The organism is Bradyrhizobium sp. 18BD (assembly GCF_054185225.1).
The window spans coordinates 113817-171487 of the sequence record NZ_JAVAYL010000008.1; the positions used below are offsets into that span (position 1 = coordinate 113817).

A 57671-nucleotide genomic window follows, 5' to 3' on the forward strand; every position below is an offset into this window, starting at 1 on the left:
GCCCCGTCACGAAGGCCGCGACCGCCGCGCGCTCCACAAGCGAGAAGTCGCTCGCGTCGATCGGCTCGAACAAGGAAAGATAGCTCTTCTGCGCGTTCTCGCGCGCCTGCAGGCGCCGCGCGCGAATGGCGTCGAGAGCCGAGCCCGGTTTAATTCCGGCGAGCGTGTCGATGATATCTGGTGTTGCCATCATTCAGCCTCGTGCAGATTCATTCCGGCTAGCCTGCGAGCGCCACGGCGGGCGCCGTCCGGGTCCATCCCAGCGCCGGCGCGACCTTCTCCGCAACCAGCTCGATCGAGCGCAGGACGTAAGGATGCGGCGCATCGACCGAATGCACCTGGAAGACGAGATCGGTGACCCGCTCCAGCGTGGCGTCGGTGCGGAGCGAGGCAATGACCTCGTCGGCCCCGCCGACATGGGTGTCGAAAGCCTTGATCATCTCCTCCAGAGTCTCGCCCGGGGGAAGGTGACCGCCCTTCATGAATTGCGGCAGCGCGCGGCGCAGTCCGACGTCCGCAAGGCGCAGCGCCTCGCGATGATCGTCAGCGACGAACACGCTACGCGAGGCCATGATGCGCGGCTCGCTTCCGCGCGGCAGCGCTTCCAGATAGGCATCGATGATCGGGTTCTGGATCTCCGCGAGCGTGGCGTTCGGCGCGTCCTTGGCTCGCGGCTGGGTGCGCGAGAGCAAGAGGCCATCGCCCGCCTTGCCGGCGCGGGCGCCGCCCGCGACCGAGAACGTCGCCTGCCAGATGCGCTTGTCCAGCTCGGGCCGCTGCGGATAGAGCGTGTCGCCGCCATCGAGCGGCTTGCCGGTCAGCGCCTTGCGGACGACCGCGAGGTTGCGGGCAAAGATCTCGTTGCGCTGGGTGCCGTCGAGGCCGAAGGCGGCGAAGGCCGACGGATTGCCGCCTGTCCCGACGCCGAGCTCGAAGCGGCCGTTGCAGAGAAGATCGAGGACAGCCGCATCCTCAGCGACCCGCACCGCGCTCTCCAGCGGCAGCGTGACAATGCCGGTGCCGAGGCGGATGCGCGAGGTCTGCGCTGCGACATAGCCGAGAAAGGCGAACGGCGACGGCAGACCGCCCTCGCGCTCATGAAAATGATGCTGCGCGATCCAGGCGGAGTCGAGCCCGGCCTTCTCCGCGCGCACGATCTGCTCGGCGGCGAAGCGATAGCGGTCCGCCGGCGGCGCCTCATCGAGAAGCCGTGTAAAGAAGCCCAGGCGTTTCAGGTTTGCAAAGCGTTTCATACGATCCCTGTCGGGCGAGGATGGCCACGCCCCCGATGATGTCGGTTGCCGCAGCTCCAGACAAGCGGGCATTGCGCAAGGCTGCCCGCCGCATCGCTCCCCCGCGCTGGACTCTGGCTGGGCAGACTGCCTACCAGCTCGGCAGCACCGCGCCCTTGAACTTGGTCAGGACGAACTCCTTGACCTCGGGCGTGTGGTAGCAGTCGACGAGCAGCTTGACCCAGGGCTTGTCCTTGTCGGCGGTGCGCACTGCGATCAGGTTGACATAGGGGCCCTTCGGGTCCTCGCGCAGGATCGGATCCTTGACCGGATCGAGGCCCGCCTGGGTTGCATAGTTAGTGTTGATCGCGGCTGCGTCGACGTCGTCGAGCGCGCGTGGCGCCTGCGCGGCATCGACCTCGATGAATTTCAGCTTCTTGGGATTCTCGGTGATGTCAAGCACCGTCGGCTTGAAGCCGGTGCCGTCCTTCAACTTGATCACGCCCTTGTCGCGCAGCAGCAGCAGCACGCGGCCGCCATTGGTCGGATCGTTCGGGATCGAGACCCTGCCACCCTCGGGGATGTCGGCAATGGCCTTGTGCTTCTTCGAATAGACGCCGATCGGGAAGTTCACGGTCAGGCCGACGGCCTCGATCTTGTAGCCGCGGTCGGCCTTCTGGTTGTCGAGGTAAGGCTGGTTCTGGAACGAATTGGCCTGGATCTCGCCGGCGTCGAGCGCGGCGTTCGGCACCACGTAGTCGGAGAATTCGATGAGCTGGACGTCGAGGCCCTGCTTGGCGGCGATCGGCTTCACCGCCTCGAGGATCTGCGCATGCGGCCCCGGCGTCACGCCGATCTTGATGGTCTCGGCGCTCGCTGCGGCCGACCAGACAGCAAGCATGGTCGACAGGATCAGGGGCAGGCGAAACGACATCTTGGTCTCCTCAACGCGGGCGGCAATGACTGGAACCGTATTCGCTTCTCCGCCGCGCGAAATCAATGAAATGGAAATCCATATTGGCGCGCCAAAGCGGGGAACACTTTCTCCATTCGGCGCAAAATAGGGAACGAATTCGCAAGTCCCACGGCGCCTTCCGCAAGCGTGATTGGCATCACGGCAAAGTGTCACCCGGCGGGCAAAGACTGGCGGCCAGACCAGCAAGGAGTTCAGCCATGACCGCCTCGCCGCCCCGAATCTTACCGGCCGGAACCGCCTCGAATGCTTAGCGCTCTATGCGCTGGTCCAGGGCGTGCCGCTCTATTCCGGCGTCGTGCTGATGATGAAGCTCGTCGCCGCCTAGGAGATCGTCGACGAACGCTACGGCGCCGCCATCTTCATCGCGCTCGCGGCGACCTTCCACGGGCTGCTGACGCCCTGGCTCGCGCCGAAGTTTCCGCGCTTCTTCAGGCACAACAGCACGCCTGTCTTCGCCGATGCCACGCTCTCCTTCAGCGAAAAGGTCTCGCGCTGGCTGGTTGAGCCGAAGACGGCGGTGGAGCTGCTGACCAATGTGCTGCTGATGTCGGTGCTGGCGATCGGTGTCGTCAGCATCCGGTGAGCCGGGCTAGGCGGACCGCCAGGTCGAAGCCGACACCATGATCAGCACGCAGATCGCGGCATAGGCGACGATCGACAGCGTAACCATGGCGGCGAGCCCCGCCATGCCGGCGCCGAAGCTCGCCACCGCGATCCAGCCGCCGCCGGCCGCGATCAGGATGCGCGCGGCGGAGGATGCGAGCGGGCCCATGGCGCGGCCGGTGCCCTGGACCGCGAAGGACGCCACGAAGCCGAAGCCGAGCGCGGCATAGGCCGGCGCCACGATGCGCAGATACGTCATGCCCTCGCTTACCACCTCGGTGTCGTGACTGAAGAGGTTGATCCAGGCGGTCGGAAAGATCGCAACGAGGAGGCCGATCGTCCCGGTCATGACCATGCCGACGACACCACTGATCCAGCCGATCCTGCGCGCCCGCGCGACCTGCCCGGCGCCCATGTTGACGCCAACCATGGTCAGCGTTGCCGTGCTGATGCCGAACAGCAGCGGGATCATGATGTAGTCGAGCCGCGAGGCGATACCGTAGCCGGCGAGCGCAGAGGTGCCGAACAGTCCCACCGCGCCGGTGACGAGGATGACGGTGAGATTCGTCAGCACCGCGTTGAATGCGGTGGGGACGCCGACCTTCAGCATGTCGCCGAAGATTTTTGCACGCAGCCGCACGAGGTGAAGCCGCAGGCCGGTCGCACCCGAGGCCATGTAGCGCAGCAAAAACAGCATCGCCGCGCCGTAATAGAGACCGAAGGCGACGCCGGCGCCGCCGATGCCGAGCCGCGGGATCGGCCCGAAGCCGAAGATCAGCGCCGGCGAGACCGGAATGGTCACGATCGCGCCGACCAGCGTCACCAGCGCGGGCACCCTGACATTGCCGGAGCCGCGCAACGCCGCCGCCTGCAGATTGACGATCCACACCGGAATGGCGCCGGCGAACAGATAGTTGGAATAGGTCGTGGCCGCAGCCAGCGCACCGTCCGCGCCGCCGAGGGCACGATAGAGATGCGGGCCGCCGAAGATCACGCCGAGCGTGAATACGCCGCCGGCAATGATCGCAAGCACCACTGCATGGAGCAGCGCCGCCTCCGCATCGTCGCGGCGGCCGGCACCGACGGCGCGGGCGACCGAGGACGCAACGCCGGAGCCGAACCCGCCATTCGACATCATGGTCATCAGCATGAAGATCGGGAACACCAGCGCCGCACCCGCCAGCGCGTCGGTGCCGAGGAAGCCGACATAATAGGCCTCCGCGATGTTGACCGCAGTCTGCGCCACCAGGACGGTCACGGTGGGCGCCGCAAGACGCAGCAGTGTCGGCAGGATCGGTGCGGCAAGCAGAGCCGTGCGCCTCTGCTCGGCCGCGCTCGGAGCGGCCGGCGTCACTTCGCGAAGCGGCGCCGCGTTGTGGGCCACGAATTGCGCAGCGGACAAGGGCGGCGCGGCGGCATCATCGACTGACATGGGTGCGATCCTGTTTTCCCCCGGACCGCCGGTCGGCCGCCCATTGCATTATGACCATAATGTATTATTATGATCGTAATGCAATAGGGCGCCGCCTCACGAATTTGTGGGCGGAGCCGAAGCCAGGTCGCAGGAGGCGGGATTGGCGCGTAAGGGTCACAGGGACACGACGCGGCGGCACATTCTCGACGTCGCCTCGGCGCAGTTCCGCGAGAGCGGCATCGCCGCGGTCGGTCTCGCCGGCATCATGTCGGAGGCGGGGCTCACCAATGGGGCCTTCTACACGCACTTCGAATCCAAGGAGGATCTGGTGCGCGCGGTGCTGCTCGATGCGCTGGAGCGGCGCGAGCAGCGGCACAAGGACAATCTCGCAAACGGCGTTGCGCTCGAGACGGTGATCCGCGACTACCTCTCGCCCCGGCATCGCGACCGCGCGGCGACCGGCTGCCCGACCGCGGCGCTGGTCTCCGAGATCGCGCGGCACCCGAAGGCGACGCGCGAGGCCTTCACCGGAAAGATGTCCGACATCATCGCGCTAATCGCAGCGCAGATACCGGACGGCTCGGCTGCGGAGCGGCGGCGACGTGCGATCAAGGCCTATTCGGCCATGGTCGGCGCGCTGCAATTGTCGCGCGCGGTGAGCGACAGGCAATTGTCGGAGGAGATTTTGGAGAATGCAGTTGAGGCTGCGCTCACGCTCGCGAAGGGATCGTGATCCACGCGAAATCTTCAGCAATCCGGAAATCCGCGGGCCGTCCAAGTGTGGCCATTTCCCGGCCGCGGCAATGAATCTCCGGCCGGAGCAACACTACGAAACTTGATGCGTTTGCGCCGGCCGGGTTAGCGTTTGCTTGCGGCCTTACAACTTCCCCAAGTTCGTTTAGCTCGCACTGGATCGCCGCCTGAACGTTTCAGCGGCGATCCAGTTCTGCCGCTGCCGCGACATCAGCTAGACGATGCCGCTTTGCCGAAGTGCCGCGATCGCAGTCGCGTCATAACCGAGCTCGGCGAGGACACGATCGGTATGCTCGCCGAGCGTCGGCGGACGGCTGGCGATTTCACCCGGCGTTTCCGACAGCCGCACCGCCGCGCGCGCAACCGGCGCCTGTTTCGGCAGGCCGGGATAATCGACATCCTGCAAAAAGCCGGCGGCGCGAATGTGCGGATGATCCAGCGCCTGCTGCGGGCTCAGCACGGGCCCGGTCGGAATCATCGCCTTGCCCAGCGTATCGACAGCCTCCTGCGTGGTGCGTTCGGCGCACCAGCGTGCCATCCGCTCACTGATGACGGCGCCATTGTTGCCGCGGCTGATGTCGTCGGCAAAGCGCGGATCGTTGAGCCACTGGTCTTCCTCACCCATCAGCCTGGCCCAGCGCTTGAACAGCGGATGGCCCGTGACCTGGCACAGCACCCAGCCGTCCTTGGTGCGGTAGATGTCAGCAGGTGCTGCGGTCTGGCCGAGATTGCCGGTCGGAACGCGATTGACGTTGATGACCGCCTGCTCGATCAACGTCGCATTGGTGAAGGACAGCGCGGTTGCCAGCAACGCGCCCTCGACGATCTGGCCGCGCCCGGATTTCGCACGTTCCATCAGGGCGGCGAGCGTGCCGAACGCGCAATGCAGCGCCGTGCCGAAATCGACCCAGTTCACCGCGGCACGATAGGGCGGATCGCCGGCGCCGGTCATGTAGACCGAGCCCGACATCACCTGCCCGACACCGTCGAAACCGACACGATCGGACCAGGGCCCCGGCCCGCCGAACGCGGTCGCCGTCGTCAGGATGATGTCGGGCTTGATCGCCTTCAAGGACTCGTAGTCGAGCTTCATCGCGCGCAAGGTCTGCGGCGGCAGATTGGCGACGACGACGTCCGCGGTCGCAATCAGGCGGCGCATCACCTCCTGCCCTTCCGGCTTCATCGGATCGAGCGTGATGCACTTCTTGTTGCGATTGACCTGGAGGAACAGCGCGCCTTCACCGCCCTCGCCGACCGGCGCGACGAAGCGATCCTCGCTGCCGTCGCGCTTTTCCACGCGGATGACCTCGGCGCCGAATTCGGCCAGCAAGGTCGCGCAATAGGGCCCGGCGATATAGCGTCCGAAATCGAGGACGCGCACGCCCGCCAAGACTCCTCCCATCGATCCCTTCCTTATTCTTTGATCTTATTGTCGGATTCGCGCCAGATTACAGAGGCTGGCGGCCACGGCAAGGCGGCGATGGGTGCGATGCCCCGCCACCGCGATGTGATCGGCGCCCCGTTTCGGCGGGCGGAAATTCCGTCCTAGTATGACCGCTCCGTCCCCCCAAGCGAGAAGCGCACAGCCATGCCGCAACGATTCGATCGATCCGCAGAAGATCTCGGCAATGCCATCCATTTCGAGCACGTCAACATCCAGGTGCCGGACCAGCGCCTGGCGACCTTGTTCTATGTCACGGGACTTGGGCTCACCCGCGATCCCTATCTGATGGTGTCCGACACCAACATGTGGATCAACGCCGGACGGAGCCAGTTTCATCTGCCGAGCGGCAGGCCGCAGGTGCTGCGCGGCCATACCGGCCTCGTCATCGCGGGACGCGAGGCGCTGCTGCAACGGCTGGCGTCGGTTGCGAAGAAGCTCGAAGGCACGGCGTTCGCATTCGCCGAGCGCAATGACCATGTCGAGGCGACCTGTCCGTGGGGCAATCGCATACGCATCCATGAGCCGGATGCGGCGCGATTCGGCCGCATCACGCTCGGCATTCCCTATGTCGAGTTCGACGTGCCGGTCGGAACGGCGCCTGCGATCTGCGCCTTCTATCCCGAGATCATGGGCATGCCCGCGGCGTTGCGGAATGACGGCGGCGCGGTCGCGGCGGTGAAGACGGGCCGCGACCAGCATCTGTTGTTTCGCGAGGCCGACCGGCCGCAAGGGGACTACGACGGACACCATGTGCAGATGTACATCACCGACTTCTCCGGCCCCTATCGCAAGCTGCTCGCACGCAACCTGATCTCCCGCGAGGACAATCAGTACCAGTACCGGTTCTGCGACATCGTCGATCCCGACAGCGGCAAGGCGCTGTTCACGGTCGAGCACGAGGTCCGCAGCGCCACCCACCCGATGTTCATGCGGCCGATGGTCAATCGCAATCCCGCCGTCACCAACCGCAATTACGCGTTCGGCCACGACCAGACGTCATGGGCGATGGGGCCGGACACCTACGACTGAGGGCGGCAGCGCCGTTCTTGTGACGCGGGCGGGTTTCGCGCCGACGGATCGCCGGAACAGAGAAAGACAACAAAACAGGCCAAAAAGAAAAAGCCCCGGCGGTTTCCCGCCGGGGCTTAAGTCAGATCGTCAGACCGATCTTACCAGTTGCGCTGAGCGCGGAGGATCATGGCGATCGAGTCCTGATCCTTCAGCTCGTACACGGCGGCCGGCTTGGCAGTGATGACGTTCGGGACGAGGCCAACCGTGCCAGAGTACTTCTGGTCGAGATGGGTCCAGGACACGTCGGCCGAGAACGTCAGGTTCTTGACCGGGGTCCAGCGGGTGACGACACCGAGCTGGCCGATCGCGAAGTCGGGGTTACAGCCGGTCACGCCAGCCAGACCGCCGAACACGCCACCGGCGCCACCCGCGCCGCAAAGCGTGGTCTTGGCGAGGGTGCCGAACTGGGCCTGAGCGTAAGCGCCGTAGAGCGCCGTGTTCCAGTAGGGATCCCAGTTGTGGGTGTAAGCGCCACGGAAGCCCCAGGTCTTGACGGTTTCCTGCGAGCTGCCGCCCACGAACACCGTGTCGGGAGCGCTGGCGAAGCCGATGCTGCCGTAAGCACCAGCAATGCCCGAGTTGCCGTACAGCGCATAGGTGCTGCCCGACAGGTTCTGGAAGTTGTAGCGGGTCGCACCGTCGGTGTAGACGCCCTGGATGTTGATCGTGTCACCCGCGCCGGTCGGGATGTTCTTGATCGACAGAGCGAGCTGCACAGCCCAGCCCCACTTGTCGTCGGGGTGGCCGGTGATTTCGGAAGCGCCGTAGTAACCGACGTGGTTGTCATGCGCGGCAACCGACGCCTGGAACAGGCCCCAGGCCTGGTCGACACGGACCATACCGACGAGGTTCGGCGAACGCGAGCCGCCGATGGCGTTGGTGCCGTACGAACCGCCGATCATGCCGCCCACGGTCGCGCCGGTCATGTTGATGTTGCCAGCCTGATAGTACTGGGCCGCATCTTCAGCCGAGAACGATGCCGTCACACCCTGACCGAAGTCGGCGGTGTAGGTGAACTGGTTGACACCAGTGACCGTGCCGCTGCCGCCGACGAGGTTGTCGGTGATGTTGCCGGGATAGTTGGTCCAGGGCGCGTCGAACTGCGACACGGCCTTACCCATGGTGAAGCCGGCGAACTGGATGAAAGCATAGTACACGCCGAGCGCGCCGCCCGAGGTGTTGCCGTCGGTGCCGTTCACCGCGCCGGAGCCGTTCGAACCGACGAGGGCGGTGCCCGCAGCGTTGAGGCCGAGCGTACCGCTGTACTGGGTGCCACCCGTCGCCGAACCGGTCGGGGTGTAGTTGCCGGTCGTCCAGGTGAAGACCGCATCGAAATAGGTGCGGACCACGCCGTACTCGGTCGCGGTGCGGGTGTCGATGTTCAGGTCTTCACGAGCGCGCATGGTGTAGTAGTTCATCATGCGGTTGCGAGCGCCGGCGGTACCGCTCTGGTTCGGATTGAAGTCCGAGTTGGTACCGAGGTTCAAGTCAGCGCGCAGATAACCACCCAGCTTGATGCAGGTGTCGGTGCCCGGGATGTAGTAGAAGCCGGCGCCGTACAGCGAGCAGATCTTCACGTATTCGACCGCCTTGGCCTTCACGGGAAGATCGGCTGCGAACGCGCTGGACGCGGCCATCAGGCCGGCAGCCGTGCCGAGAAAGAGTGTCTTAGTCAACTTCATCAGTAAACCTCCAGGTCGGTTCAGGGGGCTCGCCTCCTCGGTGGAGGCCGCTTTACCCTCGTCAATTTCCGCTCAATTCAGATCCGCACCGAAGGTCCGGACCGAAACGACAGCGAGGTGCCCCCCCTCCGTCGTGGCTTCACATATAGTTTATAAAAACAACTGCCTCAATTTATTGATTTGATGAATCGCAAGTTCCGGGGACGATGTTGCCGCAGAGCAACAGACACGCTGCACGACCGGGAGAAAGCCCATAAAACAAAAGAAAAAGCCCTCAGGGGGCATCCCGAGGGCTTTCTTGGAGGTCTCACATCGCTGTCCATCGACACGGGTCAAGAGCAGCATGATTGAGTGCGATAAGACCTAATTTGATTAATTGTTTTTTGCAAGCACTTAATGACCGATCGGTTTCCACCATCTGGCGTCTAGCCCTATCGTCGGTGCACGTCAGGCGAGACTAGCCCCCAATATGCCAGTAAAAGAAAGGTCATAAGACAAAAGGGGGAAGCCGCGTGATCGAGAAAAAACTCGACAGGGCGATTACGGATTTCATCTGGAACGTGGTGGAGATTCACTCTCAGTTGGAGGACATCCACACCAGTTGGGCCGGACTGCTCGGCATTACCGAGCCGCAGTGGCTGATCCTGATGGCCATCACCGAGCTGGACCAGGGGCGCGGCGTCGCTGGAATCGACATTGCGAACAAGCTGCGCGTTCACCCGGCCTTCGTCACCAACCAGACCAAGACGCTCGAAAAGAGCGGCTTCCTGTCGCGGCGTCCCGGCGCGGACGATGCGCGCTTCGTCCTGATGTCGCTCACGGCGAAGGCGACGACGGAGATCGAAAAGCTCTCCAAGAGAAAGCTCGCCTTGAACTCGACCATGTTCAACGAGCTCGACGAGAAGACGCTGACCGACCTGAACGCGGCGCTCGCCACGATCGCCAGGAACGCACGACTGGCGGCCCGGCTGCTGGCGATCGACGCCTCGTGACCGCGCTGGTGCGCGGTCAGAGGTAGGTCACGGGCGCGAGCTGACGGGCCTCGCCAAGCTTGCTGTCGAGCCACTGGAAGATGAAATCGTCGACCGCGACGAAATCCTCGACCTCGCCCAGCGGGTGCGGGATGCGATTCGGCACCACCATCGCGCAATCGGCTCCGGCCCGCCGATAGCCGGCGTTCAGCTCGAGGGCATCCTCCTCCCACACCATCGAGCGGCTCCCCACGACCAGGAGCAGCGGGCAAGGGATTCGGCGCGACGGCAGCAACGGCTCGGTCGCCATCCCCTCGCCGCCGGCCTGCTCGGCGCCGATCATCCAGCGCAACGAGGCGCGGCGCATGACCGGCGTCGCAATGCCGCCGTCGCACACGGCAGCGGCGATCCTGCGATCCAGGAGGGCAATGCGGGATGCATGACTGGCGCCCGCGCCTTCGCCGTAGACCGCGATCCGCCGCGGATCGACGTCCGGGCGAGCCTCCAGATAGTCCAGCCAGCACTGAAGAAGATGCTCCGGCTTGAAGCTGCGACCGAGCGGCGAAATGCTGGCGTCGACGAGCAGGATCGACGTGCTCCGCCCGCACAAGGCCGACAACATCCTGCTCATCATCGAATCCAGGGCGGTGTGGTCGTCGGCGATGCAGATGACCACAGGTGCAGGACGCCCACGACGGAGCGCCGGCAGGAAGAAGCCCGTCAGCGCCGCGCGATCAAAGCCATCGAGCTTCACGCGCTCGATCACCGGGCCGGCGTCATCCTCAAAATCCCTCAGGCTGTCGCCGATCTTGCCTGCAAGATCGCCGGCCACGGGATCTCCCGGACATGACAAGTTCCTGGCGACCTCGAGCGCCGTCAGCGAGCACACCCACGCTTCCAGCATGGTCCGGGCCGCCCCCTCGGCGCGCGCGGCCCGGGCGGATCTGCCGTGGTCCGCCGCGACTCTCAACCAGTCCGTAACCCACTGATGCCTGTGCGCCGGGCGCGCAAGCTCTGCCACGGAGAGGCTTTCGAAGAACCGGGACGCGCGCCCACGCAGGCGTGCCAGGCGTGCCCCGGTGCCTTCGCACGAGCCGTGAGACAAGCAATCACTTTCCATGTTGATTCCAAGCGCGCGGTCAGAAATTGCCCGGACAAGCGTCCGAACGTGATGGGATCGCTGTCACGACAGCGTCCTGCATGCGCGCGTGATGCGATTGCAGGCGAGCGACGTCGCGCGCGTCGGTTGCCTTCGTCGCAATTCTGAAATCGCGCCGCGGCAACTCTTCACATTCTGCCTTCGATCCAGTGTTCGGCGTGACGAGAAACAACCCGGTGGCCGCTCCGTACTCCCTTCGCGCGGCGAAGGCAGTTGACGAAACAACCCGTCGTTCAAACAAGCCGGTCGCAAGACACAACCTACGCCGGCTCAACTCGATCGTCACGTCTCAGCTCCATTGGCGATACCAGTTTTCGCACTGCACTCTGCCATTTTTATCGCACTTGCTTTGTAGTTTTTTGTTGCACCCCGCGACTAAATTATGGGTCTCATCTGATGAATGCGCAGGCATGTCCGCATCGATCGTTTTTCGTACGGTGTGATGGTAACATCCGATGCATTCCCAAACGCGGCAGCGTGCGGCGGATTGTCGCTCCATCGATCGACGGAATCCGCCGGTTGCAACGGCCTTCGCTACAGTCGTCGGCGAAGTGCCGGAGAAAGCTCTGCAGCCCCGCCCGTCCGCACGCGATCGACGGCTACATCTTTGACTCACCGACGTCCGAGATGCTGAGCTTATTAAAGTGCATGCGGCTTGCATGAAGGTGGCGACTTTATCTCTTCGCGAATGTGGAGGTCATCCGATGAACGAGAACGAGATCCGCAAGGCCGTCGCGGAGGTGAAGCAAGGCACGCTGTCGCGGCGCTCGTTCATCCAGACCATGGCTGCGGTCGGAATCGCAGCACCGGTCGCGAGCCAGATCCTGCTCTGGAACGACGTCGCGATGGCGGACGCGACGCTGGCCTACAAGCCGACCAGGGCCGGCGGCGGCGGCCCGCTCAAGATCCTGGTCTGGCAGGCACCCACGCTGCTCAATCCGCATTTCGCGCTCGGCACCAAGGATCAGGTTGCCTCGCGCATCTTCTTCGAGCCGCTCGCCGGCTGGGACAAGGAAGGCAATCTCATCCCCTGTCTCGCCGCCGAGGTCCCGACCAAGGCGAATGGCGGTCTCGCCGCGGACGGCACCAGCGTGATCTGGAAGCTGAAGCAGGGCGTGAGGTGGCATGACGGCAAGCCCTTCACAGCCGACGACGTCGTCTTCACCTGGCAATACGCCGCGGATCTCGCCACCGCGGCCTACACCACGGGGTCCTATCAGAACATCACGGTCGAGAAGATCGACGACTACACCGTCAAGGTGACCTTCAAGGCCCCGACCCCGTTCTGGGCCGATCCCTTCGTCGGCTCGGTCGGCCAGATCCTGCCGAAGCATCATTTCGGCGACTACAGCGGCGCGAAGTCGCGCGACGCACCGGGCAATCTCAAGCCGGTCGGGACCGGCCCCTACAAGTTCATCGAGTTCAAGCCGGGCGACCTGATCAGGGCCGAACGCAACCCCGATTATCACGTCAGGAACCAGCCGCATTTCGACACGCTCGAGGTCAAGGGCGGCGGCGATGCGGTCTCCGCGGCGCGCGCCGTGCTGCAGACCGGCGAATACGACTATGCCTGGAATCTGCTGGTGGAGGACGAGGTCCTCAAGCGCATGGAAGCCGGCGGCAAAGGCAAGGTGGAGTTCACGCTCTCCGGCGGCCTCGAGTTCATCATCCTCAACACGACTGACCCGTGGAGCGAGGTCGACGGCGAGAGGTCCAGCGTCAAGACCAAGCATCCGACGCTGTCCGATCCGGCCGTGCGCCGGGCGTTCAACCTGCTAGTCGATCGCGACGCGATCCAGAAATTCATCTACGGCCGCGCCGCCGTCGCAACGGCGAGCTTCGTCAACCAGCCCAGCCAGTTCAAGTCGGGCAAGCTGGCCTACGCGTTCGACATCGACAAGGCGAACAAGATCCTCGACGAGGCCGGCTGGAAGATGGGCGCGGACGGCATCCGCGAGAAGGACGGCAAGAAGCTCAAATACGTCTTCCAGACCTCGATCAACGCGCCGCGTCAGAAGACCCAGGCCATCATCAAGCAGGCCTGCCAGAAGGCCGGCATCGATATCGAGCTCAAATCGGTCACCGCGTCGGTGTTCTTCTCGTCGGACGTCGGCAACCCCGACACCTACTCGAAGCTCTATGCCGACATGGAGATGTACAACGCGACGCAGCCGCAGCCCGATCCGGAGCGGTTCCTGAACCAGTGCGTCTCCTGGGAGATCGCCAACAAGGACAACAAATGGCTCGGCCGCAACGTCTCGCGCTGGTCGGATCCCGAGGCCGACAAGGCCTACAAGGCCGCACAGAAGGAGCTCGATCCGGTCAAGCGCGCCGCGCTGCTGATCAAGGTCAACGAGATCTTCTGCGAGGCCAACGTGCTGGTGCCGCTGCTGTCGCGCAACATCGTCGGCGGCTCCGTCAACAACCTGATGGCCGACATCTCGGGATGGGACGTCACGACCTGGAATCTGGGGAGCTGGTATCGGAGCTGATCGCTCACCGCGCAGCCCACGCCATTGCGCTTCGACAGAAGTTGAAGGCGAATCGTCCATAGAGAAGGCCGCTTCCCGGATCCGACGCCGCCACGCGATAGGAGCTGCCGAGCGCGCGGACGAGTTCGATCGTCTCCATGAGCTCGTGGTGCGTCAGCACCAGATGAAGGCTTGCGAGCGGCAGCAGCAGGGCTTGAATGCCGATGCTGCTCATGACGCCCCCGCTCCTGCGCGCGGCAGCGGCATGAACTGCGCGAGATAGGCGCTCCGCCATTGATACGGCGTATCGCCGACAAAGCGCTTGAACACCGTGGTGAAATGCGCCTGGGTCTGGAAGCCCACGGTCAAGGCGATGTCGACGAGCGTGACTTCGGCCTGCTTGAGCAGCTCCTGGGCGCGCTCGATGCGGCGCCTCAACAGATATTCGTGCGGCCGAACGCCGGTCGCTGCGCGGAACTGCGCCGCGAAATGCATCCTGCTCAGGCCGGCGACGGCGGCCATGTCTTGCAGCGAGATCTTGGCGGTCAGATTCTTGTCGACATATTGCAGGACGCGCTTGAGGCGCCAATTCTGCAGCGACCGTACGGTGCGGCCGGCGTCCTCCTCGCGAACACCCTCGGCCGGATCGATCCCGGCCGGTGTGGCCTGCCGGCTGAACGTCCGGGTGAGGATCGCAAGCCGCAGCGCATCGGCCATGATGGCGGAATGGGCATCGTGCGTGGCTTCGGTCGCCGCGAGCGCATCCGACAGGCGCCGCATCACCGGATCGGTGGAGTCTTCCGTTGCAGATATCCGCTCGCCCTCGGCAGGCGGCTCCGCAAGGAGTTTCGCGGAAAGCCTGAAGCCGGGCCCACGTACAGTCCCGCGGGCGGCAGATCGTTCGGCGTCGGCCGCTTGCGTCTCGACCGCCAGAGCCACGTCCAGATGGACGAAGGACAGCATCGTTCCGTCCGCATCGAATCGCTCGGGGAGTTTCGACAGGCCGAGCCGGTGGCGATCGATCGTCGAGATATCGATCGCGCGAACGTCATGATCCCGAACCGTCTGTGAGCGTGACATCTGCAGCGACATCGTCGAACCTCCTTGTCCCGATTTCGATCCGGCATCGCCTGGCTGGCTTGTCCGAATGTCATGGGCAGAGTAGTTCGGCGGTCCGCGCGATCCATTCTACGCGCGGGTGCATCGTTAGGTTCTCGGGTTAACCGCGTCATACCTAGGTATGATCGCGGGCGAGTCCGCCCGAGAGCGCAGCCGTGCCGTGCCTCACCGGCATCACGGAACCGGCACAGCTCGCGGCATGGCACGCATGCGGTAAGTTGACGCGCTTGCTGCGCGCCATCCACTGCCGGAATTACGCGATTCTTCCCGGTTTTTCGTCGAATTCCGCACACCGGCGCTCTCGCCGGATCATGCGTGGCGACAGGTCTTCCACGAGAGCACGAAAATCACGCCGCGGGATGTTGTGAACGCGATCAAATCGCGGCATCAACGCCACTGTTATGAGAAGAATGACTGCTTGCGACGATGACGCCTCATGATCGGACCACGGGTTCATCCATGAGCCGCGCCGGCTTGCGGTTCTGGTCCGCCGCCCTCGCCTTCGCGGTTTTCCTGGTTGACGTGCTGACGCCGCTCGAAGGCGCGGTCGCGGTTCTCTATGTCGTGGCGATCCTGCTCGCGGCAAAGACCAACCGGCGCGGCGACACCATCATCGCCGCGGCAGGCTGCGTCGTCCTGACGATATCAGCCTATCTGCTGTCGCACGGTCTGGTGAACATCGCCTCGCCCGCCCTTCGCGCGCTGGTGAGCCTCGCGGCGATCGGGATCACGACCCTGCTGGCCCTGCAAAATCACGGCGCAACGAAGCGCCTCGCGGCGCAGGCGCGCCTGCTCAACCTCTCGCACGACATGATCTTCACCAGGGATCGCGGCGGCGTGATCACCTTCTGGAACAACACCGCCGAGCAGGTCTATGGCTGGTCGGCCGATGAGGCACTCGGTCAGCTCGCCGACACGCTTCTGCGAACCACATATCCCGACCGGCGCGAAACCATCGAGGCCGGCCTGCTCGACACCGGCCGGTGGGAAGGCCGCGTGCAGCAGCGGACCAAGGACGGCGCCGTGCTCACTGTCGATGCCCGATGGGCCTTGCAGCGCGACCGTCTCGGCAAGCCCGTCGGGGTCCTCGAAACGCACACTGATGTCACCGACCGCGTCGCCGCGCACAACGCCCTGGTGCAGAGCGAGCAGCGATACCGCCGGATGTTCGATGCAAGCCGGATCGGCGTCGTCGAGGAAGACTGGAGCGATCTCCGAGCCGCGCTGCAGTCGCTGGACACCGCAGGAGCGGACTTGCGCGACCATCTGGCGCAACATCCCGATTTCGTCCGGCAGGCCCGGCGGCTCGCCAAAATCACCGACGTCAATCCAGCCCTGCAGACGATGGCGGGAGCCAGCGGCGCCTCGGCTTTCATCGAGAATGTGGAGCGGCTGCTCGGCGAGGACGACCGGAGTTTCCTCGGCGCTTTGATCGCGTTCGCGGAAGGCGAGCCGTTCTACGAAGGCGAGACCGAGCTCGTCAGGCCCGACGGACGCAAGGTTCCCGTGCTGTTCACGATCACCTTTCCCGCCGGCCCCGACGGCGATCGCAACGTGCTCGCCTTCGTCGTCGACATCACCGAGCGCAAGCAGGCGCAGGATGCCTTGCTCGCAGCGCAAGCCGAGCTCGCCCATGCCGCGCGCGTCGCCACGCTCGGCGAGCTCACCGCCTCCATCGCCCACGAGGTCAATCAGCCGCTGGCGGCGATCGTCACCAGCGGCGAGGCGGGCCTGCGATGGCTGCGGCGCGAGGTGCCCGATCTGGACGAGGTCGGGGCCACGATCGTCCAGGTCGTCGCGCAAGGCCGCCGTGCCAGCGAGATCGTCGCACGCATCCGGACTTTCCTGAAGAAGGCGCCTGCCCAGCAGGACAGGCTCGACATCGCCGAGATCATCGAGGAAGCGGCCCTTCTGGTCGCGCGCGAGCTCGCCAATGACGACGTTATCCTTACCTTCGAGGTCGAGCATGGCCTGAAGCCAATCCGCGGCGACCGGATCCAGCTTCAGCAGGTGCTCGTCAATCTGCTGGTCAATGCCGGCCAGGCCATGGCGGGGCAGCCCGGTTCCCGCACCGTCAAACTGCGTGCCAATGCCGTCGACGGCGAGCGTCTCGCCATTACGGTGCAGGACAGCGGCCCCGGAATCCGGCCCGAAGACATGCCGCGCCTGTTCGATCCGTTCTTCACGACGAAGGGCGGCGGAATGGGCATGGGACTTGCGATCTGCCGAACCACGGTGGAAGCTCACGGCGGACAGTTGTCGGCCGAGAGCACGCCCGGTGCAGGCGCGACATTCCACCTGACACTGCCATATAGCCAAGAACACGCCCAATCATGACACAACCAGACCAAGCGCGACCGCCTGCCCAATCCCCCAACGCGGTCGTCATGATCGTTGACGACGATTCGGGCATCCGCGCCTCGCTCGACAGCCTGTTCCGGTCCGTCGGCCTCGAGACGCGCCTGTTCGCCTCGCCGGCCGAACTGCTCGGCGCCGCGCTGCCCGACGGTCCCGGCTGCATCGTGCTGGACGTCCGCCTTCCCGGCGTCAGCGGGCTCGATCTGCAGAGCCAGCTCGTCCGGCAGGGCATCAGCTATCCGATCATCTTCATGACCGGCCACGGCGATATTCCAATGTCCGTCCGAGCCATGAAGGCCGGCGCGGTCGATTTCCTCGCCAAGCCGTTTCGCGACCAGGACATGCTCGACGCCGTGACGGCGGCGCTGGAGCGCGACGCGCAGCACCGTGCCGAGGCCGCAACCAGGGACGATATCCGCGCCCAGTACGAAACCCTGACCGCGCGCGAGCGCGAGGTGATGGGACACGTGACCGCCGGTTTGATGAACAAGCAGGTCGCCGCCCTGATCGGCCTCAGCGAAATCACGGTCAAAATCCACCGGGGGAATGTCATGCGGAAGATGGGGGTACGGTCGCTGGCCGACCTAGTCCGCAAGGCCGAGGCGCTCGGGGTATCCCAAACCCGAAGGACTACGGACCAAACCTGAGTATAATTCCGGAGGGGCTGCCCCGGGTGCATAAGACGGCATCGGCCGCGCAAAGGGAGATGCTCTCCTTGCGGAACACCGCGGCCAGGATTGTGTGCCAATGGCCAAAACCCCGGTGATTGCGATCGTGGACGACGACGAAGGCGTTCGCGCGTCGCTTGCGAGCCTCGTCCGCTCGATCGGCTACGAGGCCCGGGCTTATGAATCCGGCGTGGATTTCCTACGACGGGCGCCGGGAGACGATCCGGCATGCATGATCGCCGACGTCCAGATGCCCGTCATCACCGGCGACGAATTGCAGGCCCGGCTGATTGCCGCCGGCCGCCATTTCCCGATCATCTTCATGACGGCCTTTCCGAGCGAAATCGTGCGCCAGCGCGTGATGGCCGCCGGCGCGCATTGCTATCTCGGCAAGCCCTCCAGCGGTGACGAGATCATCCGCCGCCTCGAAGAGGCGCTGGCCGGCCACGCGCCGTAGTCCGCAAAACGCCCCTCGTCCCGAAGCCAGCGTGCTTTCCGAAAACGCGGTTGGCGGACCGGAAATACCGGCGGGCCCGACAACCTCATATTCGGCGTCGATGTCGCGAGATCGGCAGGGCCGCACGCCCTGCCGGAAACGGAACGGGGACGATGCCAGGGAACACCACCAGTGCTGCCGCGCCGCGCCCGCTCGTCTTTGCCGGTTTCCCGGCGAGCTCCTGGACGTTCGCGCTGCGGGTCTGGCTGGCAATGTTGCTCGCGCTCTATGTGAGCTTCTGGCTCGAACTCGAATCCCCGTCATCGTCGGCCCTGACCGTCGCCGTGCTGGCGTTGCCGACACGCGGTCAGGGAATGGAGAAGGCCGGCTACCGGCTGCTCGCGACAATCATCGGCGTGATCGCCTCGATCGCGATCGCCGGCATGTTTTCCCAGACTGACGGCCTCCTGCTTGGGGTGCTGGGCATCTGGGTCGGGCTCTGCGCCTATGCGGCCGGCATGCTGGATGGCAACCGCGCCTACGCGGCGGCGCTCTGTTGCATCACGGTCGCCCTGATCGCGGTCCAGCAGATCGACACGCCACTCCAGGTGTTCGCGACCGGCGTCGCGCGTGGCGCGGCCATCGGCATCGGGGTCCTTGCCGTGGCGCTCGTGAACGAAGTGCTGGGTGCGCCGAGCTATCATCCGGTTCTGGCACGCCGCATCGAGGCGCTGCACCGCCGGATCACAGATCTCGCGCAAGGTGACGAGCGCGACGAGGCTCCCTCCGCAGCCGTCGCGGCGGGCCTGCTGCACGACATCGCGGCGGTGCGTCCGGAGATCGCCAGCCTTACCACGGAATCCAGCATCGGAACGGCACGGACCGTGGCCGCGCGTTCCGCACTGGTCGATCTCGTCAGCGTCGTCTCGCTCGGCCGCATGCTCGCAGCTCTGCCCGCCGCGTCCACCTCGGATGCGGTCAGGCTGACCGCGATCTGCCGATCCTGGCTCCGGACTGAAATCAGCCAGGAGAACGCGCGGGTACGTAACTGCCTCGATGCGCTGCGCGAAGGCACCCAACCCTATCGCGCCTGGCGCGCGCCGCTCTATCGCTCGCGCCGCATCGCGGCCGAAACCGGTGCACGGGCTGCGATCTCGTTCACGCTGATCGCAATCCTGTTCGCGCTGACGGGATGGCCGACCACCGAGCTCTGCCTCTCGCTCGTCGCGGTGATCATCGGCCTCGGCGCGACGTCGCCGTCGCCACGCAGCTTCACGATGGTCGCGGTGATGGCGATGCCGATCGCCTGCGTGCTGGCCGGCATCCTGAAATATCTCGTCTTCAACGGGGTGTCCGAGTTCCAGCTGCTGGCGATCGGTCTTGCGCCTGTCGTCATCGGCCTTGCGCTGTTGATCTCGCTGCCGAACCTCATGCTGTCGTCCGTCGGCCGCCTCGTGCTGGTGTTCACGCTGGTGGTGCTCGCGCCGACCAATCCGCAGAGCTACGATCCCGAGGTGTTTCTCGTCACGAGCCTGTTTGCCTGCCTCTCATCGATCCTCGTCTTCGCTGTCCAGATGCTGCTGCCTCCCGTGTCGAGCGAGCGGCGGGTTCGGCTGCTGCTGGGAGAGGTCCGGCGAGAGGTGAGCCGTCTCGACCGCAAGCGCACCCTGCGCCTCGCGCCGGAGGAAGCAGCCTTTCGCGACGCGGCGCGGATCGAACAGATTTTGACTGCGAACGGTCCCGCCGCCATCGACGATCAGGTCGCCGGCGAAGTGATGCGCTGTTTCGATCAGGCCGAAGCCTTGCGGCGTTGCCGCGCCGAACTGGACCTATTGGAACAGGGTTCGCTCGCGACAGCGGCGCAAGCCGCGCGCGACGCTCTCGCTGGGCCAAACGGCAGTGCCATCCGCGTCGCAGCCGAGGCGCTGCACCGGGCGGCAGCACAGGGCAACCTCTCTGCCAGTGCGGCCATTGCCGCGCTGATGGCGGCGAGCTTGGCGTTCACGCCGTCACGATCATCAACCGGCTTCAGCCGAGGGAAACAGTCATGACGAACACCTATCGGGAGCTCGTCATCGGCGGCGTGCTCATCGCGCCGATCGTCTCCTATGCGGCCATCGCACTGCTGGCGTTCCTGATGCTCCGCCCGCTGCTGCGCCTGGTCGGATTCGCAAAAATCTTCAGCAGCCCGTCGCTGGCCGAGCTCTGCCTCTACGTCGCGATGTTCGGCATGCTCGCACTGTTCTTCTAGGGAGAAGAATCATGGAAGCTACCCTGCCCCGGGATGCTGGCTCGCTTCATGGCGAACCGCCAGCCGAAGCACCGGTCGATGCCCTCAACACCGCAAATGGTTCAGCGGAGCCGGAGACTGTGGCACGCGACACTGGCGATCGCGCGGCGGACAGCGTCGAATCTCCGATACGGGCGATGCCTTCCGCAAGGCCGCTGCGTAAGGCCTTCGGCCGTTTCATGCTCAGTGCCGGCAAGCATCTTGCGACCCTCGGCATCGCACTGGTCGCCGTCGTGATCTCGATTGCGACATGGCAGCACTACGTCACGGCGCCGTGGACGCGGAACGGCAGCGTGCGCGTCCAGGTCGCCAACGTCGCGCCGCAGGTGGCGGGCAAGATCGTGGAGCTACGGGTGGCCGACAACCAGTTCGTCCACAAGGGCGACGTGCTCTACGTCATCGACCCCTTCGACTTCGAGGTGGCCGTCAGCGTCGACAAGGCGCTCGTCCAGCAGCGAGCCGCAGATCTGGAGGTCAAGCAGGCCGAATTCAACCGACGGCAGCACCTGTCCGATCTTGCGACGACGCCCGAAGAGCAGCAGATCTTTGCCGGCAATGCGGCGCAGGCGAAAGCCGCCTACGAGGCGGCGACACACCAGCTTGCCCAGGCGGAGCTGAACCTGAAGCGGACCAGCGTGAGGAGTCCCGTCGACGGCTACGTCACCAACCTCCTGCTGCGCGCAGGAGACTATGCCGTCACTGGAATCAGCAACATCTCGGTGATCGATTCCAGCAGCTTCTGGATCGACGGCTATTTCGAGGAGACCAAGATGGCCCGCGTCTGCGTCGGCGATCGCGCCGAAGCGCAACTGGTCGGTTACGCCAAGCCGATTCTGGGACATGTGACGACCGTGACGCGCGGTATCAGCGTGTCGAACGCCGCCACGGGAACGCAGGGCCTGCCCAATGTCGATCCGATCTACACCTGGGTGCGGCTCGCGCAGCGCGTGCCGGTGCGCGTTGCCATCGACACCGTGCCGCCGGATGTTCCGCTGGTCTCCGGCATGACGGCGACGGTGACGATCCGTCAGCCTTCCGCGGACCATCGCCAGACCTGGTTCGGCCAATTCCGCGAAAACTTCATCGACCCCGTCGCCGATCTGTTCGGCGCAGGACAGCCGCTGCGTCCGAACTGCCTGCAGGCCACATCCCAGCAGCGTCCCGAGGTGGAAGCGGTTCCCTATACGCGCGAGTCCGCGGTTCCACCCGCTGAGACCATCGCGCCCGGCCTCACGCCCGGCATCGACGCCTCGCCACGCCTGCCCTGAAGCATGCGTTGCGCCCCTCATCGCCCACACATCACACCTCGCGACATGTGCTTGATCCCTTTGGTTCAATTGGACTTTTGCGACACCCGGTCGCACCCTTCGCATTTGCAAAATCTAATACCGCTTAAGCATCCTTAACGAGCCTTGCGACAAGACCCAACCTATCGTTCGAGCATGGACCTGCATTCGGCAGCCGTCACGACGGCAGCAGAATCAAAAGACGGGACAAACCATGCTCACCGATATGCAAGCGGCCGGCGCCCGGTTGACGTATCAACCCAGCCGTCGCGACCCTGATACCCCGCGGGAGACCCGCGCATTTCCCCTCGAACGCAGGTGGCGCCAGCCCGACCAACGGGCCGGCACCGCGTCCGAGGACATCACGATCTCGCGCTGGACCAGTTTGCAAACAGGCATCAGGCACGAAGAGGCGACGACGCCCCCCGATCGATACTTCTTCGCTATCGCCTTGAAGACCACCCGCGTCAAGCTGACCCGGGGCCGTCACACCATCTTCGACGGCGTCATGCCGGCAGGCACGCTGTATATCGGTGCGCCGTCGCAGCAGCTCAGCGCGCAATTCTACGCACCGTGTGATTTCCTGCACTTCCACGTCTCGGCCGGCAGCTATTTTCAACCGCTCCGGCCCGGCGCAGGATCCGCCTCGACCGATGGCCTCAACGACCTCGTCCTGCTCCGCGACCCCTTCGCCGAGCAACTCGCGAAGGCGCTGACCGAACGCGGCCATTCGGCCGACCGGGAATTCGCGCGCTGCATCGGCCAGACGCTGGCCATGCACCTTGCCCGCCGGGAGCTGCCGCCCGCGAAGGTCAATGCCTTGCCGAAATGGCGGCTGCGGCGCGTCGAGGAATATGTCGGGGCGCACTTCGACCACTGCATCAGCCTCTCGGAGCTCGCCAAGGTCGCGGGACTGTCGCGGATGCACTTTGCCGCCCAGTTCCGCGCCGCGACGGGATACCGGCCGCGGGAGTATCTGCTGTATCAGCGCATCGAGCGCGCGAAATCGCTGCTATCGAACACCGACACGAATTTGGCCGAGGTGGCGCTGACCGTCGGCTTCTGCACGCAGGCGCATTTCTCGACCGTGTTCAAACGGATCACGGGTGATACGCCCGCGCGCTGGCGGTGCACCAGCCGGAATGCGTCGGCGTCGTCCAGGCTCGCCGATCCGGCTTCGACATCGAAGACGATGTCGCGCGTGCTGCCTGCAGACATCGTGTGAATCATGCGAAATGAGAAACAGCCGGGGTTCGTGAAATACTTCTGCTGCGGGATCGGCGATGCTCTGGGTGTTAGGTGACTGAGACCCCCAAGTCATTGCCCCCAAGTCACCGCTCGAGCCTCCTCCTCCCTGGGCATCCGAGCATTTCGGGGGCCGTCCTCCCCCAAAGGACGGCCCCTCTTTTTTCGACAATTTTGCTGGATCGATAGCATCGCCCGTCCGGAACTGGCCGGCTCTAGACCTCGAGGTGGCGCGCGATCCAGGCGCGCACGCCTTGCAGGCTCCTGAAATCATCCAGCGCGCGCGCCGGCCATCCGGTGTCGATGTCCGCGACCATCCTGCTCAGCGCGTGCCCCGGACCGAGCTCGAGAAATACCGTCGCGCCGGCTTCGACGCAGGCTTGCAGGCAATCGGCCCATAGCACGGTGTGCGAGATCTGCGCGGCAAGCTTGTCGAGACCGCTCTCGCGCGCAAGCACCGGAGCGGCATCGATTCCGCTCAGAATGCGCGCGCCAGCCCTCGGCGGAAACGCCACCGGCACGTGGCGCAAGGCCTCACGAAATACTGCGGACGCCTTGGCGAGCCGTCCGGTGTGGGAGGCGACCTCAACCGGCAACGTAACGATCCTTGCGGCGTGCATCGCCCGCGCGTCTGCGGCGATCCCGTCCAACGCCTCGCGGCCGCCGCCGATGACGAAGGCATCGCCGGGATTGACGATGGCGACCGCGGCGCCGTGGCGCGCGCAAAGGCGGTCGACCTCGTCTCCCGCAAGACCGCGGACGAAGACCAGCCCGTCGCCGGCATGCGTGACCGCATCCATGGCGTCCGCGCGGCGCGCCACGAGATCGAGCGTGACGGCCGCATCGAACAGGGCGCCAACGCCCCAGGCTGCGACCTCGCCGACGCTGTAGCCGGCAATGATGATGTCGCGCGGAATGGCATCTGCGAGCGCGGCCGCCGCGGCGAGCGCCTGCAAGGTGCAGAGAACCTGGCCGGCATGATTGCGATGCAGGGCCTCATCGGGCGCGCTGCGCACGAAGTCGCGCGGGTCCCTGCTGCCGAGCAAAGCCGCTGCATGCGTGAACAGGGGAGCTGCTTCCGGGGCATCGCCCGTGAGAGCGAACATGTCCCGATGCTGTCTGCCTTGTCCCGAGCACAGGATCGCGAGGGTCATGGCTACCGGCCTAATGGGGAAAGAGCGTCGCGATCGCAATCGCAAGCGTCACGACGCTGAAGCCGGTGCTGGCGATGACCATGGAGCCGATCGTTGCGGAATCCAGCCGGTAGTTGACGGCAAACAGGATGCCGAAGAAGCCCGAGGGCAATGTCGCGAGCAGAATGGCCGTCTTCGCAACATCCGGCGCGAGGTGAAAGCCGTAGACGATCGCGACGGCCAGCAGTGGCCGCAGGATGTCCGCAGCGCCCGTTGCGGCAACGACCCGCCAATCGAGACGGAGCGTCTGGGCCGACAGAACGAGACCGGTCAGGAACAGCGCAACGCCTGCAGCCGCGTTCCCGATCAGGGTGAGACAGGCATGGACGAGCGCACCAAGATCGAGACCTGACAATGCAAGCACGACGCCGAGCGCTGGCGCCCACACGACCGGCTTGACCAGCGCGCGCCGGACGGCCGTGAAAACCGGATGCGCCGACACGTCGGCGCTGCTGGCTTTGCTGAGACTCATCTCCACGATCACGAGGGTCAGCGGGCTGACGAGGATCGAGCCGGTTGCAAGCGCGACCGCGACCGGGACGATTCCGGCCGGTCCCAGCACGGTCGACAGGATCGGCAGCCCGACGCCGGCAAGATTCGGGAAGCCGACCGTCAGGGCTTGCACCGCTGCGTCGGACCTCGTCACCACAAAGAAGGTCCGCTCGAACCAGTACCAGGCGAGATAGATGATCAGCATCGTCAGGCCGAACACCAGGAAGACCGGAATCTGGTCGGTGATCCGGTCGCGCGGAGCCGATGCTGTCGCGGCGAACAGCGAGGCCGGCAGGGCGAAGTTCATCACGAGCGCGTTGAGGCCTTCGACGTGACGGTTGTCGACGGCGCGAGCCTTGCCTGCAACGAACCCGAGCAGCAGGATGAAGAAGACCGGCACCAGTGCCATCAGGATGACGTTGGACGTCATGAGCCCAGCCTCTCCTGGGCGTCGACGAACAGCGTCATAGCAAGCAGGTCTGCCGATCCGCCCGGGCTGAGGCGGCGGGCGACGAAGCTGTCGTGGATCGATTGCGCACGCGCGCGCCAGCCGGGCGCGCTGACGCCGCCTGAAGCGATGAAGCCACGCGCTGCGTCATGTGCAAAGCGAAGGCCGTCGAGCCCACCGCGATGCAGGAGGTTGGTGTCTTCAACGGATGCGATCAGGGCAAAGCACGCCTCGACCCGGGCGGCCTCCGTATCCTCCGCCGCGACAGGCCTCGCTCTGCGCAAGGCCGCCAAGCCGATCCGGTAGACGCTTGGAAATCCCGTCGCGGCCTCGATGCGCGCACCGCCGGCGCGAAAGCGGCGGCGGGCCGCGCTGCCATGGCTGTGCAGCAGAACCGGACCATCCAGGATGCTGTCGCCCCACAAACGCGCGACGACATCGCCGAGCGAAAGCCGGGGATCGACCAGACCGCCGGCTTTCGCGCCGGCCGCCGCGCACAGCAGCCCGAGCCCGAAGATCGCGCCACGATGCGTGTTGATGCCCGAGGTCGCAGCGAACATCGCGCGCTCCGCCTCGAGGCCGATGATGCGCAGCCGTCCCATGCCGCAGCCAAGCGCGCCCGCTCCAGCCAGCCGTTGCAGATAAGGTTCGATGGCCGCGGCGCTGCAGCGAAACGTGCCCGCATCCATGTCGTCGTGACTACCATTGTCGACATGGCTCACCAGCCCCGGCTTCGGCCAGGTTTCGAGCTCCCTGACGAGGCACTCGGCGGCAATCGCGCCGATTGCGGAGACATCGGGCGTCGTCTGCGTCTGGCGCAGAGCCGGACGTTCCATGCCTCTTGCGGCCGCGGCGATCATGATCCCATAGCTCCCGACATGAATTGATGCCTGCCGAGCAGGACCACGCTCTCGATGCGCTTGACCAGAAGCTCGCTTGCGCCGCCGTGGAATTCGCGCCAGTTCACCGCAGCGCCGTCGGCATCCATCAGCTCGCCATCAAGCCGCATCGGCGCATCGGCCTCGATTGCGGCGACACCGGCGACGAAACGATCGATGTCGGTTTCGCGGCAAAACTCGAACAGGACATCGAGGTCGGAACTGGCGGTCACGTAATCGAGCCCGGTCAGCGATTGCCAGGCCAGGCTGCCGAAGACGCGCGCATCCACCGCATGGCGCAGCGCCAGCGCATCGAGCCGGTCGAGCGTCGGCCACCAGTTGCGCGGTGCGTAGGCCCGCGCTTGCCGCAGCGACGGCGGCCTCGCGATGGAGGCGACGTGGCGGATATCAACGAGGAACGAGATCCGCCTCTTGCCGGCCGAGGGCGGCAAGGGCAGGCCCAAAGCGAGGCCGTTTGCCTCGCTTGGCAACGTGCGCCGCCGGATCGTCGGCCATCTCATTTTCGGCCAGCGCGCGAGAAGGGAATCGGTTGCGAGATCGCCGCGCGCATCCAGCATCGCGCGCCACCCGGCCGGGCTGACGAAGACGAGGTCGTGGCGACCCGGTGGACGCTCACCGTGCTTGCAGGGCCAGGTCACGAACACGCTCCGCGATTTCGCCAGCCTTCAGCCGGCCGCCACGCTCCTTGCCGAGTGCATCCCGCCGGTCCTGCACGGCCGGCAGATCGGCGAGCAATGCCTCCAGCTGATCGGCGAGCGAGACGGCATTGCTCCATGTCATGTGAACCGCGCCCATCTGCGCGAGGTTGGATAGGCCCGGCGCGAACACCGGCGTCGACTTCGCCTTTTCCTCGAGCGCCTGCATCGACAGCTTGGTGACCTTCGCCATCGACGGCAGGTCCATCACCGCGGGATCGGCCCCGGGCAATCCGACCAGCACGCGCGTAGCAAGCCCCGTCGCCAACAGGGCGCCGGCGGCCGAGTGGCCGTACAGAAGGCCGATGGTCGGGCGGCCATTCATGTCCGCGTGGATCAGCACTTTTGCCAAATGCGCCAGGAACTCGTTCAGCCCGAGCAGCTCGTCGCGCTTGCTCATGCGCTGGCTGTCGCTGTCGACGAGCACCAGGATCGGCCCGGCGTCCCGGCCGATCGACGCCAGCACATGGCCGGACAGCCTGATCGCCTCGTCGACGCCGAGGGCAGTCCGATCGGCAACGCCAAGGACGAGGATGCGCTCGCCGGATCGCAGCGTTGCGGAGCCGAGAATAACGCCCTTGTCCTTCCGGATCTCGTGACCGTCGGGAAAGAGCGAGACGATGATGTCATCGAGCGTCACGGCTGGTCCTCCCGATGCGGTTGGCAAGGGCAATGAACTGATCGGCTGGCAGTTCGGGAACGGCCTGAGCGTCCGCGATGCCTTCCGCCGTCCAGATGTCGACGGCATCTCCGCACGCACCGAAGCGGCGCAGCCGGTCGGCCAGCCGCTCCTGCTCGGCCTTCAGCCTGTCCGGACCAAAAGGTCCGACCAGGCCCAGCAGTTCGAGTGCGGCTTCGCGAAAATCCTGCACATTGTCGTCGGCGAAGACATCGGCGGCACCGAGCAGGCGGCGATGCTTGCCGCCCATGGTGCGCCAGACCAGCGCGCGGTCGCGGGAGTCGAACTCCTCGACGCCGCGATTCGTCTCGATGACTTCTGGGCCGGATACCGCGATGCGCCCCTGCTCCGAGACGGCGAGCGCGGAGCAGCAGCCTGCGATCAGGCCGCCGCCGCCATAGCATCCGGACCTGCCGCCGATCAGACCGATGACCTTCACGCCGGCGGTGCGCGCCTCCATCACGGCACGCTTGATCTCGGCGATGGCGAGCTCGCCGGCATTGGCCTCCTGCAGCCGGACGCCGCCGGTATCGAACAGGATCAGGACAGGGATCGTGCCGATCTCGCGCGCGGCCCGGAGTAGCCCCGTCAGCTTGGCGCCATGCACCTCGCCGAAGGCCCCGCCCATGAAGCGGCCCTCCTGCGCGGCGACGAACACCGGCGAGCCGTCGAGGCGGCCATGACCGACGACGATGCCGTCGTCGAACTGCTCGGGAAGATCGAATATCTCCAGGTGAGGACTGACCTCGCGCTGCTCCGGCCCGATGAACTCGACGAAGCTGCCGGCATCGAGCAGCAGCTCCAGCCGGGTGCGGGCCGACGCCTCGTAGAAGCTCGTGCTGCGAGCCCGTTCAGCCGGGGTGATGTCCTTGACCGGCGCGGTCATTGGCCGTCCTCCGCGATCAATTGCACCGCCTGCGCCAGCCGCAACGAGACCGTATCCGGACGTGCGCCGCCGTCATTGATCGAGAACTTGAGCCCGCCGGGCGAATAGCGCTCGACGAAATCGCCGATCACCGCACTCCAGACCTCGCCGAAACCGACGGCCGCGGTCTTGATGTCGACCGCGCATTCCGCATCCGGCAGCACACGCTCCACCAGCACTTCCAGATTGCCCGAGGCGACCACGCCGACGATCGCGCTTCGCCTGGCGCCATGCGCGCGGGCGCGAACCTGATGTCGAAAGCCGAGATCTTCCATGGCGCGTCCTCACCAGTTCCTGAATTTCGACGGAGGTGCGTACAGGCCGCCCGACCAGCGCACGAGGTCCTTGATCGAGCGCGCCGCGAGCAGGCTGCGATCCGCATCGAGCGGATTGATGCCGAGATCTTCCGGCCGGCGGATCACGCCGCGCTCGCGCAGGCGCGCGACCATGCCGTGATCCCGCCGGCGGCCGACATCGGTGTAGCCGGCAACGCCACGAATGGCCTGCTCGCGCTCCTGGGCGGTCCGGCACAACAATAGATTTGCGACGCCTTCCTCGGTGACGATGTGCGTGACGTCGTCGCCATAGATCATGACCGGTGCGAGATCGAGCTTCAGCTTCTCGGCGAGCTCGATCGCCTCGAGCTTCTCGACGAACAACGGCACGTTCTTGTCGCCAAAAGTCTCGCCGATCTGCACGACCAGCTTGCGGCCGCGGCGCATCAGTGCCGCGCCGTCAGGATCGGCCTCCGCGCCGGCCTTCAGCCAGGGCTCGCTCGGATGCCGCCGCCCGCGGGCATCCGCCCCCATGTTCGGGGCGCCGCCGAAGCCCGCAATGCGCGAAGCGGTGACGGTCGACGAATTTCCCTGCAGGTCGATCTGCAGCGTGGAGCCGATGAACATGTCGCAGGCATAGAGCCCGGCGGTCTGACAGAAGGCGCGGTTGGAGCGCAGCGAGCCGTCGGGACCGGTGAAGTAGACGTCGGATCTGGCGCGGATGTAGTCATCCATGCCGACCTCCGACCCGAACGAGTGGATCTGCCGGACCCAGCCGGACTCGATTGCGGGGATCAGCGCGGGATGCGGATTCAGCGCGAAGTGGGTCGCGATCGTGCCTTTCAGCCCAAGCCTCTCGCCGAATGTCGGCAGCAAGAGCTCGATCGCGGCGGTGCTGAAGCCGATGCCGTGATTGAGCCGCTGCACGCCGTAGGGCGCATAGACACCCTTGATCGCGAGCATCGCCGTCAGAATCTGGCCTTCCGTGATCGCGGCGGGATCGCGCGTGAACAGCGGCTCGACGAAGAACGGCTTGTCGGACTTGACGATGAAATGGACGCGGTCCGCCGGGATGTCGACCCGCGGCACCGTCTCGACGATCTCGTTGACCTGGGCGATCACGACACCGTCCTTGAACGCCGTCGCCTCGACCACCGTCGGAGTATCCTCGGTGTTCGGACCGGTATAGAGATTTCCCGCGCGATCGGCGCTGACGGCAGCGATCAGCGCGACATGCGGCGTGAGATCGATGAAGTAGCGGGCAAACAGTTCGAGATAGGTATGGACCGCGCCGAGCTCGATCTTGCCGCCGAACAGCATGCGCGCGATGCGCGCTGATTGCGGCCCCGAATAGGCATAGTCGAGCCGCTTCGCGACACCACGGTCGAACAAGTCGAGATGCTCGGGCAGAACGACGCCCGACTGCACCATGTGCAGATCGTTGACTTTGGCCAGATCAACCGCCAGCAGCGCGCGGCTCAGGAGATCGGCCTGCTTCTGGTTGTCGCCTTCGAGGCAAACCCGGTCGCCCGGCCGGATCACGGCCTCCAGCAGACGCGTGGCGTCCTGTGCTTCGACGATCTTGCCGCGGGCAAGGCCGGCTCCGGCCGCAATGCGGGCATCACGCGCGGCGCGGTTGTTCTGCCAGCTGGTCATGACCTTGGACCCTTTGCGGCATTGGCTCCGCTCCAGAGCGATCCCGGATTGGCGCGATCGGGATAGAGCTCCAGCATCGCTTCGTAGAGCTCGCGCGGCGATGTCGTCGCCGCGTCAAGGCGGTTGAAATCGAACAGATATTGCTGCGTGTCCGCGATGTTGCGCGGGTCGTCGTCATTCTCAGGCTTCTTGTGACCGGCCACGACGAAGCGCGGTTTCAGCGCCTCCAGCCGATCGAGGGCCGCGATCCATTCCAACCGGCTCAGCGTATCGGTTTCGGCGAGATAGGGATGAATGCCGTTGTAAACGGTATCGCCAGCGACGATCAGGTCGAGCGATGGAACATGGAGGGCGGTCGAGCGCGCCGTATCGGTTCGTCCCATGTCGATGACGTCGAGCCTGTGTCCCTCGAGCGTAAGCTTGCCCTCCAGCGTCTCGGCCACGCGCAGGCGTTCGGCGATCTCGCCTGGAAAGCGCTTGCGCCAGAAACCATCGAGCGATGCCGGCGAGACCTGCGCCTTCATCTCCTCCACGACCTCAGGGACGGCAACGGCTTTTGCCTGCGGAAAGCGGTCGAGCAGCGGCGCCAGACCGAAGAAATGGTCCCCGTGGCCGTGTGTGACATAGATCGTGGTCAGATTTCGCCCGCGCGAAACGACCCAGTCCAGCAACGTCTTGGATTGCCCGCCGGTGAGGAACGTGTCGACCAGCATCGCATCCCGCTCGCCATAGATCAGCGTCGAAGAGTTGGCGACCCACATCAGGTCCGGATTGCCGGAGGGCAAGTCGCGGCTCAGGCCGGCTCGCTTCACCGTGGTCACGCTCCAGTTCAGAACGGTGCTGCTCGTCTCGATCGCGCTCATGAAGTCCTCCGGATCTCACAGTCAGGCCGGCGGGAGTGCTGTCGCTCCCGCCGTCCCTTCCTTCTGCCGGCTGTGCGTCAGCACCGGCAAAATCTCTCGTCAGCGGGTGGCCGGCTGATCGATGCTGCGTGCGGCGCGGGTGATGATGGCCGCGACTTCCTTGGGATGCGATTCGTAGACTGAGTGGCTGGCACCCGGGATCACGGTGGTCTGGCTCTTGGCGCGCTCGTAATACCAGCGCTCGAGATCGGGATTGATGATCTGGTCGCTGCCGGCGACGATGCCCCAGCTCGGCTTGGTCTTCCACGCGGCCGCCGTCAGCGGCGTGCTGAACACCTGCGTCGCCGCCAGGACCTGCGAGCGCGCAACGAATTCGGCACGCTCACGCGGCAAATCAGGCGCGAACAGTTTTGGGAATTGCACGGGATCGAGATAGGTGAACTTGTCGGGCGTCACCTTGATGACGCCTTCGGTCTTGCCGAGCACGCTCGGCGTCTTCTTGCCGAGCGCGGACTCATCCTCGCCGACATCGGGTGCGTGCGCGGCGACGTAGACGAGACCGACGACGCTCGGATGAACACCGGCCTCGGTGATGATCGAGCCGCCATAACTGTGGCCGACCAGAAGCGTCGGGCCTTCCTGGAGATCGAGAATGCGCTTCGCCGCCGTGACGTCGTCGGCGAACGAGGTCTCGGGCTCCTGCACCATGGTGACGCGGAAGCCTTCCTTGGTGAGGATCTCGTAGACCGGCTTCCAGCCGGATGCGTCCACCCAGGCGCCGTGCACCAGGACGATGTTTTTCAGGGGCTCCGCGCGCGCCGGGGCGACGGTCGAGAGCAATGAGAGAGCGGCAGCAAAGGCGAGGCCAGCGTTGAGGGGTTTCATGTCGGGATCACTCCGGGTTGGAATGACGCGACAGTAGTTTTTTGGCATCTGCGCGTATTTCGGCAAACAACTGTCCTTGCCACTTCGCACGCCGGGACACGCGACCTGCGACAACCGCTACGCGCGCATCGTCCGGTCGGCGTAATTGAGAGATGCATTCAAACAGAGAGCGCATGTCATGCACACTGACATTCATGTCAGACATCTCTCGCAAGCGTGAACGGCCGGCGTTCATACGCGAAAGACGATCGATATGCGTTCTGTCATTCACGACAACGTTTCTGACGTCACTCGAAATCAACGCATAGGATCGGACAATGACATCCACCGCGAAGTGCCGTGTCGCTCTTTTCGTCCTGCTGTCCGCAACGCTGCCGGCCCATGCCGGAAGCTGCACGGATGACATCGCGCAAACGCAGGCCCAACTGGATCTTGCCATCGAGAAGGACGCAGGCTCCCACGGCTGGAAGCCGGAGAGCCTGAACGCGCTGCGCAGCCATCAACCGACGCCCCGCTCGCTTGCGGAAGCGGAGGGCAGCAACGGCGTCGATTTCACCGATGCGCTCGATTCGCTCGACCGTGCACGCAGCGCGGATCGCAGCGGCAACATCGCCGCGTGCAACAGGGAGATCGCACACGCGCGGTCGGTCCTGAGATAGCGAAATCAACTCCGGGGGTGGACGGCCGCAAGGCGCGAGACGCGCCCGATGCCCCTCGCCGTCGTGCTGCCGGAGAGCAGGACGTGCGTTCTGAAAATACCTGCGCGAGCGCAGCTTTCTATTGTCGATGCCATCAGCCGGAGGCTTCTTCCATGCGAGAACTTCATTCATTCAAGAACGCGAGCGCACGGCGCTCCGGATCGCGCCGGTACGGCTTGATGTACCCGGGCGTGATGCTTGCGACCGGCATCCTGTGGCTCGTCTCGGCCACGGCCATAGCGCAAACGACGCAAACGACGGTGCCGGGAATGCAGCCGTCCACCGGCATGCTGGCGACGTCGCCGCTCAACCCGCAATCGACACGGCCGGTCGGCATTCCGCTCGGGTCGACCGAGATCGCAACGCCCGGCATCTCTCCGATCAATCCCGCGCCAGGCGCGATGGGGTGCACCGGATCCGGCAATGCCGCATCGAACGGCGCATTGTTCGACGGCGGCGGACTGACTGGCACCACATCGGCCAATTGCGGCGGCAGCAGCGTCGCGGCCTCACCCCTGCCCTCGACATCGACGGTCGGGCGCGTCGGCATACCGCTCGGCGCCACCGAGATCGGCGGCGCCGGGATCAGTCCGACTGTGCCGGTGCCCGGCCCCAACTCGATGGGCAGCACGACCACGATCGACGGCTCCGGCAATCCCTGAGATCAAGAAGGACGATACCCGTGAAACGGAACCTCACCATTGCGCTTATTGGTCTCGCCGCGATCCTGGCCGGTGCAGGCTTCTGGTTGTTCGGCTCCGACCGGAAACCGGCCGTCTCCGCCGCACCGGTGCCCGCCGCCGTGCCGGTCGTTGCCGCCAGCGTCACGGGCAAGGACGTTCCGATCTACCTGCGCGGCATCGGCACGGTGATCGCCTACAACACCGACGTCGTGCGCAGCCAGATCCAGGGGCAGATCGTCAAGATCGCCTTCACCGAGGGACAGACCGTCAAGGCCGGCGACCTGCTCGCCCAGATCGATCCTCGGCCCTACGAGGCGCAGATCGAGCAATTGACGGCCAACCGCGACAGGGACCAGGCACAGCTCGCCAACGCCGAGGCCAATCTCTCCCGCTACAACCAGCTCGGCGACAAGGGCTATGCGACGCCGCAATTGATCGAGACGCAGACGGCCCAGGTGGCGCAGCTCAGGGCCGCCGTGAAGGCGGACCAGGCGCAGATCGACGAGGCCAACGTCCAGCTCAGCTACACGCGCCTGACGTCGGCTATTCCCGGCATCACCGGCGTTCGCCAGATCGACGTCGGCAACGTCATTCATCCGACCGATCCCAACGGGCTCGTCGTCGTCACCCAGATCGAGCCGATCTCGATGCTGTTCACCCTGCCGCAGACCGACCTGCCCGTAATCCAGCAGCACGCCGAAAAAGGCGCGCTGAAGGTCATCGCCTACAGCCAGGACAACAAGATCAAGCTCGACGAGGGCACGCTGCTACTGGTCAACAACGAGATCGCGGGAACGACCGGCACCGTCCAGCTCAAGGCCGTGTTCCCGAACCTTCAGCATCGGCTGTGGCCGGGCCAGCTCGTCAACGCTCGGCTGCTGCTCGAGGTCCAGAAGGGTGCGCTCACCGTGGCCGGCTCGGCCGTGCAACAGGGACCGAACGGCAGCTATGTCTATGTCGTCGCCAAGGACCAGACGGTCGCCTTGCGGCCCGTTCACGTCGTACAGATCAGCGATGGCCAGGCCCTGATCGACCAAGGGCTGAAATCGGGCGACGTCGTCGTGATCGACGGTCAGTATCGGCTGACGGAAGGCAGCCGCGTTCACGAGCTGCACGGCAAGGCCGCGCGTGAAGCCGACCTGCAGAGCTCCGTGCAGGACGCGATCCCATGAATCTCTCCGCGCCCTTCATCCTGCGGCCGATCGCAACCGCCCTGCTGATGGCCGGCCTGCTGCTGTGCGGCCTCGCGGCCTATCCGCTGCTGCCGGTCGGCGCGCTGCCGAACGTGAACTACCCGACCATCCAGATCTCGGCGCAACTGCCCGGCGCCGATCCGGGCACCATCGCCTCGTCGCTCGCAACGCCGCTCGAACAGCAGCTCAGCCAGATTCCCGGCCTCACGCAGCTGACCTCGTCCAGCGCGCTCGGCGTCGCCCAGCTCACGGTTCAATTCGAGCTGTCGCGCACGGTGGACAGTGCGGCGGTGGACGTGCTGGCCGCGATCAACGCCGCGAGCCCGTTCCTGCCGCCGAACATTCCCTATCCGCCGACGATCAGGAAGGTGAATCCGGCGGAGACGCCGATCATGCTGATCGCGCTGACCTCGGATTCGCTTCCGCTGACGACGGTGGATGCCTATGCCGAGAACATCCTGCTGCCGAAGATCTCGCAGGTGTCCGGCGTGGGCCTCGTCGGCATCGGCGGCCAGCAGAAGCCCGCGATCCGTGTCCGCGTCAATCCGCAAGCGCTGGCCGCCCGCGGCATCGGCCTCGAAGACGTCCGCAACGTGATCGCCGGCGCCAATGTCGACCTGCCCAAGGGCACGCTCAACAGCCCGCGCGTCACCTATACGCTGAACACCAACGATCAGTTGCTCAAGCCCGCCGCGTATGAAGACCTCATCATCGCCTATCGCAACGGCTCGCCGGTGCGGATACGCGACGTCGGCACGGCGATCGAGGGGCCCGAGAACGACCTGTTGGCCGGCTGGTACGGCAAGGATCCCGCCATCATCCTGGCGGTCCAGCGCGTGCCCGGCGCCAACGTGATCGAGACCGTCGACCGCATCAAGAAGCTGCTGCCGCAACTGCAGGCTTCGGTCCCACCGGCGATCAAGGTGACGATTGCCGCCGATCGGACCGCCACGATTCGCGCCGCAGTCTCCGACGTTCAATTCACGCTGATGCTGACCGTCGCCCTGGTGGTGATGGTGATATTCCTGTTCCTGCGGAATTTCTGGGCCACCATCATTCCGGCCATCACCGTTCCCCTGTCGCTGGTCGGCACGTTCGCGGTCCTCTACGTGCTCGGCTACAGTCTGGACAATCTTTCGCTGATGGCGCTGTCGATCGCGGTGGGTTTCGTGGTCGACGATGCCGTCGTCGTCATCGAGAACATCGTGCGTCATCTCGAGCAGGGCATGACGCCGATGGAGGCTGCGCTCAAGGGGTCCAGCGAAATCGGCTTCACGATCGTCTCCATCACCCTGTCGCTGATCGCGGTGTTCATCCCGCTGTTCCTGATGGGCGGCTATGTCGGCAAGCTGTTCCAGGAATTCGCCGTCACGATCACCGCCTCTCTGCTGCTGTCGCTGGTCATCTCGCTCACGCTGACACCGATGATGTGCGCGCGGCTGCTGAAGGACGATTCGCGGAAGAAGCACGGCCGGCTCTATCTCGCCTTCGAGCGCGGCTTCGACGCCTTGCTGGCGGTCTATGCGCGCGGCCTACGTGTCGTGCTACGCCATCGCTTCGTGACGCTGCTCGTGATGCTCTCGACCGTCGCGCTGACCGGCTATCTCTACGTGATCATTCCAAAAGGCTTCTTCCCGCAGCAGGACACCGGACAGATCGTCGGCATCACCGAAGCCGCCCAGGACATCTCCTTTCCCGCCATGTCCGAGCGCCAGCAGGCGATCGTCGGCATCCTCTCGAAGGACCCGGCGGTGCAGTCGGTGGCGAGCTATATCGGCCCCGGCGGTCCCACCGCAACGCTGAACCAGGGACGCATCTTCATCGTCCTGAAGCCGAAGCCCGAGCGCAAGGCCAGCGCCGATCAGGTGATCGAGCGGCTGGGACCCCAGCTCGCGCATATCCAGGGCATCAGGCTCTACATGCAGGCCGCGCAGGACATCACCATCGGCGCACGGCTGTCGAAGACGCAATACCAGTACACGCTCACGGATGCCGATTCCAACGAGCTCAACAGCTGGTCGGCGATCTTCCTGGAGAAGCTCCGCGCGCTCGACCTCATCACCGACGTCGCGAGCGACCAGGCCAATGCCGGCCCGCGGCTGGAGGTCACGGTCAACCGCGAGGTCGCATCGAGCTTCGGCATCCTGCCGACGACGATCGACAATGCCCTCGACGACGCATTCGGCCAGCGCATCGTCTCCACGATGTTCACCTCACTGAACCAGTACCATGTCGTGATGGAGGTCGATCCGCGCTTCCAGTACGGCCCCGAAGCGCTCAAGGACATCTACCTGAACTCGGCCACCGGTCAGCAGGTGCCGCTCAGCACGCTGGTTCACAGCGTCATCATGCCTGCGCCGATCCTGATCAACCACCAGAGCCTGTTTCCCTCGGTGACGATCTCGTTCAACCTGAAGCCCGGCGTCGCATTGGGCGATGCGGTGGCAGCGATCCAGAACATCGAGAAGAGCACCGGCAAGCCCGCCTCGCTCACGGCCTCGTTCCAAGGCAATGCGCAGGCGTTCCAGTCCTCCCTGTCGGGGACGCCGCTCCTGATCGGCGTAGCGCTGATCGTGATCTACATCATCCTCGGCGTGCTCTATGAGAGCCTGATCCATCCGATCACGATCCTGTCGACGCTGCCCTCGGCCGGCATCGGCGCCCTGCTGCTGTTGCTGGCGGTCCACATGGATCTCAGCGTCATCGCCATCATCGGCATCATCCTGCTGATCGGCATCGTCAAGAAGAACGGCATCATGCTGGTCGATTTCGCCCTCGAGGTGGAGCGCCAGCACGGGCTCAGCCCGGAAGAGGCGATCTACCAGGCCTGCACGCTGCGCTTCCGCCCGATCCTGATGACCACGATGGCCGCACTGCTCGGCGGCGTGCCGCTGATGATCGGCAGCGGCACCGGTGCGGAGCTGCGCCAGCCGCTCGGCTACACCATCGTCGGCGGCCTGATGCTGTCGCAGGTCCTGACGCTCTACACGACGCCCGTCGTCTATCTCTATCTCGACCGGCTCGGCAATTGGCTCTCCGGGCGCAAGCCGCGGGAGGCCGCGACACCCATCCAATCCAAGACCGAGGCAGAGACGGAACTGAGCCATGAATCCGCTTGAGAATCCGCTTGAGAAGGTGAGCGCCGGCTTGGCGGCGGAGAAGCTGGTGACCGTCACGCCGGAGATGACGGTCGGCCATGTGGTGCCGGGGATGCCCGAGGTCTACGGCACGCCCATGATGATCCTGCACATGGAGATGGCCGCGGGATCGGCGGTTCAGACGTTCCTGCCCGCTGGCCATGTCAGCGTCGGGATGATGGTCAATATCCGCCATCTGGCCGCAACCCCGGTCGGCCGCACGGTGCGCGCGATCGCCCGGGTCGTCGCGGTCGAGGGCAAGAGCATCTTGTTCGAGGTCGAAGCCTGGGATGCCGACCGCAAGATCGGCGACGGCACCCACCGGCGCGGCGTCGTCGATGCCGCCGAGTTCGAGCGGCGGTTCGGCGTGCCGAAACCCGTTGCCGAGATGGCGTGAACTCGCACGCGACCGGCAACGCGATCGCGGTTTCGTGCGTTTTGACAAAGCGCCTGCGAAAACGCAAAAGACCGCTCCCGAGCATCGCGTTAGACCTTCGGCATGATGCTCGACCGCCTGGATGGCTCTAACTCCGTACAGCCCCAGCGATGGTGGCGCCGCGTGCTGCCGATCCAGACAATACAGGATCGGATTCTGCTGTGGGCTTGGGGCAGCCTCGTTTTGACCCTGCTGTCCTTCGCCTGTTCACTGCTTGGAGACAATTTCACGGCGATCGCTTTCGCCGCCTTTCTGGCCGCTTCGCTGACGCTCGTCGGCGCGATCATGGATATCACGGCCCTGAAGAAGGCCCATACCGAGCTGGAGCGAAGCGAGCAGCGTTACCGCCATCTGTTCAGCCGCATGCCGATCGCGTTCCGGCAGCTCGACGCCAGCAAGCTGGTCGCGCTGTTCCGGAAACTGCGCGCCGAGGGCGTCAAGGATCTCGGTCCCTATTTCGACAGCCATCCCGAATTCCTCCGCACCTGCATGGATGCGCTCTCGTTTCAGGAGGCCAACGAGCGCGCCATCCAGATGTTCGGAGGCGGCGTCGACAGCTATGTCGGACGTTCCATGGCCGAGAGCTGGAAGGAGCGTCCTGATACGTTCCGGCGGGCGATGGAGTCCCGCTATCGCGGCGAGACGAACTTTGAGGAGGAAACCAGGATGGTCACCTGGGACGGCCGCATCGTCGACGTTCTCTTCACGACGGCGCGGGTCGGTCCCATCAACGATCTCGAGGTCAGCCTGGTCGGCACCATCGACATCTCACAGCGCGTTCGCGCCCAGCAGAAGCTCCAGCAGGTGCAGGCCGAGTTCGCCCATGCCGCGCGCGTCTCGATGCTCGGCGAGCTGACCGCCTCGATCGCGCACGAGGTCAACCAGCCGCTCGCAGCTATCGCCACCAACGGCGCCGCCGGGCTGCGGTGGCTGAACCGGCCGACGCCCGATATCGTCGAGATCCGCAAGACCATCGAAAACATCGTCGTGGACACAAAGCGCGCCGCGAACATCGTGGCACGCGTTCACACGATGGCGTCCCGGAGAGCGCCCGAGCAAGCCTCCCTGTCATTCGACGAGATCATTCGTGAGGCGCTGCTCTTCCTGCAACACGAGATGGAATCCCGCAGCGTGACGATCCTGCACCGGCCTGATCCGGCCGCGCCGCAGGTACTCGGTGACCGCACCCAGCTCCAGCAGGTGATCGTCAATCTCGCCATCAACGCGGTGCAGGCGATGACGCAGGCGGGACATGATGATCGCAGGATCGTCATCAGCACGGTCACACAGGACGCGACGACATTGTGTTGCTCCGTGGAGGACAACGGACCCGGCATCGACGCCGAACATCTCGACCGGCTGTTTGACAGCTTCTTCACGACCAAGGACAGCGGGATGGGCATGGGACTGCCGATCTGCCGGTCGATCGTCGAAGCGCATGGCGGCCGGATCGGCGCCGAAGGCCATGGCGCTGACGGTGGCGCCCGCTTCTGGTTCACGCTGCCGATCACCGTCCCGGCGGATCTACCTCACGGGGACGTCCACGCCGGGACGTGACCGCGGCGTATGCGGCGCTACCGCTACGGCTCGGTCGCGACTGAACGCACCAGGCGGATCGGAACGCCCTTGTATGACGGCGTGAAGCTGAGGGGATCGCGGGCATAGAGCGGGACCAGCGGATTGGTCTCCGGATAGTAGGCCGCACAGCAGCCGGTCGGGAACGAATACGCCACGACGCGGAAATTGCGCACGATCCGCTCGGCGCCATCGGTCGAGGCTGTGATCAGGTCGACGCGATCTCCGTCCACAAGTCCGCGCTTTCTGAGCTCGTATTCGTTGAGGAACACCACGTCGCGCTGGCCGAAGACGCCGCGGTAGCGGTCGGACATCGAGTAGAGCGTGGTGTTGTACTGGTCGTGGCTGCGGATCGTGGTGAGCCACAGGAAATCCGGATCGCTCTGCGGCGGGTCCTCGCCGCAGCCCGGAAAGACCAGGAAGTTTGCCTTGCCCGACGGCGTCTCCCAGATGCGCTCGCGCGCCGTCGAGGTGAGATGGAAGCCGCCGGGGACGCGGATGCGGGCATTGTAGCCCTGGAAGATCGGGAGCACCGCCTCGATCGCATCGCGGATTTTGTCGTAGTCGGCAACGAAACCGTCCCAGTCGACCACCGTGCGCTCGCCCAGCGTCGCCTTGGCGACGCCGGCGATGATCGCGACCTCGCTGCGCAGATGCTCCGATGCCGGCTTGTTGCGGCCGCCGGAGGCATGCACCATCGACATCGAATCCTCCACCGTGACCGACTGCGGCCCCGACGCCTGCACGTCGATCTCGGTGCGTCCGAGGCACGGCAGGATCAGGGCAGCGCGGCCGTGGATCAGGTGGCTGCGGTTGAGCTTGGTCGAGACATGGACGGTCAGGTCGAGCTTGCCGAGCGCCGCCTGTGTTGCCTGCCAGTCGGGAATGGCCGCGGCGAAATTGCCGCCCATCGCGAAGAACGCCCTCACCTCGCCGCGGATCATCGCCTCCAGCGCGGTGACCACGTTGTGCCCCGGCGCGGCCGGAGGCTTGAAGCCGAAGCGTTGCTCGAGGCGTTCGAGGAAATCCGCCTTGGGGACTTCCGTGATCCCCACGGTGCGATCGCCCTGCACGTTGGAATGGCCGCGAACCGGGCAGACGCCGGCGCCTTCGCGCCCGACATTGCCGCGCAGCAGCGCGAGATTGGCGATCTGCTGGACGTTGTGCGCGCCGCGCCAGTGCTGGGTGATGCCCATGCCGTAGACGAGAATGGCGCGCTCCGCCTTCATATAAGCGCCGGCGGCATATTCCATGTCCTCGCGCGTAAGGCCGGACTGCCGTTCGATGTCGGGCCATTGCGTGCGCTTGAGGTCCTCGATGAGCGCTTCGACACCAAGGGTGTGACCGCGAATGAAATTCCAGTCCAGGATATCCGGCTGCTCGGCCGCGCGGGCAGCCTCGTCGGTCTCCACCAGGACCTTCATGATTCCCTTGAGCACGGCGACGTCGCCGCCGACGCGCACCTGGAACAGCTTCGAGCTGATCGTCGTCGACGACAGCGTGATCATCTCGACCGGGCTCTGCGGCGCCTGGAAGCGCTCCAGCGCCCGCTCGCGGAACGGGTTGAAGGAGATGATGGAGGCACCGCGGCGGGCCGCGTTGCGCAAGCTCGTCATCATCCGCGGGCTGTTGGTGCCGGGATTCTGGCCGAAGATGAAGATGCAATCGGCCTTGTCGAAATCCTCCAGCAGCACGGTGCCCTTGCCGACGCCGAGCGAATGCGGCAGGCCGACGCTGGTCGCCTCGTGGCACATGTTCGAGCAGTCGGGGAAATTGTTGGTGCCGTATTCACGCACGAACAGCTGATAGAGGAAGGCGGCCTCGTTCGAGGTGCGCCCGGACGTGTAGAATTCGGCCATGTTCGGATCGGGCAAGGCCCTGAGCTCACGTCCGATCATGTCAAACGCGTCGCTCCACTCCACCGGCAGATAACGGTCGGATGCGGAATCATAAGCGACCGGATGGGTGAGCCGCCCGACCATTTCGAGATCGTAGTCGCTCCAGCTTGCGAGCTCAGTGACGGTATGCTCGGCGAAGAATTCAGGCGTGCAGCGCTTCGACGTCGCCTCCCAGGCAATCGCCTTGCCGCCGTTCTCGCAGAATTCGAACGACGACGTGTGCTTCGGATCGGGCCAGGCGCAACCGGGGCAATCAAAACCCTCCGGCTGGTTCATCCGCCTCAACGTCGCTGCGCCCTTCAGCGGCACGCGCTGCACCAGAAGCGCCTCGCTGAGCGCCTTGAGTGCGCCCCAGCCGCCGGCGGGTTCACGATAGGGACGAACCGATTTCGTGGTCATCTCGATAGCCTCGTTATGGCAATTCTCCGGCCAGTTAAGGAGTGCGCGGGGGGAGCCGTCTTTTCGAAAAGAAGCCGAATTTCGCAATCGCACACGTTCGAACCGGGCCGATCGGCCCGAGCGGCCAGTGCAATCCGGCAAAAAGAGCGCCGTTCCCGGAAGCTGAAATGGCAAGCGGTAACTAGATTTGGCGATTGGAGCCCCGTCGCGATGGAGGGCTTTCGACCATTTTCAGGAGCGACCCGAGATGTTTTCAAGACGAGATTTGCTGGCCATGTCCGCGGCAGGCGCCGCCATGGTCGGCTCCGGCGCGCAGGCCGCGACCTTCGGCAATCCGGACGAGCCGCCGCAAGGCGCCATCAACGCCAAAAGCCCCGGAAGCCTGACCGACCCCGGTCCGCAAAACCCTGCGCTGGCCAAGCAATTCCCCTCTGCGCAGACCCCGCCCGCGACCGACGTCGGCGGCCTGCCGATGGATTGGGCCTCGTTCAACAATGCGCCGAGGCGCATCCAGGACGGCGGCTGGGCGCGCCAGGTCACGGTCGAAGACTTCGCCATCTCCAAGGAAATCTCCGGCGTCAACATGCGCCTCGCCGCCGGCGGCATCCGCGAGCTGCATTGGCACCAGGCCGCTGAATGGGCGATCATGACCTACGGCAGTTGCCGCATCACCGTGCTCGACACGCAGGGACGCCCTTACGTCGGTGACCTCAAAGCGGGCGACCTCTGGTATTTCCCGCCGGGCGCGCCGCATTCGCTGCAGGGCCTGGGTCCCGACGGCTGCGAGTTCGTGATCTGCTTCGACGACGGCCACGCCAACGAGTTCAACACGCTGCTCGTGACGGACTGGCTGGCCCATACGCCGCCAGAGGTGCTGGCCAAGAATTTCGGCGTTCCGGCCGATGCCTTCGCCAAGATCCCGCTGCACAATCGCTGGATCTTCCAGGGGACGGTGCCCGGCGATCTCGCCGCCGATCGCGCCGCCGTCGCGAAGAACGCCGAGGCGCCGCCCTATCCCTTCATCCATTCGCTCGGCAGCTCCACCCCGGTCAAGGAGAGCTCCGCCGGCAGCATCCGCGTCGCCGACAGCAGCAACTTCAAGGTCGCCACCACCGTCGCAGCGGCGCTGGTGACGATGCCGCCGGGCGCGGTCCGCGAAATGCACTGGCATCCTAACGCCGACGAGTGGCAATATTACATCAAGGGCAAGGCGCGCATGACGGTGTTCGATACCGGCCCCAACGCGCTGACGACGGATTTTTCGGCCGGCGACATCGGCTATGTCCGGCGCAATCTCGGCCATTACGTCGAGAATGTCGGCGACACCGAGCTGCAGTTCGTCGGCGTCTTCCGCGCGCCGCGCTACGAGGAGGTCTCGCTCTCCAACTGGCTGACGCACACGCCGCCCAAGCTGGTCGCCCAGCATTTCAACATCGACGAGAAGCTGGTCGCCCAATGGCCTGACAAGAGCCCGGGCGTCATGCCGAAGACTTGAGAACCAAGACTTGAAAACCAAGTCCCGAACGAGAAAGGCGCCGAAACCGGCGCCTTTCTTTCTGCACGTTCCAGCTCACGGCAACGTTGCGCCGTCAGTAGTGATCCGTCGCCGGCGTCCTGCCGCGGAAGACGCGATAACCGACCGCGACATAGAGCAGCATCAGCGGAAACACGAACAAACCCGCCCCCCAAAACATGAAGGCGAGACTCGCATGAGGCGCCGCGGCCTCGTCGATCGTGACGACGAACGGAATCATGTAGGGCCAGAACGACAGGGCAAGCGTGCCGAAGGCCGCCACGAAGATCAGCGCGACCATGTGGAACGGCCAGTAATCGTCGTGACGCAGGATGCTGGTGGCGAGCACTGCGGCCGCGCCGGCGCCGATCAGGGGAAACACGAACAGATAAGGCCGCTCGACCCACCGGCGCAGGATCGGCAGATGTTCGACAAGCGCGTGCGTGAAGACGATGACGAGGAAGGCCAGGACGGCAATCGCGAGCAACGGGATCTGACGCCGCGTGGCGTCGCGGATCGGACCGTCGCACTTCCTCACCAGCCAACAGGCCCCGAGCAGTGCGTAACCGAAGCACAGGCCGATTCCGCACAGGATAGAAAAGGCAGACAGCCAGCCGAAGGTTCCTCCGGCATATTCGCCGTTCGAGAATGGCAGTCCCTCGACCAACGCCCCAACCATCGCGCCCTGCATGAAGCTCGCAGCGAACGAGCCAGCGACGAAGCTGACGTCCCAGATCCGGTGGGAGCGCGATGCCTTGCCGCGAAATTCGAACGCAACGCCGCGCAGGATCAGTCCCAGCAGCATGACCACGACCGGGATATAGAACGCGGGCAGCACCATGGAATAGACCAATGGAAACGCACCCCACATGATCACGCCTGTCACGATCAGCCAGGTCTCGTTGCCATCCCAGACCGGCGCGATCGTGCGCAGCATCTCGTCACGCTTCGCCTCGCTGTCGGCGAGGCCGAACAACATGCCGACGCCGAGATCGAACCCGTCGAGCAGGAGATAGATCAGAATGCTGATGGCCAGCAGCGCAACCCAGAACATCACCATGTCTATTCTCCCGCTTCGAGATAGCGGTGCGCGGCCGGCACCTGATCGGCGAGCGACATCGGCCGGTTGGGCACGGGGACGTGCAGCGGCTTGCCGCCAAGCCCGGCCGGCCCGGCGCGCAGCAGCCGGTAGATGTAGTAGGTCCCGAACGAGAAAATGAAGGCATAGACCGCGACGAACAGGATCAGCGACACCGTCGCGGCCGACGCGGTCAGGAACGGCGTCACGGCGTCCGCGGTGCGCAGCACGCCGTAGATGGTCCACGGCTGGCGGCCGACCTCCGCGGTGTACCAGCCGGTGAGGATCGCGATCCACGGCAGCGGAAAGCTGAGGAAGATGCCCCACAGCAGCAGGCGGCTGCGCTCGAGCCGATGCTTCAGGCCGAGCCAGCTTCCGAACCAGGCCAGCGCCAGCATCACGAAGCCGCAGCCGACCATGATGCGGAAGGCGAAGAACGGGATCGCCACCGGCGGCCGGTCCTGCGGCGGAAAGCTGGTCAGGCCGACCTCCTTCGACGTCAGGCTCATGCTGCCGATGATGCTCCCGAGCACCGGAATCGAGATCGCGTATTTGTTCGATTCAGTCGTGGAATCGGGAATCGCGATCAGCACCTCCGAAGCGGGCTGCTCGTCATGCCAACGCGCCTCGATCGCGGCGAACTTGGCCGGCTGGAAGTCGTGAACGTAGTCGCCGACGAGATGTCCGATGAAGAGCTGGACCGGCAGCAGCACCGCCGCGAGCGCAAGACCCATCCGCAGCATCACACGGGCCTCGGCGCGATAGGTTCGCCGCAGCAGATACCACGCGCCGGTCGCCGCCACGCAGAACGCGCCGGTGAGATAGGAGGCGAGCAGCATATGCGGAAACCGGACCCAGACCACCCGGTTGAAGATGATCTGCGCCCAGTCATTTGGCACGAACTGGCCGTTCTCCAGGACGTAGCCGGTCGGCACCTGCATCCAGCTGTTGTTGACCATGATCCAGAACGCCGACAGCGTGGTTCCGAGCGCGACCATCGCGGTCGAGAACAGATAGAACCACGGCGGCACCCGGGGCCGGCCGAAGATGAGGATGCCGAAGAAGCCGGCCTCCAGCATGAAGGCGGTGAATGTCTCGTAGGACAGCAGCGGGCCCTGAATCGGGCCCGACATTTTCGAGAGCACGCTCCAGTTCGTTCCGAACTGAAACGCCATCACCACGCCCGAGACGACACCCATGCCGAAGGCGACGCCGAAGATCTTGAGCCAGAACTCGAACAGGGTGCGGTAGACCGGCTTGCCGCTGTACTGGTGCATCGCTTCGAGCACGGTGAGCCAGGCGGCGAGCCCGATCGTGAACGCCGGAAAGATGATGTGGAACGAGATCGTGAAGGCAAATTGCAGCCGCGACAGGAGGAGCGCCGTCGGGTCCATCGGAAATTCCCTTCTCAGGCTCGCTTCGCGGCCGCCGGCGCACGCGCCGCCGGACGCTGGATATCGATGACTTTGAGCACCGCGGCCGTCGCCGAGCGAATCTGCCGGCAGAAATCCGCATCGTCGATCAGCGACACGCCATAGGACGGGATGATCTGCTTCAGCTTCGGCAGCCAGGCACTCGCCGTCAGCTCACCGGCAAAACACTTCTCCAGCACGCTGATGGCGATGAACGCGGCGGTGGAGGCACCCGGCGAGGCACCGAGCAGCGCAACCAGCGAATGGTCGTCCGCGCCGACGAGCTCGGTCCCGAACTCGAGCAGACCGCCGCGCTTGACGTCGGGCTTGATGATCTGGACGCGCTGGCCCGCGACCTGCAGCCGCCAGTCCTTCGGGTCGGCCTGGGGGAAGTATTCGTCGAGCGCGGCGAGCCGGTGCCCCTCGGATTGCAGCACCTGCCCGACCAGATATTCGGTGAGATCGAAGTTATCTCGCGCCACCGACAGCAGCGGCTTGACGTTGGCGGGACGAATGGACTCGAACAGATCCAGCAGCGAGCCGTGCTTCAGGAACTTGCTCGAGAAGCCCGCATAGGGGCCGAACAGCAGCGAGTGCTGGCCGCCGATCACGCGGGTGTCGAGATGCGGCACCGACATCGGCGGGGAGCCGACCGCGGCCTTGCCATACACCTTGGCATGATGACGCTTGTTGATCTCGGGATCGTCGCAGCGCAGCCAGATGCCGCTGACCGGGAAACCGCCATAACCGCGGCCTTGCGGGATGCCGGATTTCTCCAGCAGCGGCAGGGCGCCGCCGCCGGCGCCGATGAAGACGAACTTCGCGCGGACCGACCGCGTCTCGCCGCTCTCGGTGTCACGCACCTCGATCCGCCACTGGCCGCCCTGCTCCCGGTCAAGAGCAGTGACGCAGCTATTGTAGTCGACCGCGCAGCCCGGCTGGCTGACGAGATGACTGACGAGGAGATGCGTCAACGCGCCGTAATCGACGTCGGTGCCGGTGATCATGCGCGTTGCGGCAACAGGCTCGTCGCCGCTCCTGCCGTCCATCACCAGCGGCGCCCAATCGGCAATCTGCTTGGGATCCTCGGTATGCTCCATGCCCTCATAGCAATGATGGGCCGACATCGCCTTGAATCGCTTGCGCAGGAATTCGACGTTCTCCGCGCCATGGACGAAACTCATATGCGGGACCGGATGGATGAACGCCCGCGGATCGGCGATCGCGCCACGGTCGATCAGGTACGACCAGAACTGCCGGGACAGATCGAACTCGACGTTGACCTGAAGCGCCTTGGAGATGTCGACGCTGCCGTCGGGCCGCTGCGGCGTGTAGTTCATCTCGCAGTTTGCCGCATGGCCGGTCCCGGCATTGTTCCAGGCGTCCGAGCTCTCCTGCGCGCAATCCGCGAGGGTCTCGAACATCTGGATCGACAGCGAGGGCTCGAGCTCCCTGAGCAAGACGCCGAGGGTCGCGCTCATGATCCCGGCGCCGATGAGGACGACGTCGGGTTCGCGGTCGGAAGCTGCTGACATGGCTTTGTCCTTCGTTGGGTGTTGCTGTTCCGGATGGCTCGATCAGGCCCGTACCGATTGCCGCGCCTTGGCGCGGAACGGCACCTCTGCTCCCGGCCGCAGGATCACGTAGGCGCGGCGCCAGGACGAATCGTCGGTCAATTTCCAGCTGTGTCCCGAGCCTGCCGTGTCCTCGGCCAGCAGGACGTTACCGGGATGAATCAGAAAGTGATGGCCGTCGCGGGTCTGGAAATCGAGCGTTCCGCTCAGCGTGAGCACGAGCTGCCGGATCGGCGCGGTATGCCATGCGAAAGCCCCGCCCGATTCCGTCTCCTGGAAGGAAACACTGACGGCATCGATCTTGCCGGTCAGGAAATCGCCACGCTGACCCGGCTCCAGCTCGAGGACACCTTCCTCGAAATGCGAGTTGTTGTCCTCTCCGGTCCATAGACGCACACAGCGGATCATGATGTCTCTCCTTTTCAGACGGCCTTGGCGCCGATTTCGAGCGGCACCTTGATCTCGGCAACGTAGGGCTTGACCATCTTGGCGGGATCGACGATGCGGTCGAACTCCGGCTCGGTGACGAAGCCAAGCTTCAGCGCCGCCGATCTCAGCGTGAGATCGTTGTCCATCGCGTAATGCGCGATCCGCGATGCTTTGTCGTAGCCGATCACCGGCGCCAGCGCGGTCACGAGCATCAGCGACCGCTCGACATATTCCTGGATCTTCTTGCGGTTCGGCTCGGTGCCCTCGACCAGGAAGGTGCGGAAATTCGTGCAGCCGTCGGTGAGGATGGTGACGGACTGCGCGATATTGTGGATGATCAGCGGCTTGTAGACGTTCATCTGCAGATAGCCGCCGGCGCCGCCGAGTCCGACGGCGACGTCGTTCGCCATCACCTGCACGGCGATCATCGTCAGCGCCTCGGCCTGCGTCGGATTGACCTTGCCCGGCATGATCGACGAGCCGGGTTCGTTCTCGGGGATCTGCAGCTCGGCGAAGCCCGCGCGCGGACCGCAGGACAACAGGCGGATATCGTTCGCGATCTTGTAGAGCGAGCCGGCAAGCGTGCGCAGCGTGCCGGACAGCTGCACCAGCGCATCGTGCGCGCCTTGCACGGCGAACTTGTTCGGCGCACTGACGAAAGGCAGGCCCGTCAACCGCGCGATCTCGGCAGCGACGGCCTCGGCAAAGCCCGGCGCCGCGTTGATCCCGGTGCCGACGGCGGTGCCGCCCAGCGCGAGGCGGTAGACGCCCTTGAGCGCATCATCGATACGCGCCAGATTGTCGGCAAGCATCACGGCATAGCCGGACCATTCCTGCCCGAGCGTCAGGGGCGTTGCATCCTGCATGTGGGTGCGGCCGATCTTGACGATGTCGTCCCACTGGCTCGATTTTGCTGCGATCGCGTCATGCAGCGCTTCGACGGCGGGAACGAGGCGTTCCGTCACGTTCAACGCGGCCGCGATGTACATTGCCGAGGGGAAGCTGTCGTTCGAGGATTGCGACATGTTGACGTGATCGTTCGGATGGACCGGCAGCTTGCTGCCGAGCGCGGTGCCCGCGAGCTCGCAGCAACGGTTCGAGATCACCTCGTTCACGTTCATGTTGAACTGCGTTCCGCTGCCCGTCATCCAGACGTGAAGGGGAAACATGTCCCGGTGCTGACCGGCGAGAATCTCGTCGCAGACGTGGACGATCAGCTTGTGGACCCTGCCGTCGAGACGGCCGCCGGTGTAATTGGCGTTCGCGGCCGCCTTCTTCAGGATCGCGTAGGACTGGATCATCTCGCGCGGCATCAAATCCCTGCCGATGCTGAAATGCTCGAGCGAGCGCTGGGTTTGCGCACCCCAGAGCTTGTCCGCGGGAACGTTCACCTCACCCAGGCTGTCTGTCTCTTTGCGGAAGTCGATCATCCTTGCCTCTCGTGGCAGTTGGTGTCGCGAGCAATTTTGCGGCGCTGGTGAAAGAGTACGAGCCGTACCGGGCTCACGCTTCCGCGAACGAACGTCCTTTTGCCGAATGGCATGGTGGGCACTTCGACATCCAACGAACGCGCTATGTCAGCGCGAATGACCTGTGTGCCGACAAAACCAAAGAACGCACGCCGACGATGCGATCGGCAAAGCGAGGCTCCACGTTCCCCACCATGTCGTCACGCAGCTGCCGACGGCCGCTCCGAGCAGGAACATCAGGCAGAGCGCAAGCATGGTTCCGACGCCGCGCGCTGCATCAGAATCGGACGCCGCAAAGAGCTGATCGATGGCGCGCAGCATGTTGCCGGTGACAGTGACCGAGAGATACTTCCAGCGCTCGACCTGCCTGAAGCTCGCCGATTGCAACGCGACACCGAAGGAGATGACGGGAATCGTGATTTCATCGGGAACGCGATGGAGCAACAGCATCGCCGTCGCCAGGCAGGTAATCTCCCCGACGAGACAACGCAGCGGCGCCCGCGAGCGGACCGCCACGAGCGATCCCAGCACGAAAGCCGCGAGCGGAAGGAGATGGTGGAGTGCGCGCGACCATTGCCCGGACTGGGCATAGATCCCCAGGAAGACCACATTGCCGGTCTGCGAGCTCGCGAACACGCCGAGCGACAGCCACGTGAAGGCATCGAGGAAACCGCCCGATAGGCTCAGCAGAGAGGCGACCAGCAGCGATCGCTCCGGAACGTCGACCTCGACGCGTGTCTCGGCCAAAGGCTCCGGTGATGCGGCTTGCATCGCCATGTTCGCCGGTCCGCGAGATCAGCAGTCGACGCGTGGCGCGGCCTCTTCAGGCAGCAGGACGCGGCACGGATGCGTGAAGACACCGTATCCGTCGTCGCGGGCGACGGCGAGAAGCGTGATGCCTGCCTCGTTCGCGGTCTGGATGGCGAGCCCGGTCGGCGCGGACACGGCGACGACGACCGGCGCGCCGATCATCGCGGCCTTCTGCACCATCTCCACCGAGACGCGGCTCGTCAGCAACACGGCGCCGTCGCGGGCCGACTTGCCGTCGCGGACGATGGCGCCGGCGAGCTTGTCGAGCGCATTGTGCCGACCGACATCCTCCCTGACCAGGGCAATGCCGGTGCGCGGGCGCCAGAGGGCCGCCGCGTGAACGGACCGCGTCTGTTGATTCAATGTCTGGAGGGGAGAGAGCGCCTGCATGGCGTGCAGCAGGTCCCGCGCGTGAAAGGCAATGCCGGGGCTTTCGACGCGCGACGGCGTGCGGCGCGCCTGTTCGAGGCTCTCGATGCCGCACAGTCCGCACCCCACCGGGCCGCTGATGGCGCGGCGGCGCGCGGCCAGCGTCGCGGCGCGATCGCCGTCGAGCCACATCCGCACTTCCATGCCGAGCTCGTTCGAGATCAGCTCGATGCTCCCGATCTCGCTCGGGCGGTCGATGATCGCCTCGGTGAGGCTGAAGCCGACGCCGAAATCCTCGAGATCGGCCGGCGTCCCCATCATCACGGCATGGGTCGATCCGTTGTAGGTGAGCGCGATGGCGCTCTCCTCGGCAACCAGCCGCGACGTCGAGCTCGTGCGGCCGCCGCGCCAGGCGATCTCCCGGTGCCGCGTGAATGTCGTACCTGTCATCATGGCTCACACCGTCGCCGGCTCGGCCGAATGGCGGGACGCGCGGCTCCGCAGCGCGATTCCGAATGCGATGAAGCCCCAGCCCTGGAAGATCAGGTCGACGACCAGCATCGCACCGAGCAGCCAGAGGCCGATGCGGGGCCAGGCCAAGAACAGAAAGACGCCGACGCAGACCGTCGCGACACCGGCAACCGCGATCCAGCGCCAGCCCGCGGCCGGCCGCATGTGGAAGCCCGCCCAGATGCGCGTCGCGCCGGCGACGAGCAGGAAGGCGCACACCACGAGCGACAATGTGACCGATGCCAGCAGCGGATCGTAGAGGATGACGGCGCCGGCAGCGCCGTAAATGATTCCCGCGAGCAGCCAGAACAGGAAGCCGCGCAGGCCGTGCATCGAAAAGGCGTGCACGATCTGGAAGATCCCGGCGACGGCCATGGTGGCGCCAATGACGAGCACGGAGGCAAGGTTCGCCGCCATCAGATTGGCCGAAGCAATGCCGCCAAGGATCAGCTCACCGGCTCCCAGCGCAACGAACCAGCCCCATTTTCCGGTAATCGCGTGAATGGCTCGTCCGAGCGACGCTTTCGAATTCGACACATCCGTCATGGCTTGGCCCTTGTACGTATGACCGGACTGCCGGTCATGGATGAGGGCAAGCGTACAGAGATCTGCTCGGGGTGATCTTTCGAGGATGCAGCGATATTGTTGCATCCGCACGATACGGACGCAGCGCACAGCTTGGTCGATCAATTCAATGACGATCAGCAGGAAAAAACGAAGGCGAGGATTGTCCTCGCCTTCGCACTGCCGCAGCGATCGGCCGGCTTCGCTTTCCGGCCGCATAACATGCCAGCGCTTACGCGCTCGGGCCGGTCCGGCCGGTCTCGTACAGGAACCAGATCCGCCGCTCGGTCTCGTCGATCCAGTTCTCGAGCAGGCTCGCAGTCGCGACGTCGCTATATTCGTCGCAGAGCTCGTGAACCCGGCGCATCTCCCGCGTCAGCTGCTGATTGTCGCTGCGCAGCTCCGCCAGCATGTCCAGCGGATCGACGTAATCCGCGTCGTTGTCGAGGATGCGCTGCTCGCGCGCGATCTGGCCGATCGAGCGCAGCGTCGTGCCGCCGATCTTGCGGGCCCGCTCGGCAATGTCGTCGGTCATCGCAAAGATCTGCTCGGCCTGCTCGTCGAGCAGGAGATGATAGTCACGGAAGTGACGGCCCGAGACGTGCCAATGGAAGTTCTTGGTCTTCAGATACAGCGCGAAGACGTCAGCCAGCAACGCTCTCAGCGCGGCCGGAACGTCCCGGTTTGCGTTGGCTCCGAGGTCCGTCGGGGTTTGCAGGTCTGCTTTGGTCATGGTCGACATCCTTGTTGGAGGGTGGAAGGGGCGGCGTGTGGAGGCTTATTCGGCGGGCGTCGTGCGGTCGCGCTGCAGAGAGAACGCGATCGTGGCAAACACGCCGTCGCGGCGGATCAAGGCGTGGAACAGCGCGGCCGCCACGTGCAGCAGCACCAGCGCGAAGAACGCGAGGCCAAGATAGACGTGGGCGTTCCACAGCAGCGTGTGCACGCCGTCGCTCTGCGGCAGCAACGCCGGAATTCGAATCCCGCCGTAAAGGACAACCGGATAGGCCGCGGCCCAGAGCATGCCGAGACCGAGCAGCGGCATGACGATCATGAAACCGTAGAGGGCGAGATGCGACAATCGCGCGCCCAGCTTGATCGGCGGCGGAAGATCGGCCGGCAATGGCGGCGCGCCGTAATGAAGCCGCAGCGCCAGCCTGATCAGAACAAGGATCAGCAGCGTGACGCCGAGCGTCTTGTGGATCAGGATCAGCGACAGGTAGGCCGGCGCCACGGTGGACACCATGCCGACGCCGATGAAGAGCATGGCAACGATGCAGGCTGCCATCAGCCAGTGCAGGACGCGCTGGATCGGCGCGAAACGACGAGGCGCGTTGCTCATGGCTTGGCCGCCCCGGTTCGCGGATAGTCGGCGGCTTCGGCTGCGCGCAGATCATAGGACTTGCGGTAGACCGACGAGCGCGCCGCCGGGAAAGGATCGTCCGACACCCGGATGCCCTGCGGCAGCACGGTTGGATCGAAATTGATGTCGCGGCAGGGCCCATCCCGCTCCTGTTCGATCCGCTGCACGACGAGCGTTCCGACCTGCACCGTGCGGCGGGTCTCGGGCCAGGCCTTGCTCGGGTCCGCGGTCGGATCACCGGGATCGGCGACGGTCGTGACCATGGTCCAGCGTTGCGGGCCGGCGGTCCGGACCCGCTCCACGATCTCCTGCTCGAGATAATCCGGACCGCGCTTTTCCAGTTCGGTCTGTGAGATCGGAACGACATCCGCCGCCGGCAGCAGCGACCATCGCACCGCATGCTCGCCGCCCTTCGCATTCGTGAAGATGAAACTGTTGACCCCGTGGTAAGGCTCCTCCGCATAGCTGGCGGTCCAGGGCGCCGTCTTGGCCCAGGTCGCGAACGCCGCGAATTCCGGATTTGCCTGGATGAACGTCTTCATCGCCTCCGGATCCTTCTTGCCGGACGCAATCAGCAGGTCGTGAAACGCCTGCGGCGTGGACACTGCAAAAATCGGCGGATTGATCATCGCCATCCGCCACTCCTCGCCGTCCAGCGCGGTGATCTGCAATCCCAAACCGCGCACGCGGACGGTCGCATCCACCGCGTTGGGATCGGCGGTGCCGAGATTGAAGCGGCCGAGGACTGCATACGCACCGCGCTCGAACATTTTGGCGCGCGACAGTTCCACGCCGCTTCCGTTCGCCTCGAACACGCCGGTGAAGCAGATGCCCTTGGCATGGTTGCGCCGGTGGCCGAGCGGCGCACCGGTCGGAGGCGTCAGTGCCGCGATCATCCGCTCCGGCGTCAGGCGCCCGGGCGAGAGCCAGCCTGCAGTGTATGCGAACGCGGCAGCGCCGCCGCCGAGGACGGCCGCAATCAACACCAGCGACCAGAGCCCCGAGCGCGGCAGCTTGCCTGACTGATTCATCACTTCTCCTTGCAACGCGCGAACCGGCCCGCGACCGGCCACACGGCCGCCCTAACGAACGGCACAAGCGGTTGTAGCCGGCGGCCGCGGCGGCGATCTTCTGAAAGCCCCCGTCATTTTCGCGAAGGCACGCTCGCCCTTGTCCGGTCCGCGGTGCAGCTCGCGGAACCGCCTTCGGGCTTTCTGGAAATTTTTCGTGCGAACTGACAATCACCCGCCTGGCTCGAAAGACCCGACTTGCGCCAGGGACTATGTCAGAGGCTCTTCGCGCAAGGACAGCGATCGATCGCCGACCGATGAACGTGTCGCGACGGCGCCGGCGCCTTTGCGGAAGCTGGAATGCGATTGGGATTCGAATGAGCAAAGTGATCATCGTCACAGGCGCTGCAAACAGCATCGGACGAAGCACCTGCAGGAAACTGGCGCAGGCCGGCCACACGGTCTACGCCTCGATGCGGGAAGCGGATCGCCACGAGGAGCACGGCGTCGAGGAGGCCGGCCAACACGGCATGGATCTCCGAACCATCGCGTTCGACATCGCTTCGGAAGCTTCCGTGAACGCGGCCATCGATACCATCGTCGCCGAGAACAATCGCCTCGATGTGATCGTGCACAATGCCCGGCAGGTCGTCTACGGACCGGCGGAGGCCTTTACGCCGGACCAGCTCGCCGAGCTCTACGACACCAACGTGCTGAGTGCGCAACGGCTCAACCGGGCTGCATTGCCGCAGTTGCGCAAGCAGGGGCAGGGCCTGCTGATATGGGTTTCGTCGAGCAGCGCGCGTGGCGGCTCGGTTCCTTTCCTCGGGACCTATGCTTCGTCAAAGGCTGCCCTGGATGCGCTCGCGCTCGGCTATGCCGGCGAACTCGCGCGCTGGGGCATCGAGACGACCATCCTCGTTCCGAGCGCACTCGGTCCCGGCCACTACATCCGCTCCGGCAGGCCGCTCGACACCATCCGGGCCGAGGAATACGCGGACGGTCCGACCGCCGATTTGAGTGAAATCGTGCTGGCAGGGCTTGCGGAGCTTCCGTCGAAGGACCGAACGCCGCAGGACGTTGCGGCCGCCATCGCCGATATCGTCGATATGCCATTCGGACAGCGGCCGCTACGCGTTCATGTCGGTCCTGATGACGACGGAGCTGCAGCCGTCGACGCCGTCGCCGACAGTGTTCGCGCGGAACTGCTCCGCCGGATCGGATTGGAAGACATCCTCAAGCCCGCATCCATCGGATAGAGGGCTTGCCCCTCAAACACGCCTATGCACGTACGAATGAGCTATTCGCGCAAAGCGTCAGGACCGCACGACTCTCGCGGATATGGAAACCCAGACGAAAGTGATAGGCCCCAATCCTTTACCCGAATAAGGCAGAATGTTACCTTTGAAACGCCACTACGTTCACACGTCTTGGTGTGCTTCCAAGTCATAGAACGTGACGAGTTGTGCGCCGGGTTGATCCCCAAATGGCCCCCGCTGGCAAAGCGACGACATGACGGCTGCCGCCGGTCACTCCGACCAACACGAGTCCGCCCGCGAGATCTTTCTCTTCGGGCCGTTTCGCCTCGACTCCTCGCAGCGGCGGATTGAAAGAGACGGCAGCCCGCTCCAATTGTCCGGTCGCGCGTTCGATCTCCTGCTCGCACTGGTGCGGCAGGCCGGCAACGTCGTCAGCAAGACGGACCTGATCGCCAGGACGTGGCCGGGCGCCGATGTCGAGGAGAACAGCCTGCGCGTCCACATCGCTGCACTCCGCAAGGCGCTTGGCGACGGCAACGACGGCAACAGATATCTGAGTACGGTCTCCGGGCAAGGCTATTGCTTCGTCGCGGCAGTCTCGCGTCCGGATCAGCGGCCGCATGCACCGGCAAACCCCGCTTACGTCCACAATCTGCCGGCGCATCCCCGGCAGATGGTCGGACGCGAGCAAGCCGTCCAGGAGATCTCGGAAAAGCTGAGAGCCCAACGCTTCGTCACCATCGTCGGCCCGGGCGGCATCGGCAAGACCACGATCGTCGTGTCCGCGGGCCACGCTCTGCTCGCGGAGTTCGCCGGTCACGTTCACTTTGTCGGTCTCGGCGAGACGGACGACGCCGCTCTGGTGCCGGCGATCGTCGCATCTTCCCTCGGGCTGCAGACGCGATCGAACGATCCCACCGATAGCCTCGCGACATTCCTGCGCGACAGGCGCATGCTGCTCATTCTGGACTGCTGCGAGCATGTCATCGAAGCCGCCGCGACGCTGGCGGAACGGCTCTACCAGGCGGCGCCTGAGCTGCGTATCCTCGCCACGAGCCGGGAATTGCTGCGCGTCGAAGGCGAGTTCACATACCGTCTCCCGCCGCTGCCGAGCCCACCGGAGGAAGTCGTCCTCACAGCCGCGAACGCCCTCGCCTACCCCTCCGTCAGACTCTTCGTGGAACGGGCGACTGCGGGAGGCGAATTCGCGCTGACGGATGCGAACGCCTCTGATGTCGGCAACCTCTGCCGCCGGCTCGACGGCATTCCGCTCGCCATCGAGCTCACCGCCGGCCATGTCGGCGCATATGGCGCGAGAGCGATGCTCCAGCTCCTCGACCAGCACCTCAACCTGCTGTGGGAGGGACGCCGCACCGCGCTACCCCGGCACCGGACGCTGCGCGCCACCATCGAATGGAGCTACAATCTCCTGTCCGAGCCGGAACGCGTGGTCCTCGGCCGGTTGTCGGTGTTCGTCGGCAGCACGACCCTGGACGCCGCCAGGTCGATTGCCGCGGACACGGAGGACGACGACGCGATCCTGGCGATCATCGACAGCCTCGTCGCCAAGTCGATGCTGGCACTGAACACCGGCTCGATGCCGACCCGCTACCGCCTTGCGGACTCGACCCGGGCATATGCGCAGGAGAAACTTGCCGCCAGCGGCGATTCCGACGCGATCTCGCGACGTCATGCCCGCTACTTTCTCGGTCTCCTCGAGAAAACCGGCGACGGATCGGACCGGGACCTTTCGGCGGCCACCGACGAATTCGGCAACATCCGGGCCGCGCTGACCTGGTGCTTCTCGGATCAGGGCGACCGCAATCTCGGCGTGGCCCTCGCTGCAGCGTCGATCCCGCTGTTCTTCAAGCTGTCGCTCTTGGCGGAGTGCGAACTCTGGGTCACCCGCGCCATCGACGCCCTCGACGAGACGACTGGGAGTATCAGGCACGCACTCACGCTTCATACCGCGCTGGGGGCCGCCCGCGTGCTCACGGGACAGCTCGATGAGCTGGCTGGCAATCACCTCAACCGGGCGCTCGAGCTGACGGAAAAGATCGGCGACATCGCCGGGCAAATCCGTCTGATCGATCAGTTGCATCTG

54 protein-coding genes (2 of these 54 cut by a window edge) are annotated in these 57671 nt (G+C 65.1%); 21 read left to right on the top strand and 33 right to left on the bottom strand.

From position 1 onward, the window contains the following. The 3 genes from RAD16_RS16495 to RAD16_RS16505 all read right to left on the bottom strand — a co-directional run. A protein-coding gene (locus tag RAD16_RS16495; RefSeq protein ID WP_458158942.1) for a CMD domain protein crosses the window boundary here: on the bottom strand, positions 1-190 show its 5' end (the start). Its footprint begins 410 nt before the window's first position; 190 of the gene's 600 nt are visible here — the first part of the coding sequence; the start codon lies at positions 188-190; its stop codon lies off the left edge, out of view. A 28-nt stretch (positions 191-218) separates the two neighbouring features. Further along, positions 219-1253 carry a putative FMN-dependent luciferase-like monooxygenase gene (locus tag RAD16_RS16500; RefSeq protein WP_458158943.1) on the bottom strand — a complete coding sequence of 345 codons (1035 nt, stop codon included), beginning with the start codon at positions 1251-1253 and terminating at the stop codon, positions 219-221. Positions 1254-1383: 130 nt separating this feature from the next. Next, the gene (locus tag RAD16_RS16505) at positions 1384-2166 is read right to left on the bottom strand and encodes a MetQ/NlpA family ABC transporter substrate-binding protein (RefSeq protein ID WP_458158944.1); all 783 of its coding nucleotides are present in this window, start codon (positions 2164-2166) and stop codon (positions 1384-1386) included. Between the two features lie 172 nt (positions 2167-2338). Between RAD16_RS16505 and RAD16_RS16510 the strand changes: the two genes are divergently transcribed. Beyond that, a complete protein-coding gene (locus RAD16_RS16510; protein WP_458158945.1) occupies positions 2339-2533 on the top strand; it encodes a hypothetical protein in 195 nt (64 codons plus the stop codon). A 17-nt stretch (positions 2534-2550) separates the two neighbouring features. Here RAD16_RS16510 and RAD16_RS16515 read toward each other — a convergent pair whose 3' ends face one another. Continuing rightward, positions 2551-2784, bottom strand: coding sequence for a hypothetical protein (locus RAD16_RS16515; protein WP_458158946.1), 234 nt, complete (start codon positions 2782-2784; stop codon positions 2551-2553). Positions 2785-2797: 13 nt separating this feature from the next. Continuing rightward, complete coding sequence (locus tag RAD16_RS16520) at positions 2798-4243, bottom strand: MATE family efflux transporter (protein ID WP_458158947.1); 1446 nt, start codon at positions 4241-4243, stop codon at positions 2798-2800. Positions 4244-4385: 142 nt separating this feature from the next. On the opposite strand from RAD16_RS16520, the gene RAD16_RS16525 reads away from it, so the two are divergent. Then, positions 4386-4958 carry a TetR family transcriptional regulator gene (locus tag RAD16_RS16525; RefSeq protein ID WP_458158948.1) on the top strand — a complete coding sequence of 191 codons (573 nt, stop codon included), beginning with the start codon at positions 4386-4388 and terminating at the stop codon, positions 4956-4958. 234 nt (positions 4959-5192) lie between these two features. Here the strand turns inward: RAD16_RS16525 and RAD16_RS16530 are convergent, their stop codons facing one another. Next, positions 5193-6380 (bottom strand): CaiB/BaiF CoA transferase family protein, encoded by a 1188-nt coding sequence (locus RAD16_RS16530; protein ID WP_458158949.1) that lies wholly within the window; start codon positions 6378-6380, stop codon positions 5193-5195. A 186-nt stretch (positions 6381-6566) separates the two neighbouring features. On the opposite strand from RAD16_RS16530, the gene RAD16_RS16535 reads away from it, so the two are divergent. After that, positions 6567-7451, top strand: a complete 885-nt coding sequence (locus RAD16_RS16535) for a VOC family protein (protein ID WP_458158950.1) — start codon at positions 6567-6569, stop codon at positions 7449-7451. 140 nt (positions 7452-7591) lie between these two features. On the opposite strand, the gene RAD16_RS16540 is transcribed toward RAD16_RS16535, so the two are convergent. Then, positions 7592-9175, bottom strand: coding sequence for a porin (locus tag RAD16_RS16540; RefSeq protein ID WP_458158951.1), 1584 nt, complete (start codon positions 9173-9175; stop codon positions 7592-7594). A 512-nt stretch (positions 9176-9687) separates the two neighbouring features. On the opposite strand from RAD16_RS16540, the gene RAD16_RS16545 reads away from it, so the two are divergent. After that, entirely contained in the window at positions 9688-10167 is a 480-nt protein-coding gene (locus tag RAD16_RS16545) for a MarR family winged helix-turn-helix transcriptional regulator (protein WP_458158952.1), read from the top strand. Positions 10168-10183: 16 nt separating this feature from the next. Here the strand turns inward: RAD16_RS16545 and RAD16_RS16550 are convergent, their stop codons facing one another. Together RAD16_RS16550 and RAD16_RS16555 are read right to left on the bottom strand one after the other, a co-directional pair. Next, complete coding sequence (locus tag RAD16_RS16550; protein ID WP_458158953.1) at positions 10184-11050, bottom strand: alpha/beta hydrolase family protein; 867 nt, start codon at positions 11048-11050, stop codon at positions 10184-10186. Between the two features lie 235 nt (positions 11051-11285). Beyond that, positions 11286-11591, bottom strand: coding sequence for a hypothetical protein (locus RAD16_RS16555; RefSeq protein WP_458158954.1), 306 nt, complete (start codon positions 11589-11591; stop codon positions 11286-11288). 418 nt (positions 11592-12009) lie between these two features. Here RAD16_RS16555 and RAD16_RS16560 point away from each other — a divergent pair, with 418 nt between their 5' ends. Further along, entirely contained in the window at positions 12010-13797 is a 1788-nt protein-coding gene (locus tag RAD16_RS16560) for a peptide ABC transporter substrate-binding protein (protein WP_458158955.1), read from the top strand. A gap of 4 nt (positions 13798-13801) precedes the next feature. Here RAD16_RS16560 and RAD16_RS16565 read toward each other — a convergent pair whose 3' ends face one another. Both RAD16_RS16565 and RAD16_RS16570 read right to left on the bottom strand, forming a co-directional pair. Beyond that, positions 13802-14011 carry a hypothetical protein gene (locus tag RAD16_RS16565; RefSeq protein ID WP_458158956.1) on the bottom strand — a complete coding sequence of 70 codons (210 nt, stop codon included), beginning with the start codon at positions 14009-14011 and terminating at the stop codon, positions 13802-13804. Next, positions 14008-14868 (bottom strand): helix-turn-helix domain-containing protein, encoded by an 861-nt coding sequence (locus tag RAD16_RS16570; RefSeq protein WP_458158957.1) that lies wholly within the window; start codon positions 14866-14868, stop codon positions 14008-14010. Before RAD16_RS16570 ends, RAD16_RS16565 begins: the two co-directional genes overlap by 4 nt. A gap of 453 nt (positions 14869-15321) precedes the next feature. Here RAD16_RS16570 and RAD16_RS16575 point away from each other — a divergent pair, with 453 nt between their 5' ends. From RAD16_RS16575 to RAD16_RS16605, 7 genes are all read left to right on the top strand, one after another. Further along, positions 15322-17232: a PAS domain-containing sensor histidine kinase gene (locus RAD16_RS16575; protein WP_458158958.1), complete on the top strand. Its 1911-nt coding sequence runs from the start codon at positions 15322-15324 to the stop codon at positions 17230-17232. Further along, positions 17229-17900: a response regulator transcription factor gene (locus tag RAD16_RS16580; RefSeq protein WP_458158959.1), complete on the top strand. Its 672-nt coding sequence runs from the start codon at positions 17229-17231 to the stop codon at positions 17898-17900. The genes RAD16_RS16575 and RAD16_RS16580 overlap by 4 nt, the downstream gene beginning before the upstream one ends. Before the next feature lie 100 nt (positions 17901-18000). Then, complete coding sequence (locus tag RAD16_RS16585; RefSeq protein ID WP_326902948.1) at positions 18001-18378, top strand: response regulator transcription factor; 378 nt, start codon at positions 18001-18003, stop codon at positions 18376-18378. Between the two features lie 152 nt (positions 18379-18530). Then, entirely contained in the window at positions 18531-20408 is a 1878-nt protein-coding gene (locus RAD16_RS16590) for an FUSC family protein (protein ID WP_458158960.1), read from the top strand. Further along, positions 20405-20608, top strand: a complete 204-nt coding sequence (locus tag RAD16_RS16595) for a DUF1656 domain-containing protein (protein WP_458158961.1) — start codon at positions 20405-20407, stop codon at positions 20606-20608. Before RAD16_RS16590 ends, RAD16_RS16595 begins: the two co-directional genes overlap by 4 nt. Positions 20609-20619: 11 nt before the next feature. Then, complete coding sequence (locus tag RAD16_RS16600; RefSeq protein WP_458158962.1) at positions 20620-21915, top strand: biotin/lipoyl-binding protein; 1296 nt, start codon at positions 20620-20622, stop codon at positions 21913-21915. Positions 21916-22147: 232 nt separating this feature from the next. Continuing rightward, positions 22148-23158 (top strand): helix-turn-helix domain-containing protein, encoded by a 1011-nt coding sequence (locus RAD16_RS16605; protein ID WP_458158963.1) that lies wholly within the window; start codon positions 22148-22150, stop codon positions 23156-23158. A 235-nt stretch (positions 23159-23393) separates the two neighbouring features. Here the strand turns inward: RAD16_RS16605 and RAD16_RS16610 are convergent, their stop codons facing one another. The 10 genes from RAD16_RS16610 to RAD16_RS16655 all read right to left on the bottom strand — a co-directional run bounded on the left by RAD16_RS16610 (position 23394) and on the right by RAD16_RS16655 (position 32188). After that, positions 23394-24332, bottom strand: a complete 939-nt coding sequence (locus RAD16_RS16610; protein ID WP_458158964.1) for an acyltransferase domain-containing protein — start codon at positions 24330-24332, stop codon at positions 23394-23396. Positions 24333-24342: 10 nt separating this feature from the next. Beyond that, positions 24343-25293: an AEC family transporter gene (locus tag RAD16_RS16615; RefSeq protein WP_458158965.1), complete on the bottom strand. Its 951-nt coding sequence runs from the start codon at positions 25291-25293 to the stop codon at positions 24343-24345. After that, complete coding sequence (gene mdcB / locus RAD16_RS16620; protein WP_458158966.1) at positions 25290-26171, bottom strand: triphosphoribosyl-dephospho-CoA synthase MdcB; 882 nt, start codon at positions 26169-26171, stop codon at positions 25290-25292. Before mdcB ends, RAD16_RS16615 begins: the two co-directional genes overlap by 4 nt. Next, a complete protein-coding gene (gene mdcG, locus RAD16_RS16625; RefSeq protein ID WP_458158967.1) occupies positions 26168-26848 on the bottom strand; it encodes a malonate decarboxylase holo-[acyl-carrier-protein] synthase in 681 nt (226 codons plus the stop codon). The genes mdcB and mdcG overlap by 4 nt, the downstream gene beginning before the upstream one ends. Next, entirely contained in the window at positions 26823-27545 is a 723-nt protein-coding gene (gene mdcE / locus RAD16_RS16630; RefSeq protein WP_458158968.1) for a biotin-independent malonate decarboxylase subunit gamma, read from the bottom strand. The genes mdcG and mdcE overlap by 26 nt, the downstream gene beginning before the upstream one ends. After that, a complete protein-coding gene (locus tag RAD16_RS16635) occupies positions 27532-28470 on the bottom strand; it encodes a biotin-independent malonate decarboxylase subunit beta (protein WP_458158969.1) in 939 nt (312 codons plus the stop codon). Before RAD16_RS16635 ends, mdcE begins: the two co-directional genes overlap by 14 nt. Continuing rightward, a complete protein-coding gene (gene mdcC, locus RAD16_RS16640; protein WP_458158970.1) occupies positions 28467-28784 on the bottom strand; it encodes a malonate decarboxylase acyl carrier protein in 318 nt (105 codons plus the stop codon). The genes RAD16_RS16635 and mdcC overlap by 4 nt, the downstream gene beginning before the upstream one ends. Positions 28785-28793: 9 nt before the next feature. Then, entirely contained in the window at positions 28794-30440 is a 1647-nt protein-coding gene (mdcA, locus tag RAD16_RS16645; RefSeq protein ID WP_458158971.1) for a malonate decarboxylase subunit alpha, read from the bottom strand. Beyond that, positions 30437-31303 carry an MBL fold metallo-hydrolase gene (locus tag RAD16_RS16650; protein WP_458158973.1) on the bottom strand — a complete coding sequence of 289 codons (867 nt, stop codon included), beginning with the start codon at positions 31301-31303 and terminating at the stop codon, positions 30437-30439. The genes mdcA and RAD16_RS16650 overlap by 4 nt, the downstream gene beginning before the upstream one ends. A 99-nt stretch (positions 31304-31402) precedes the next feature. Further along, positions 31403-32188 carry an alpha/beta hydrolase gene (locus tag RAD16_RS16655; RefSeq protein WP_458158974.1) on the bottom strand — a complete coding sequence of 262 codons (786 nt, stop codon included), beginning with the start codon at positions 32186-32188 and terminating at the stop codon, positions 31403-31405. Between the two features lie 317 nt (positions 32189-32505). Between RAD16_RS16655 and RAD16_RS16660 the strand changes: the two genes are divergently transcribed. The 6 genes from RAD16_RS16660 (at position 32506) to RAD16_RS16685 (ending at position 39892) form a co-directional block, all read left to right on the top strand. After that, the gene (locus RAD16_RS16660) at positions 32506-32847 is read left to right on the top strand and encodes a hypothetical protein (RefSeq protein WP_458158975.1); all 342 of its coding nucleotides are present in this window, start codon (positions 32506-32508) and stop codon (positions 32845-32847) included. Between the two features lie 152 nt (positions 32848-32999). Continuing rightward, entirely contained in the window at positions 33000-33548 is a 549-nt protein-coding gene (locus RAD16_RS16665) for a hypothetical protein (protein ID WP_458158976.1), read from the top strand. 20 nt (positions 33549-33568) lie between these two features. Beyond that, positions 33569-34741, top strand: a complete 1173-nt coding sequence (locus RAD16_RS16670) for an efflux RND transporter periplasmic adaptor subunit (protein WP_458158977.1) — start codon at positions 33569-33571, stop codon at positions 34739-34741. Beyond that, the gene (locus tag RAD16_RS16675; protein ID WP_458158978.1) at positions 34738-37881 is read left to right on the top strand and encodes an efflux RND transporter permease subunit; all 3144 of its coding nucleotides are present in this window, start codon (positions 34738-34740) and stop codon (positions 37879-37881) included. Before RAD16_RS16670 ends, RAD16_RS16675 begins: the two co-directional genes overlap by 4 nt. Then, the gene (locus RAD16_RS16680) at positions 37868-38296 is read left to right on the top strand and encodes a thioesterase family protein (protein WP_458158979.1); all 429 of its coding nucleotides are present in this window, start codon (positions 37868-37870) and stop codon (positions 38294-38296) included. The genes RAD16_RS16675 and RAD16_RS16680 overlap by 14 nt, the downstream gene beginning before the upstream one ends. Before the next feature lie 102 nt (positions 38297-38398). Then, positions 38399-39892 (top strand): sensor histidine kinase, encoded by a 1494-nt coding sequence (locus tag RAD16_RS16685; RefSeq protein WP_458158980.1) that lies wholly within the window; start codon positions 38399-38401, stop codon positions 39890-39892. A gap of 23 nt (positions 39893-39915) precedes the next feature. Here the strand turns inward: RAD16_RS16685 and RAD16_RS16690 are convergent, their stop codons facing one another. Beyond that, the gene (locus tag RAD16_RS16690; protein WP_458158981.1) at positions 39916-42207 is read right to left on the bottom strand and encodes an FdhF/YdeP family oxidoreductase; all 2292 of its coding nucleotides are present in this window, start codon (positions 42205-42207) and stop codon (positions 39916-39918) included. Between the two features lie 247 nt (positions 42208-42454). On the opposite strand from RAD16_RS16690, the gene RAD16_RS16695 reads away from it, so the two are divergent. Continuing rightward, the gene (locus tag RAD16_RS16695; protein ID WP_458158982.1) at positions 42455-43702 is read left to right on the top strand and encodes an oxalate decarboxylase family bicupin; all 1248 of its coding nucleotides are present in this window, start codon (positions 42455-42457) and stop codon (positions 43700-43702) included. Between the two features lie 94 nt (positions 43703-43796). Here the strand turns inward: RAD16_RS16695 and cydB are convergent, their stop codons facing one another. From cydB to RAD16_RS16750, 11 genes are all read right to left on the bottom strand, one after another. After that, the gene (gene cydB / locus RAD16_RS16700) at positions 43797-44780 is read right to left on the bottom strand and encodes a cytochrome d ubiquinol oxidase subunit II (protein WP_458158983.1); all 984 of its coding nucleotides are present in this window, start codon (positions 44778-44780) and stop codon (positions 43797-43799) included. 2 nt (positions 44781-44782) lie between these two features. Beyond that, positions 44783-46192: a cytochrome ubiquinol oxidase subunit I gene (locus tag RAD16_RS16705; protein WP_458158984.1), complete on the bottom strand. Its 1410-nt coding sequence runs from the start codon at positions 46190-46192 to the stop codon at positions 44783-44785. A gap of 14 nt (positions 46193-46206) precedes the next feature. Further along, positions 46207-47745, bottom strand: a complete 1539-nt coding sequence (mqo, locus tag RAD16_RS16710) for a malate dehydrogenase (quinone) (protein ID WP_458158985.1) — start codon at positions 47743-47745, stop codon at positions 46207-46209. Positions 47746-47787: 42 nt separating this feature from the next. After that, positions 47788-48192, bottom strand: coding sequence for a hypothetical protein (locus RAD16_RS16715; RefSeq protein WP_458158986.1), 405 nt, complete (start codon positions 48190-48192; stop codon positions 47788-47790). Between the two features lie 14 nt (positions 48193-48206). After that, on the bottom strand, positions 48207-49643 hold the full coding sequence (fumC, locus tag RAD16_RS16720) for a class II fumarate hydratase (protein ID WP_458158987.1): 1437 nt from the start codon (positions 49641-49643) through the stop codon (positions 48207-48209). Positions 49644-49790: 147 nt separating this feature from the next. Next, entirely contained in the window at positions 49791-50459 is a 669-nt protein-coding gene (locus RAD16_RS16725) for a YoaK family protein (RefSeq protein WP_458158988.1), read from the bottom strand. Positions 50460-50477: 18 nt separating this feature from the next. Then, positions 50478-51314, bottom strand: a complete 837-nt coding sequence (gene fdhD, locus RAD16_RS16730) for a formate dehydrogenase accessory sulfurtransferase FdhD (protein WP_458158989.1) — start codon at positions 51312-51314, stop codon at positions 50478-50480. A gap of 3 nt (positions 51315-51317) precedes the next feature. Further along, positions 51318-51917, bottom strand: coding sequence for an HdeD family acid-resistance protein (locus RAD16_RS16735; RefSeq protein ID WP_458158990.1), 600 nt, complete (start codon positions 51915-51917; stop codon positions 51318-51320). Between the two features lie 250 nt (positions 51918-52167). Then, positions 52168-52668 (bottom strand): Dps family protein, encoded by a 501-nt coding sequence (locus RAD16_RS16740; protein WP_458158991.1) that lies wholly within the window; start codon positions 52666-52668, stop codon positions 52168-52170. Between the two features lie 45 nt (positions 52669-52713). Continuing rightward, on the bottom strand, positions 52714-53277 hold the full coding sequence (locus RAD16_RS16745) for a cytochrome b (protein WP_458158992.1): 564 nt from the start codon (positions 53275-53277) through the stop codon (positions 52714-52716). Further along, positions 53274-54329 carry a catalase family peroxidase gene (locus RAD16_RS16750; protein WP_458158993.1) on the bottom strand — a complete coding sequence of 352 codons (1056 nt, stop codon included), beginning with the start codon at positions 54327-54329 and terminating at the stop codon, positions 53274-53276. Before RAD16_RS16750 ends, RAD16_RS16745 begins: the two co-directional genes overlap by 4 nt. Positions 54330-54685: 356 nt before the next feature. On the opposite strand from RAD16_RS16750, the gene RAD16_RS16755 reads away from it, so the two are divergent. Together RAD16_RS16755 and RAD16_RS16760 are read left to right on the top strand one after the other, a co-directional pair. Continuing rightward, positions 54686-55567, top strand: coding sequence for an SDR family oxidoreductase (locus RAD16_RS16755; RefSeq protein WP_458158994.1), 882 nt, complete (start codon positions 54686-54688; stop codon positions 55565-55567). Positions 55568-55820: 253 nt separating this feature from the next. Next, positions 55821-57671, top strand: partial view of an ATP-binding protein gene (locus RAD16_RS16760; RefSeq protein ID WP_458158995.1) — the 5' portion only. Its footprint extends 1020 nt past the window's final position; the window shows 1851 of its 2871 coding nt (coding positions 1-1851); it begins with the start codon at positions 55821-55823; the stop codon falls past the right edge of the window.

Bases quoted from the DNA above. Each gene is read 5' to 3' on its own strand.
- fdhD (WP_458158989.1), bottom strand. From the start codon at position 51,314: ATGATGACAGGTACGACATTCACGCGGCACCGGGAGATCGCCTGGCGC.
- mqo (WP_458158985.1), bottom strand. From the start codon at position 47,745: ATGTCAGCAGCTTCCGACCGCGAACCCGACGTCGTCCTCATCGGCGCC.
- RAD16_RS16520 (WP_458158947.1), bottom strand. From the start codon at position 4,243: ATGTCAGTCGATGATGCCGCCGCGCCGCCCTTGTCCGCTGCGCAATTC.
- RAD16_RS16590 (WP_458158960.1), top strand. From the start codon at position 18,531: ATGCCAGGGAACACCACCAGTGCTGCCGCGCCGCGCCCGCTCGTCTTT.
- RAD16_RS16735 (WP_458158990.1), bottom strand. From the start codon at position 51,917: ATGACGGATGTGTCGAATTCGAAAGCGTCGCTCGGACGAGCCATTCAC.
- RAD16_RS16665 (WP_458158976.1), top strand. From the start codon at position 33,000: ATGCGAGAACTTCATTCATTCAAGAACGCGAGCGCACGGCGCTCCGGA.
- RAD16_RS16540 (WP_458158951.1), bottom strand. From the start codon at position 9,175: ATGAAGTTGACTAAGACACTCTTTCTCGGCACGGCTGCCGGCCTGATG.
- RAD16_RS16750 (WP_458158993.1), bottom strand. From the start codon at position 54,329: ATGAATCAGTCAGGCAAGCTGCCGCGCTCGGGGCTCTGGTCGCTGGTG.
- fumC (WP_458158987.1), bottom strand. From the start codon at position 49,643: ATGATCGACTTCCGCAAAGAGACAGACAGCCTGGGTGAGGTGAACGTT.
- RAD16_RS16500 (WP_458158943.1), bottom strand. From the start codon at position 1,253: ATGAAACGCTTTGCAAACCTGAAACGCCTGGGCTTCTTTACACGGCTT.
- RAD16_RS16705 (WP_458158984.1), bottom strand. From the start codon at position 46,192: ATGGACCCGACGGCGCTCCTCCTGTCGCGGCTGCAATTTGCCTTCACG.
- RAD16_RS16675 (WP_458158978.1), top strand. From the start codon at position 34,738: ATGAATCTCTCCGCGCCCTTCATCCTGCGGCCGATCGCAACCGCCCTG.
- RAD16_RS16725 (WP_458158988.1), bottom strand. From the start codon at position 50,459: ATGGCGATGCAAGCCGCATCACCGGAGCCTTTGGCCGAGACACGCGTC.
- RAD16_RS16635 (WP_458158969.1), bottom strand. From the start codon at position 28,470: ATGACCGCGCCGGTCAAGGACATCACCCCGGCTGAACGGGCTCGCAGC.
- RAD16_RS16695 (WP_458158982.1), top strand. From the start codon at position 42,455: ATGTTTTCAAGACGAGATTTGCTGGCCATGTCCGCGGCAGGCGCCGCC.
- RAD16_RS16680 (WP_458158979.1), top strand. From the start codon at position 37,868: ATGAATCCGCTTGAGAATCCGCTTGAGAAGGTGAGCGCCGGCTTGGCG.
- RAD16_RS16715 (WP_458158986.1), bottom strand. From the start codon at position 48,192: ATGATCCGCTGTGTGCGTCTATGGACCGGAGAGGACAACAACTCGCAT.
- RAD16_RS16505 (WP_458158944.1), bottom strand. From the start codon at position 2,166: ATGTCGTTTCGCCTGCCCCTGATCCTGTCGACCATGCTTGCTGTCTGG.
- mdcA (WP_458158971.1), bottom strand. From the start codon at position 30,440: ATGACCAGCTGGCAGAACAACCGCGCCGCGCGTGATGCCCGCATTGCG.
- RAD16_RS16685 (WP_458158980.1), top strand. From the start codon at position 38,399: ATGATGCTCGACCGCCTGGATGGCTCTAACTCCGTACAGCCCCAGCGA.
- RAD16_RS16595 (WP_458158961.1), top strand. From the start codon at position 20,405: ATGACGAACACCTATCGGGAGCTCGTCATCGGCGGCGTGCTCATCGCG.
- RAD16_RS16755 (WP_458158994.1), top strand. From the start codon at position 54,686: ATGAGCAAAGTGATCATCGTCACAGGCGCTGCAAACAGCATCGGACGA.
- RAD16_RS16515 (WP_458158946.1), bottom strand. From the start codon at position 2,784: ATGCTGACGACACCGATCGCCAGCACCGACATCAGCAGCACATTGGTC.
- RAD16_RS16600 (WP_458158962.1), top strand. From the start codon at position 20,620: ATGGAAGCTACCCTGCCCCGGGATGCTGGCTCGCTTCATGGCGAACCG.
- RAD16_RS16745 (WP_458158992.1), bottom strand. From the start codon at position 53,277: ATGAGCAACGCGCCTCGTCGTTTCGCGCCGATCCAGCGCGTCCTGCAC.
- RAD16_RS16690 (WP_458158981.1), bottom strand. From the start codon at position 42,207: ATGACCACGAAATCGGTTCGTCCCTATCGTGAACCCGCCGGCGGCTGG.
- RAD16_RS16535 (WP_458158950.1), top strand. From the start codon at position 6,567: ATGCCGCAACGATTCGATCGATCCGCAGAAGATCTCGGCAATGCCATC.
- RAD16_RS16550 (WP_458158953.1), bottom strand. From the start codon at position 11,050: ATGCTGGAAGCGTGGGTGTGCTCGCTGACGGCGCTCGAGGTCGCCAGG.
- RAD16_RS16560 (WP_458158955.1), top strand. From the start codon at position 12,010: ATGAACGAGAACGAGATCCGCAAGGCCGTCGCGGAGGTGAAGCAAGGC.
- RAD16_RS16615 (WP_458158965.1), bottom strand. From the start codon at position 25,293: ATGACGTCCAACGTCATCCTGATGGCACTGGTGCCGGTCTTCTTCATC.
- RAD16_RS16530 (WP_458158949.1), bottom strand. From the start codon at position 6,380: ATGGGAGGAGTCTTGGCGGGCGTGCGCGTCCTCGATTTCGGACGCTAT.
- RAD16_RS16650 (WP_458158973.1), bottom strand. From the start codon at position 31,303: ATGAGCGCGATCGAGACGAGCAGCACCGTTCTGAACTGGAGCGTGACC.
- RAD16_RS16565 (WP_458158956.1), bottom strand. From the start codon at position 14,011: ATGAGCAGCATCGGCATTCAAGCCCTGCTGCTGCCGCTCGCAAGCCTT.
- RAD16_RS16570 (WP_458158957.1), bottom strand. From the start codon at position 14,868: ATGTCGCTGCAGATGTCACGCTCACAGACGGTTCGGGATCATGACGTT.
- RAD16_RS16660 (WP_458158975.1), top strand. From the start codon at position 32,506: ATGACATCCACCGCGAAGTGCCGTGTCGCTCTTTTCGTCCTGCTGTCC.
- RAD16_RS16575 (WP_458158958.1), top strand. From the start codon at position 15,322: ATGACGCCTCATGATCGGACCACGGGTTCATCCATGAGCCGCGCCGGC.
- RAD16_RS16610 (WP_458158964.1), bottom strand. From the start codon at position 24,332: ATGACCCTCGCGATCCTGTGCTCGGGACAAGGCAGACAGCATCGGGAC.
- RAD16_RS16740 (WP_458158991.1), bottom strand. From the start codon at position 52,668: ATGACCAAAGCAGACCTGCAAACCCCGACGGACCTCGGAGCCAACGCA.
- RAD16_RS16605 (WP_458158963.1), top strand. From the start codon at position 22,148: ATGCTCACCGATATGCAAGCGGCCGGCGCCCGGTTGACGTATCAACCC.
- RAD16_RS16655 (WP_458158974.1), bottom strand. From the start codon at position 32,188: ATGAAACCCCTCAACGCTGGCCTCGCCTTTGCTGCCGCTCTCTCATTG.
- mdcC (WP_458158970.1), bottom strand. From the start codon at position 28,784: ATGGAAGATCTCGGCTTTCGACATCAGGTTCGCGCCCGCGCGCATGGC.
- RAD16_RS16585 (WP_326902948.1), top strand. From the start codon at position 18,001: ATGGCCAAAACCCCGGTGATTGCGATCGTGGACGACGACGAAGGCGTT.
- RAD16_RS16580 (WP_458158959.1), top strand. From the start codon at position 17,229: ATGACACAACCAGACCAAGCGCGACCGCCTGCCCAATCCCCCAACGCG.
- mdcB (WP_458158966.1), bottom strand. From the start codon at position 26,171: ATGATCGCCGCGGCCGCAAGAGGCATGGAACGTCCGGCTCTGCGCCAG.
- cydB (WP_458158983.1), bottom strand. From the start codon at position 44,780: ATGGTGATGTTCTGGGTTGCGCTGCTGGCCATCAGCATTCTGATCTAT.